Raw genomic sequence first — 57,671 nt, 5'->3', positions numbered from 1 at the left:
GTCTTATCTAGTGTTTGAGTGAGCACAGCTAGGGGTAGCAATCCTGGCGAATCGAGAAACGGTTGAGTGGGTTGCTCCCATAGCCTCACAACCCCGAACTCGTGACGAGTGCCCGGAATCTCAAAAACAGTCTGATGCACGAACCTCGACTTCGTTGGAGTCAGGTAAACCACCACCTGTTTCATCTGTTTGTTCGGGAAACGGCGGAAAGCTCTTAGACGATAATCAGCCATCCTGTAGGGCATTGTCGCATCAGGCTCAGTTTGGAACTCGATGTGCAGGACATGCTCTTCAGACTCCAGGAGAATCAGTGCGTCTGCTCGAATCGGTTCCAGCGATAGCTCAGATGGACTTAGCTTGGTCAAAGGGACAGGCTTACCCAGCAACCAGGTTGCAAAGTCACTTGAGAACGTCTCTGCAAGAAATTTGCAGGTGTTGTCATACATTGGGCGATTCTATCAGTCCCCTTGGCCCCAGTCTCTGAAAATAAATTTAAAGCTAGTCTGAAAACTCCACTATTGCTGGTGTTCACAGCGTCAGTGCGGGCGATCGCTTGTGACCGGCTGGACTAAGCCAGATGCCTTCCCCCGACCGCCCCCGTAGGTTTGGCCAAGCCTCTGGCAGATGTGCTGTTCCTGCCGCCTATCCCGAAGGACTCAGCGACTGGAAGGGACACACTCGAACCGATCATCAGTTGCGATCTCACTGGCCTTTCACTGCTGCCATCGCCACCACCAGGTGATGACAGTGGCCGAACAGCCAGCACAGCGGAGTTGAGAAAAACACGGACTTGAACCGATTTGGGATTGCTCCCGTACCATTTGGACTCGTCCCTAACAAGGTGCCCATACCCAGGGCTGGGGTGGAGTAAAGTACAGGATTTGAACCTGTGCCACACAGATTATGAGTCTGTTGCTCTACCATTGAGCTAACTTTGCGGTACTCAATGTGGGATTCGAACCCACGTCCGCCGGATGTCCGGCGCTCTACCACTGAGCTAATTGAGAGAGGGTGGAACCAGCTTTACTATGCTCTGCGGTACACACCCAGACAATTTTCAGCCCCAGCGCGCCAGTCAGGGATACAGACCCTGAACCGCTGCATTACATAACATTGCCTTCCCAAAATTGAGCCTATCACAGGCAACTTCTGAGCATCAATATAGATCTTCAGAATTGCCTTGCCTAGGGCTTCTGATGGATAATTCTATGAGTGAGCTACTCGCTTGTGTCTACAACATGCATCAACAGAAATCGCTGATCCGTAATTTTTTGCTAGGGTTCCTGGTGTTCTGTATTATGTTGACCCTTGTTCTCAAGGTGTTTTTGATCTTTGCGGCTTAGCGATTCTGCCCGCGTTAGCCAGACTCGTTACGACTGAGAACCTAGAATTTCAAATTCCAGACCATAGCTTGCCTTCAGGTTGCAGGTCTCGTGATCTGTAATATTGGTATCGCTGAGTTCTAGATTGTAAAAATCAATGGCGGCTTGCTCAAAGTAGGGGCCAGCGTGCCAGGTGCCCATCTTGAGATTGATAAAGCAGTTGCCAGGAATCTGAAATGCCACAATCTCATCAGGATTAGGCTTGCCTTCTGAAGGCGGTGCAACGGCCATCAGCCAGTCCTGACCGCCTAAAGATCCGAGGCACTGTGTACACTGCTGATGGCGTGTGATCGTATGGAATTGGCGACCTTTGGCGTCTAGCCGCATGATGTAAAACCGGGGTGTGCCGTTGCTAAGCTGGAGCTGGGCATCTTGAGGGCCGTAGGCTGCACCGTCAGCGCTGGGAAAAATGACCTGACCAAAGGGCTGAAATAATTCAGATGAGATGGGATGGGCGATCAGCTGCTTGAGGGTAGAGGTGGAATTCATACGATGTTTGCAGAGATAACGTCGGTATACGTTGTCTAAACGCCTGTTGCTCAGACTGCATTGATCTTAACAAGAGATGTTGATGGGCTTTAGAGTGCATTCTTAATCGATGGATCTTGCGGGCCAGCGAATTCTATCTTTAATTGATCGAGCAAAAGATAGCTTAGAGATCGGAGGGTTTCACGATCTGTTGGCTCAAGGCCCTGTGGATCAAATCGGTAGCGATAGTGCAGCTTTTTGATCTGCTGCAATGTCTCTAATTGTTGGGCTGTAAGGTGTACCTGTAGTCGTTTTATCCACTGTTGTAAAGACTCAGATTCGGCGCGCTGTAGGTTGAGTTCGTTTAGGCGCTTCTCAACTTGATAAAACTCTGAGTCGATTCCTGCTCTGACGGTCTGGGCAATTGGAGTTGAGGGTGTGGTTTCTTTTGATCGCGATCGCAACCCAAAAAACTTACGAACCCACTTCCAGAATAGAAAGAGAATAAAAGGTGCGATCGCAACGCCAATCCAAATCTTGCCTTGCGTAAGCTGCTGTAGCCCATTCGATAGCTGGAATCGCAAAAACGACCACCAATCTGAAAGAACCTGAAGCGGAGATGCTGCTGCATCTTCTTGAGCCGTCCAGTCGGGCGGCGTTGTGTCCACCGATTGCCAATGGCCGTTGATGTACGCCATGGCCCAGGCATGGGCATTGCGACTGCGGACAACATATTGCTGCTCTAGCGGGCTAAATTCATGAACCGAATAGCCCACCGCATAACGGGCCGGAATCCCTGCACCGCGCAGTAAGAGCGTCGTAGCTGAAGCAAAGTACTCGCAGTGCCCCGATCTATGATCGAGCAGAAAAGCCGACAGCGGCGTTTGGGACTTTTGGGACTTAGAGAACTCAAGAGAATATTCAAAATCTCTTTGAAAGAAAGCTGAGATCTGATTCACTACCTCAGTCTCAGACTTCCCGGCAGTGTTGAGGGTCTGCAGCGTTTGCTCAACGGCGGCCTGCTCGGTCTTTGGGATTTGTAAATCGGCGTCCGTTGGTGCAGCATCTTCAGACTGGGCCGGATTGAACTGTATCTGATAGCGGAGCAGTCCAGATTTCCCGATTACTTTGGCCGTGCCGTACTGGTTTTGCTCCAGCTGCTTGACCTGAAGCTGGCTGATCTCGGCGGTTCCGTCCGGCAGTCTTAGGATCCCTTTGCCGCCGCTTAGGCGGGCTGTCACCGTCATTGAATCAGAGGGGGGAGCGGCGTTGCTGAGCTTCCAGATTCCCTTAGCTGAAGTCCTGATGCGCCTGAATTTAGACTGGAGGGCGACCCAAGAGCCAGCACCATATTTGTTGTACGTGGCTTCTCGCAGTAGCAGTGGAAAAGAGTTGCGATCGCCTGCCACCCGAAAGACGACGGCATTGGACTGCTTGAGCGAACCAATACTGCCCATTTGGGTAATGCTTTGGTATGGATCAACCGATTCACCCGTCAAGCTATTCAGCCATGGCGCAGTCTGCTGTTCCAGTTTGGCCTGGAGTTGATGGAGCTGCAGATGTCCCACAAATCCCAGGCTGCTTGCCAGCACGATCAGGCAGATCCAAAGCACCGGCGTTGAATGCTGCGGACGCCGTGACCAGAGCAGAATTGCAATCAGACCGACGGTGACCCCATAGAAAATTGGGCCGTTCCAGTTCGTAGCGCTGGCGGCGACGAGACAGAGTGCGAAATACGGATAGTAGAGATTAATCGGCTTTTGTCGCAGTTTGGTCCGGGGGGCATAGAACCGAGTAAATAGACTCCGGAAGGACGCCGAAAAATGGGTGGCATAGGTTTGGGCGGCTACAAAGGGGAAAACGCAAATGGGTAGCCACTGTAGCAGGCGATAGATCAGCGAAAATGAGGGCTGAGTGATGAATAGAAAAACGAGAAAGAGAGCAAAGATAAGACCGCAGAGCTGAGCAAGGCGCTTGAGATCCTGCACGGGGACATCCCAGCGCTGCTGGATAATATGACGGCCCTCTAGCAGCAGAATCATGGGGATGGCGCACAGCAATAGTCCGGTCTGGACGCCCCAGAGGGTGAGGGCAAGGCTGCAGAGGCTAGCAACGTGACGTTTCATAGCTGCCCGAGTCCCTGCTGAATCTGGCCGAGCTTCAACACGTGCAGGCTGCTCTGAGAATTTTGAAATCTTTCGAGGTCGGGAGTATTGGGTAAGCCCTGCTGATCGGTAATCACAAGGATAAGAGTAGGGATGCCGCATCGCTGGAGCTGTTCCACCAGGGCTTGGCGGGCTTCATCCCAGGCCAGCAGGATGCAGATACAGCCGCTCAAAAGCGCTAGACGACTTTGAATTGCGGGCATCATGGATTCGAAGGGTTGATCTTGGCAGGGGACGACGGATGCTAATAATTCCAGCATGCGCTCAGTTTGTCCCAGACCGCGACCGACGGTAAAGCGGTGGGCTTCGAGGCCCACAAACATCAGATCAAGAAGGGATTCCTGAGTTTGAATTTCGCAGGCTAGAGAAGATGCGATCGCAACCCCCTCCTCTAAAAGTTCGCTATAGGTTTCTGACTGAAAGGTATCGAGAATCAGGGCATGGCGAACAAAATATTCTTCCTGCTCCTCTTTTACAATCGGTTTATCGACCTTCGCCCAGCTTTTCCAGTGAATCTTGCGAGGCGGATCACCCGGACGATATTCTCGCAGTCCGCGAAACTCCTCCGAATCCCCTACAGACGAGGCCAGTGCCAACCCCCCCGACTGATAGCGACGTGCTCCCGGCAGTTGAATGGTAGGCAGTTGATAGCGTTTAGGCAAAATCAAAACTGACTGGGGAAGCGCTTGAGTGACGCAGGCATTGAACAACCCCAGCGGATCAGGGCAGGCAACCGTCACCGCCTTGAAGCGCAGTAGCCCGCGCCGCAGCGGCATCACTTCGCCCATCACCTCCACATCCCGATTTGCTGGCAGGGGCGGTAGCTCAACAGCCGCAGCAATGGCTTGCTGACGCTGTGTTAAAAGCATCAGCCACTGTCGGCGTCGAACGCGCCAGTTTACGCGGCGGTGGGCAATCCGCTGGTATTCCTTCAGGCTGGGGAAAGAATCAGCGACAGAGTCTAAGAGCTTCCAGCCCCGCTGCTGCTTCCGGGTGCGGTTGCGTAGCACAAGCCGATACTTCAGCGGTGTGCCGATGGTGCCGAAGCGCGGCAGCGTGCGGGTGGCGCTGAATCGATAGCGCGAGAAGAGCGTCGCAACAATCGCAACCGTCAGCAAAGCCATCAGCAGCGTGTAGACCTGGTACGACAGGCTCTGGTTTGTATCCATGCCGATAATTGCACAGACGATCAAACCTATCAGCACCCCTAGCCCCGCGCGGCTAAATCGCCGGGTCAGCCACTGTCGCGCCGTGTAGTTAAACCGCAGTAGCCGGTAGAAAAAGCGATCCATCACCTAAGCCGGAACGGGAACTGCTTGCACAATTTCCTGCACCACACCTTCGGCAGTTTGCCCCGAAAACTTAGCCTGAGGTTCCATGACCAATCGATGAGCGATCACGGGGACTGCGATTTCCTGAATCTGTTCTGGTGTTACAAACTCATAACCATCAAAGAGAGCTAGGGCTTGAGCAATTTTCATCAGGGCGATAGATCCTCGCGGGCTGGCACCGAGCTGAACGTCCTCTACCTGACGGGTTGCGTTAACGATATCTACCACGTAGCGCTTCAGTTCTGGACTGACTCTCACCTGCTTCACCTGCTGTTTGAGGGTCAAAATATTTTCTAACGACAGGCAGGGAGCGAGCTTCTCGATCGGGTGCTCCTGAATTTGCTGCGATAAAATCTCGATTTCAGCTTCCGGCGAGAGATAGCCCAAGCTGAACTGCAAAGCGAAGCGATCCATTTGCGCTTCGGGCAGAGGATAGGTACCTCGGGAGTCCACTGGATTCTGGGTGGCAATCACAAAGAAAGGGGCGCACAGCTTTCTCAAATTGCCATCAATGCTGACCTGAGATTCTGCCATTGCTTCTAAGAGGGCAGACTGGGTGCGGGGTGACGCGCGATTTATCTCGTCTGCCAGCACTATATTGGCAAAAATCGGCCCCTCATGAAAATGGAAAGAACGCTCCACCGGATCTAAAATTGAAACGCCAAGAATATCAGACGGCAGCAAATCCGGCGTAAATTGAATGCGCTTGAACGATACATCGACGGACTGGGCGAGGGCCTTTGCTAAAGTCGTTTTGCCTGTGCCGGGATAATCTTCGAGCAACACGTGACCGCCACTGACAAAGGCGGCTAGTAGTTTTCGAATGGCGGCAGACTGTCCTTTGACCACTTGTTCAATATTGTCAGAGAGACGTTGATAAATCTCCTGTCCTGACAAGTGCTGTATTTGAGATACCGACAAATCCATGAACAATCCTGCAGTCCTTTTGTTAGGATGCCCAAGTCTTCAGGCTCACTTCGCCTTCTAGCTCTACCCACGAATAGGAGCATAATCGCATTAAATCGCATCAGTAGGCTTGTTTTGATGACGTTGATATTTGCCTTCTGAGACTTTTTGGCAGCAAGCTTTGAAGGGAAAAATGTCTGTGGAAGAATTTTGCGATTATCGAAGGTGGGCCGTAGGCCATCGTATCGTCATCATGGGTGTCACAGCTCCAACCGTCTATGATTTGTTGTTTATTCTCAAAAATGATTTCATTTTTGAGAATAAAATAACCTCGGGAACCTTGTCTGGCTTGACTTTTACTCTCATCTCGGATCGCAATATGAAGTAGGCAAAGTAACTGATAAGGTCAGGTAGAGTCGTAAATTCAACCAAGAGCCGTGTAATGCTTGCTTGGGCTTGGGTATCGTAGCTTTATCTCAGTTTTATTGCTCTCAATGCTCTGATGACATTAGATTCAGCCCGTGTTTGTGATCGATAGTTTGCTCCGTCCTATCTATCGAATTCTTGCAGCTGGCTTAATCAGCAGCTCAATCATTGGGAGCATCGATACGTCATCTGCAAACGCTACGCAGCGTATCTTGGTCATCCACTTCTACCGTGACTTTGAAGCAACCCTGTGCTCAGGGGTATTACATTGGTAAACCAGAGCTAATTCAGTTTATGAATGACGATCTCAATACGGCATTGATGCTTGAAGAAAAAGCTCGGAGATAACTGATACGACTTTTGCAAGATTCATGTAACAAAGCCCCTGTCTCCTATAAGTAAGTTCTGTAGCAAAGTGGAGCGTTGTCCCTAAAAATGGTCCTACACCGATATGATGCAACTGTGAAGTTAAGCTCATCAGGAGGGATCGACCCTATTGGACAATGTTGCCTTGGTTGAGTGGCTACTCCAGGCCGTGCGGGCTTACCTGTTTGCGGGTCTAGTCTTCTCTGTTCCCTTGATCCTGTTTGGACTGCAGCGGGTTGACCCCGATGCTCGATGGAGTTGGAACCTGGGGTTCCGGCTCATGATTCTTCCGGGTCTCTGTGCATTCTGGCCCCTCTTTGCAACCCGTCTTCTCCGCCGCAAGCAGCGCCCTATCGAACGAAACGCCCATCGAATCGCAGCTCAAGGCCAAGCCGGAGGTGCCCCATGATTTTGGCTCGACGCCAAGCCCACTTCTATGCTGCGATTGCCCTTGCCTGTGCTCTTCCCGTTGTCTTTCTGGCAGGTCTGCTGCTGCGTCCCGCGATTCCCACCGTCGATGAGTCGGTGGATGAACTGTTTGCGATCGCAAACTTCCCCAACAAAACTGAGGCCATTGATAGCGCGATCCTCTCCGCAGAGAACGTTCGAATCCGCGCTGAAATTATCAACGATTCAGAATCTAAATTTTTAGATTTACAGCCCGTTGACAATCTTCAATCTGCAGATGTGCTTGTGTACTGGCAGGCGGGTGAAGCTCCCGCTAGAGATGCCCAAACTGTCGATAGTAGCGCCGTACTGCTCGGACAGCTCTCTGGAAACCGTCGCCGCCGATTTCGCCTACCCACAGAGATTCAGGGTCAACAAGGACACTTGCTTCTCTACAGCCGGGGCCAGAAGACCCTCGTTGCCACTTTCCCATTCACGTTAGCTACCCAGTAATCATGAGCGTCGGATACAAAGCCGTTCAGTGGAATCGTCAGAAAAGAATTTACGACGTCATTCTTTGGCTCAGCGTTTTTCTCTATCTGTGGGGGTTCATGACCTTTACAGAAAAAGCGGGTGACAACTTAGACACTCACGGCGTTGCTATTCGTGCCTATGGCTCTGCCGCCTTTATCCTGCTCCACATCATTCTCTCCATTGGCCCTCTGAGTCGGCTCAATCCCAAGTTTTTACCGTTACTGTTCAATCGGCGTCACATGGGCGTCACCATGTTTTTTTTGGCCCTCGCCCACGTCGATGGCTGGAAGATTCTCAAGCTGCCCTGGGAGCTGTTTGGAGCTAAAGCGCCGAAGTTTCCCTGGGACTTCAACGGAGCGTTGACCTGGTATCACGACTTTGGTGATCTCGATCCGTTGGTCAGCCTGTTTGTGGGCAATACCCACTACGGTGACTTCATTCTGTTCCCGTTTGAGTTTTTGGGGGTGATCGCCCTCTTCATCCTGTTTTTGATGGCCGCCACTAGCCACGATTTCTGGCTGGCGAACCTCACCGCTCCCATCTGGAAAGCCCTACACATGGGTGTCTATCTTGCCTATGGTTTGCTAGTGGGCCATGTTGTGCTGGGGGCATTGCAAACCAATAAACATCCGTCTTTGACCATCGCGGTTCTCGTTGGGATGGTTTGGATTGTGGGTCTTCACCTCATTACGGGCTACCGCGAGTTCCAGAAAGATAAGAAAGCGCTGTTCCTGACCACCAATGATTTTGTGGAGGTGGGCACCATTGATGAGATTCCTGAATCTCGGGCAAAAGTGGTGATCGTGAGTGGTGAACGGGTGGCCATCTTCAAATACGAGGGCAAGATTTCTGCGGTGTCCAACGTTTGTCAGCACCAGAATGGCCCCCTTGGCGAAGGAAAAATCGTAGAGGGCTGCATTACCTGTCCCTGGCATGGCTACCAGTACTTACCAGAGTCGGGTGCCTCGCCGCCCCCTTTTGAAGAGCGTATTCCGACCTTTGCGGTGAAAGTGGAGGGCGATCGCATCTTTGTCAGCACCACTCCCAACCCACCCGGCACCCGAGTCGAACCTGCCCTGATTACTTAGGCTTGAGCGAAATTATCTGATGAAGAATCAATCCAAACCAGACGAGTTTTATATCAGCTACGCCCCCGTTCCCAAGGGTTATCGCCGTTTCCTGTTCCGTTTTGTTCCTTTACTGGTGATTGGCGTTGTCCTATTTGCGGGCTTGTTGCCGATGGTTCACAACCAGTTCAATACCGGCAAGCTGCAGGGCACACAAGAATTAGAGGGCTTCCTCGCGGCTGAGCCAGTCCCACATCTGGTGGTGCCTCGACCTGGCAATATTGGAGATAACAGTCCTTTTTCCCGCTATTTGCTGACGGGGGGTGGCAAGACGGCTCCCAGTGCGGACATTTTGGAGCATCTAGGCAGATGGGTAAAGCTCACTGGTACGATGGTTTCGCGCAATCAGCTCTCGGTCATCGCAACCCGATCTGCAGAGCCGATTGATCCTCCAGCAAGCGCTGCTGCCAGACCCCAAGAAGGAAAACCGATAGGAACCTATACCCTCACGGGTGAGATTCTAGACAGCAAATGCTACCCCGGTGTGATGAAACCGGGCCAGGGCAAAACCCATCGGGCCTGTGCGATTCGCTGCATTAGTGGCGGGGTGCCTGCCGTGTTTCGGGTGCAGAACAGTCGCAAGGATGTTCTCTACTTCCTGTTAGCCGATCAGCAGGGAAAAGCCATCAATGAGCGCATCTTAGATCTCGTGGCCGATCCGGTAGAGATCACAGGAGACGTGATTCAGTATGACGATATGTTTGTCGTACAGGCGGATCCAGACTCTTACAAACGGGTTTAGTGTCTAGCCATGGTTCTGTTGTTGAACTTTCTGAGCTTGCGGTACAAAAGACCCCCTGGGGGTTACAGGGGGTCCGTGGTGTGTGAGCAAACATATCTGTAGCGGGTTGAAATGATTGCTTCTATTAGAAAAACACGGAAAACATGACCAAGTCTTAGGGATAGCTGAGGAAAGCCTAAGATCCTGCGATGATCTCTAAACAGCCTGTCTTAGAGGGTTACACCTCATACAAGGGTAAAAACAGTCCTATTGGGTGAGCTGTCCCACTAGGATCACAGAAACAGGATGTCCAGTGCTGGGATCAATTGGCTCATATAAATGGATAAGCCTGAACCCATGCTGGGTAAATAAAGCAACCCAAGTCTCAAGGGTGCGAAAGTACCAGGGCACTGTGACAAAATCTCCTTTAAAGCCTGCCCACGATCCGGGTCGCCATCCATCTTTGTAAGCTTCTGTGCCACAGGCAATCAGCGGGTGTAGGGTCTGAACAATAAGTCGTCCGTTGCTGTTCAGTAAGTTCGGGAATGCCGTAAATAGTCCCAACGCTGAGTTGTGGCCGAGGAGCGAAAAGTTACAGACTGCGGTGTCAAAGGAATCGTTAAGCTGACCATTTGCGATTTCTTCATAGGTGACCTGTCTAAACTGCCCGTCTCCCGATAGTTGGGCTTGTTCAATCAGTTTCGGCACCCCATCCGCGCCCAGCATATCTAGCCCGTGTGAAGTCAGCGCTCGCACCAACCACCCTTCACCACATCCAATATCCACTGCTGTTTGTGTAGGCTCTGCCAGAACAGCATCAATAATTGCTTGATTAGTGACGGCGATCCGACTCTCGATCTCGTTATTTGCGATCGCATCAATCCAAGGCTGAGCGTTCTGATGCCAAGCGGACAAAATTTGTTGTTCTTGGATGTCTAGCAAAATTTCTAGCGTGAGAGAACTGGAGGCTTATCAGAAATCCTCGTATTCACTGTATCAGCGGCAGCAAGTCGTACTTTTGCCGAATCTCTAGCAAGGACTGCTCTAGAAGGGGGGAAAATTCCAGAAAGGGAACACGCTTTTGACGCTGACGGGTTTTGAACCAAATCACAATCAACTGTGGAATTAGACGGGGCAGAACTCTGAGAACCGCGCCATACAGCCACCAGATACTTTTCTCCCGAATCATATCCTCGTACATGACATCCACTGCAGGTGAGTCTCGCATTTTCAGATAAGTAGAAAATGTACATTCGCTGGTCCACCAAAATAGCGGCAGAATTTTCAACTCATCGTACATACCGGTATCGCAGCCATAGATAACGTGGCCTGCATCGTGAGCCGCTAGAATTGCGCCAAATTCCGCTGGCTGAGCCTGTGGATCCGTGACCTGAGGGTTAAGTGCATAGTACTCTGCTAATCCTTCGCGTAGTGTCTGGGTGCTCTTGGGGGCAGCATAATCAGGTCGCTGATGCATAACTCTATTTGCGATACGAAACGGTATCGTAAATTAAAATAGCATTCATGAATGAGAATCGCAAAAAGACACCGGGGCGACCGCGTAGTGTTCAGTCTGAGCAGGCTATTCTGCAGGCAACACTGGAACTACTGGGGGAAGTTGGATTTGATGGGATGAGTATGGATGCGATCGCATCTCGAGCCAGAGTGGGTAAGACCACCATTTATCGGCGCTACAGCAACAAAGAAGAGCTGGTGGCTGATGCCATTGAGCGAATTCGAGAAGACATCACCATCCCCGATACCGGAAGTCTAGAGCGCGACATTGACATTCTGATCGAGAATGCAGCTCAGATTACGCTTAGTCCTGTGGGACGACAAACCGTTGCCCTTATTATCAGCAGCGCCTCCAGTAACCCCAAATTCGCTGAAATCTACCGGGATAAATATTTGCAGCCCCGACGAAGCGCTTTTGCTGAAGTCCTAGAGCGAGCTAAGCAAAGAAAGGAAGTACGGCAGGATCTAGACCCGTGGTTGGTCTTCGATATGATGAGCGGCATTATGCTGCATGCTCTCCTCTTTTTACCCAAGTCTGAGTCTTGGATCGACTATGTCCGCCGAGCTGTTCATTTGCTTATTCAGAAAGACTAAGTAACCCTCTGAAGATACGTGCTAGTCATTCCCCGAGGCGTTATCTTCGCAAGAAAACCCCCGAAGCTTATACGAGCTCAGGAGGTTTTTAAGGGCATTTTGTAAGGCGAGGCGCTCAGTCCAAACGCGCTGCCTAGGTGACTGAAAACTTGAACTTAGGAAGCTGTCGCCTGCACCTGGGACTGATTCTGAAGCAGCTCCACTAGCTCATCAATTCCTTTCTTAATGCGGCGAGTGACTGTGACTGGGCTAACGCCAATCCGCTTGGCCACTTCCTGGCGAGAGAGATGATGAAAGAAGACTGACTCAATCATCTCCCGTGTCTTATCTTCAAGCTGGTTGAGGGCATGCTGTAGCTCAATGCGGTCCTCTTCATTGACCTGCAAAATCTGGTAGTGCGTATCGGTTAACGTATCACCGAGCGTCATGGCTGACTCAGACTGCTGATGATTACTAGAAGAAACCCGAGCATTCAGGCTCAAAGGGGTGCGGTTAGAAGCGGCAAGCTTCACAGAGCGCCACTCATTCATCGAGAGGTCTAATGCATCGGCAATCTCTTGGTCACTGGGCTGACGCCCCAGCTCCATGGTGAGAGCTTGACGGACCTTAGCACCTTCACGGCTGAGCTGCTGCCAGCGACGGGGGACACGAACGGTATTGGCGCGGTCTCTCAAGAAGTGAAGAATTTCACCGCGAATGTAGGGGACGGCAAAGGAACTAAAGGCATAGCCTTGGGTGGGGTCAAAGCGCTCAATGGCGGTAATCAAACCCATGTAACCGCACTGCTCTAAATCTTCGTAAGGCTCAGCACATTGATTAGCTAGACGGTGAGCAACCTTGCGCACTAGGCCCATGTTGAGTCGAACGAGGCGATTTCTGAGACGGACGGACGGTGCTTGCTGATAGGAGACCAGAAGCTCCATGGATTGAGATTGAAGAGTTGTTTGATAAGCCATGTTGTTTTGCCGACTATTGATAACGCCCTACGAGAAATCATTATGGGGGGACGGCTCAAGCCACAACATCGTTAAATTACTGAACTTTCGACAGGTGCGATCGCAAAGCATCCGCATTTACACGCAGGTTCACTGCCAGTGCCTTGGTGCGATCTATCAATGCTCTGTAGGGTCTAAACCAGTGAATCACGCCTTTCTGTTGGGTTCTGTGGCTTAAAACTATTGAGGCTAGGTACGGCTTCTATCAAAGGCATCCAGCATATTTTCCATATCAGAGTAGTCAACACTGCCTTGCTGTGGCTGTGCTGTGTACCCTGATTCAGGGGGTGCCAGGAGTGCTATTTCATTGAGGATGTTCTCATGCAGTCGAAACATTAGTGAGTGAAACTGATCGATTGCTTCGATGTGACCTGCTGATCGAGCTTGCAGATATTGTTCGAGTGGTTTAACGACAGCCTCAGCTAAGGGATTCAGAGTGGAGCAGGTGGGGCCGTAACAGGAATCAAGCCAGGGTAGCTTTTGAGAATGCCGGAATCGCATTTCAATGCCGATTTGACTTGGATCTAGACTCACTCGCAGAAAATGAAACGTATCGACTCCCCATACTCGATTCTTAGGCAGCAAAATCAGAAAGTGTTGTGGCTCAGAGAATGATTGCCAAATTAAGGTTTCTATTGGCTTGGGCTTGCGTTGTGAACGGAAGGGCCAGCCCCACCTTTTCTTGATCATTATGTGTCTCGTTCGCCTATATTCCTTGCGTCGCTTTGAGGTCAAGCCTGACCCTTAACCTGTGGATGTTGGGATTGCTTTGTATCTAGTCTTCCCGATTCGTTGTGGGAGCAACCTGTCGGTATTTAGACATCTCGGTGAAAGGGTTGCGTGAGAGGAAACCGAGACTAAACGGATCGCAATGATCTAACTCGGTCAAATAGCCTCATAGAGAGGGTTTCAAGGGCGGTTAGTGAAGTGCAAAATATGTTAAAATAGACAACACAATCTACGCATTAAATAGCCCTAGACGCTATTTAATTATTTTTCGATGATTTTTGTTGCCTGAGCGGCAGAAATCTCATTTTTTTGGAGTTTTCCCTATGGCCATAGAGTCACCCCAGGATCGCATCATCTCCATCAATTTACGAGATGAAATGTCGCGCTCCTATCTTGAATATGCCATGAGCGTGATTGTGGGGCGAGCGCTCCCCGATGCGCGAGACGGTCTCAAGCCGGTGCATCGTCGCATTCTCTTCGCCATGCACGAGCTAGGACTGACTCCTGAACGCCCGTTTCGTAAGTGCGCCCGTGTGGTGGGGGAAGTTCTAGGTAAATATCATCCCCACGGCGATACGGCGGTGTACGACGCCCTCGTGCGGATGGCTCAAGATTTCTCGATGCGGATGCCCCTCATCAACGGCCATGGAAACTTTGGCTCGATTGATAATGATCCGCCTGCGGCCATGCGATATACCGAATGTCGTTTGCAGGCATTGAGCAGCGATTCCCTGATTCAAGATATTGATCAGGATACCGTTGACTTTGCCGATAACTTTGACGGTTCACAGCAGGAGCCGGTTGTTTTACCCTCGCGTCTGCCGCAGCTCTTAATCAATGGCTCGTCTGGAATTGCGGTGGGGATGGCGACCAATATTCCGCCCCATAACCTCGGGGAGGTAGTGGATGGTTTGGTGGCGCTCATTCATGATCCGGAGCTGACCGATGCCGACCTGATGCGGTATATTCCGGGGCCGGACTTTCCCACGGGGGGGCTGATTCTGGGCACCACTAGTATCCGCGAAGCCTACACTACGGGACGTGGCTCGATTACGATGCGTGGTGTGGCCAGCATTGAAACGCTAGAGCAGACAGGGCGGCCAGATCGTGAGGCGATCATCATTACGGAGCTGCCCTATCAGACCAACAAGGCGGCGCTGATTGAGCGCATTGCTGAGATGGTCAACGAGAAGCGGCTAGAGGGCATTTCGGATATTCGAGATGAGAGCGATCGCGACGGGATGCGCGTGGTGATCGAGCTGCGGCGGGATGCCTATCCGCAGGTGGTGCTCAATAACCTGTATAAGCAGACGCCGATTCAGACCAATTTTGGGGCCAACATGCTGGCTCTGGTGGAGAACGATCCGCAACTGCTGAGTCTGAAGAAGTTTTTGACCGTTTTCCTGGAGTTTCGGGAAGAGACGGTGATTCGCCGCACTCGCTTTGCCCTGCGTAAAGCCCAAGAGCGCGACCATCTGCTTCAGGGTTTGTTGATTGCCCTGGACAATCTTGATGCTGTGATTCAGTTGATTCGGCAGGCGGCAGACTCTGCGATCGCACGTCAGGGTCTCATGGAAGATTTTGGTCTTTCAGAACCGCAGGCGGACGCCATTCTGCAGATGCAGCTCCGGCGTTTGACTGCCCTAGAAGCGGAGAAAATCCACAAAGAGCACGATGATTTGCAGGCCAAAATTAAAGACTGCGAAGATATCCTCAATCGGCGAGAACGACGGCTAGAAATTATTGAAACCGAGGTCACCGACCTCAAGACTAAGTTTGCGACGCCACGCCGGACCCAGCTTGTGTTTGGAGCCGGTGGCCAGCTCGATGATATGGATCTGATTGCGAATGAGCAGTCGGTTATTCTGGTGACCGAGCAGGGCTACATTAAGCGGATGGCTGCGAATGCGTTTGAGGCTCAGAGTCGGGCGACTCGGGGGCGGGCGGGTGCACGCATCAAAGAGAACGATGCTGTTGAGCATTTCTTCGCCTGCTGTGACCACGACAGTATTTTGCTGTTCAGCGACCGCGGTGTTGTTTACTGCGTCCATGCTTACCAGATTCCGGTGGTGTCTCGAACGGCACGAGGGGTGCCGATTGTACAGTTGCTTCCCATTCCCCGCGATGAACGGATTACGTCGGTCGTCCCCGTTAGCGAATTTAGCGAAGATGAGTACCTGGTGATGATGACCTCCGGCGGGTACATCAAAAAAACAGCCCTCTCTGCCTTCGGTAATATTCGCTCTAATGGTCTGATTGCTATTTCGCTTGAGGACGGTGATCAGCTTCGCTGGGTGCGCCGCGCTCGCGTTGAAGACAGCATTGTGATTGGGTCTCGCCTAGGGATGGCGATCCATTTTCGGGCCGATCATCAACAGCTCCGGCCTTTGGGGAGAGCGACTCGTGGCGTGCGATCAATGAATCTGCGTGACGGCGACGAACTGATCGGCATTGATATCTTGCCCAGTGCCGTGATTGCGGGACTGGCTGAGGCCGGTGATGATGCCGATGTTGATGATGCGGTTGCGGAAGATTTGCCGGATGATATTCCCGGTCCCTGGATTTTGGTCATCACCACCAATGGTTACGGAAAGCGAGTTCCGGTTGATCAGTTCCGGCTCCAGAATCGAGCGGGTAAAGGGCTGATTGCCACCAAGTTCAAGGCCAAGAAAACGAAGAAACAGGCGGACGACCAGCTCGCAACGCTGCGGGTGGTTAATGCTGAAGATGAGCTGATGCTGGTGACCAGTCGAGGCGTGATTATTCGCCAAGCGGTCATTGATATCTCTTCCCAGTCCCGTTCGGCAACGGGGGTCAGGGTTCAGCGTCTAGATGCCGATGACTTCATTGCTGCGGTGGCTTTGGTGCCGCCGGATGAAGAGGACGAAGAGGTTGAAGAAGCTGAGGGTGGCGAAGCTGAAGGTAGCGAAGCTGAAGCTTAGATGATTGAAATAGGGGAATCGGCGATTGTTGTATATATTGCGATCGCTGATTCCCCTTTTCCAGTACTGTTCAATTTATACATCTATACATAGATAACCTGTTGCTATGCGTCGCGATCGCATCTTTGCCATTGCCTTAATTACACTGTGCTTTATCTCCGCCTTCGGTAACTGGCTGGGGGGCAGCATCCGCGAGTCGCCCAGTGATCTAACCAGTGCTTTGCCCGCAGAAGTCGCCCTGTTTGATATCTACGGCGGCATCAGCGACAGCGCTGCTCCTGGATTGTTGGGTGGCAGTACTGGCGTCAGCTCAAACAGCGTCATTGCTGGCATTCGCAAAGCCCGCGAAGATGACGTTAAGGCCATCTTGCTGCGGATTAATAGTCCTGGCGGCACGGCGGCAGCCTCCCAGGCTATTTTCGATGAGCTGATGCGTGCGCGCGAAGAAACCGACATGCAGATTGTCGCGAGTCTCGGTGATGTGGCCGCTTCCGGCGGCTACTTTGTTGCCAGTGCGGCCCACCATATTGTCACCAATCCCACCACCGTTACTGGGTCCATCGGCGTTATTATTCGCACCCAAAACCTGTCGCCTTTGCTCGATAAGGTTGGAGTTGAAAACAGCACCATCCAAAGCGGCGAGTATAAAGATATCCTGTCGCCCTACCGCAATCCCAAGCCCGCAGAGACAGAGCTGCTGCAGGGGATTGTTACGGAATCCTATCAGCAGTTTCTTGACTCCATTATAGCGGGACGCGATATTTCGCTAGAGAAGCTGAAGCCCCTGGCTGATGGCCGTATCTTCACCGGCACCCAGGCCCAGAAAGCGGGGCTCGCAGATTCGCTAGGAAACTATGCCGACGCCCTCGACAAGGTGGCAGAACTGGCCAAAATCGATGGGGAACCTCGGGTGCGGGACTATATGAAAGGCGGTGGAGTGCTGCAGCGGGTGCTTGGAAACTCTCTCTCTATTTCGCTAGAGCAGTTGTTGCCCGGTTACCAGCAGGCTCGCTTTTCTAGCTCTCAGAAAGTGCCGTTGGCTCTGATGGAATGATCCGATGTTGAATACGTTCTATACAACCCTCTTTAGACCCAGAGACAGTCAGGGAACGGCTGCTATCAGCCTGATGATTGGCGGCCTGACGGTCCTGGTTCTGGCGCTCAATACTGCGGGTGTCTTCCATGCTGGAACCTCTGGGTTGATGCTCATTCTGCTGCTGTTTGTGTTGGCGGGGGGGCTGGGCTGCTATTGGTTAGCAACGTCGCTACATTTCTGCGCTCAGCTTTTGGGCGGTCAGGGAACCAGCGGACAGACTTTTCAGGCGGTTGTTCGAGGGCTGTGGCCGCTGCTGTTGTCAGGAAGTGCGATCGCATCCAAGCATCTCTCCCCCACCCTCGGTAGCCTCTTTACCCTCGGCATTCTAATCGGCACATTGATTACCTTGGCTGGCTCGGTGCGTCAAGTTCATCAGCTTAGTTGGGTGCAGGCTGCGGTGGGCTTGTCTCTCACGCTAGGAGTCTCTGGTCTGGCTCTTCTGGGCCTGATCCTATGGCCCCTAATGCTGGTCGGTGGACTCTAGTTCCCTTACAAAACGCAAGGCTTCACCACACAACCTCACAATTGCTTCGTGAATCTTCAAGCCAAACCGATTTTTCTTAGAAAAATTGGGTGCATCCACGTACGCTTTCTCATTCTTTTCTGGGCAGAATTAAATAGAATGAGACCGTTCGCAAGTACCGAGTTAAAACTATGTTTACTGAGCCTACTTCCGCTATCTTTTGGACAACACTCGCTGTTGAGTTCCTAGTTGCTTTCGGCATTATTACTTATCTAGTAAAGCAAGAAGAGCGTCAAAATAATCTGTAGAAAATCTAAAGCAGGCTCCCAGCGCTGCTAAAGAGGGCCGGTGTGCCCCCTGTATGCCAAAACAGTACCGTCTGTCCTGACTTCAGAATTTGACGGTCAATGAGATCCAAAAGACCGCCCATGGCTCGCCCCGTGTAGACCGGATCGAGCAAGATGCCCTCTAACTGAGCGACTAGCGAGATCGCTGCTCGCTCCCGGTCACTGACAACGCCATAGCCATCACCGAGATAATCCAGATTAACGGTGATGGGTTGAGGCTGGTAGTGAGTCAGGCTGATGCTTTGGGCGGTCTCCTTTGCTAATTGAGAAATTTGAGCGACCGATGTGGCGGCATCTGCCTTATCAATGCCGATGCCGATTAGCTGTGTCTGCAAATCGGTGACGGCTTGTCCCACCATTAATCCCGCCTGCGTGCCGCCAGAGCTAGAGGCAAATACGATCGCGTCAAACCCTCGCTCCAGCGATCGCAACTGTTCGCGTAATTCCATCGCCGCCGCGACAAAGCCCACAGCCCCGGTTGCATTTGACCCTCCGTAGGGGACCGGATAGGGTGTATGGCCCTGCTGCTGCAGCACCTCCATTAATGCAGGAATTTGTTCTCCTTTTCGCGATGCACCGCTCCAGTGCAGCGTCGCGCCGAAGAGCTGATCGAGGAGTAAATTTCCGGTGGGCTGTGCCGGGGCTTCGCCGCCTAGAACTAAGTGACAGCCTAGCCCTAGAGCTGCCGCCGCTGCCGCTGTTTGGCGACAGTGATTGGATTGAGCGGCTCCTGCCGTAATCACGGTGTCACAACCCTGGGCCAACGCCTCAGCCATGAGAAATTCTAGTTTTCGGGTTTTGTTGCCCCCCAGCGCTAGCCCGCTTTGGTCGTCGCGCTTGATCCAAATTTGCGGTCCTCCGAGCGCCTGTGAGAGTCGGGGCAGTGGCATCAACGGTGTGGGGAAGAAGCCCAGGGTTTTGCGTGGGGGCAGGTTCATCTTTTGGCAAAGCCCCGACGAGGCGAAAGTGCTCCTGTTAGGATAGCGAAATAGGCGTCAGGAATTGTATGGATCACCACGAAGGAACCTTTTTAGGGGCTGGAGACCTCCCCCTTTACTATCAATCCTGGCACCCCTTTGATCTGCGCGCCGTTGTGGTGGCTGTTCACGGCCTCGGTGCCCATAGCGATCGCCATACCAATCTTGTGAAGGCTTTGATGCCGCAGGGCTATGCTGTCTATGCCTTTGATCTGCGAGGACATGGACGCTCACCAGGACAGCGGGCCTACATTAACTCCTGGTCAGAATTTCGCCAAGATTTAGATTGCTTTCTCAAGTTAGTGGCTGAAGAACAGGCTGCAACGCCGTGCTTTTTATGGGGGCATAGCCTGGGAGCGATGATCGTCTTGGACTATGTTTTGCAGATGCCAAACGAACTCCAGGGCGTGATTGCCAGCGCCCTGCCGATTGAGAACTCACTCCCACGGCTCCAGAGAGCTTTGGGACAAGTTTTGTCGATCATCTGGCCTCGATTTAGCCTCAAGTCAGGCTTAGATCCCTGTCTCGGTAGCCGTGATCAGGCGGTCATGAAGACCTTGCTGGACGATCCGCTGCGGCACTATCAGGGGACGGCGCGTATGGTGACGGAATTTGCCAAAACGGCGGATGGCTTGCTAGAGCATGCCAGTGATTTACGGACGCCGCTGTTGATGATGCATGGAGGGTGCGATCGCATCGCCCTTCCTGAAGGCAGCCAAAAATTTTTTGAACGGGTCACGTTTACCAACAAAGAGCGGTATTTCTATCCAGAGTCATACCACGATCTCTATATCGACCTGAACTACCCAGAAATTCTGGCCGACTTGATTGAATGGCTAGAACGACAGCTCACCCCCGTTGCCTCTTAAGTGTAAGAAGCTACCTAAGGTGAGTGGGTCAGCTATGTCCCACTTTTGTAGAGAACAGCCAGTTGTTCACTAACTTTAAGTAGATGCTCTAAGAACGTTCTTGCCACCACCGAAAGCTGTTTGCCCATGAAGTAGCAGACATACCACTGGCGCTGAATCGGAAAATGTTCAACATCTAAAATAGATAGCTCCTTATCATCACCTGAGTGCAGCGTATGGCGGGAGAGGACCGAAATACCAAGACCACCCGCAACCGCCTGTTTAATGGCTTCGTTGCTGCTTAACTCCAGGCGAGTCTTGACGGAGACCTTGTGTTCACCAAACAGCTCCTGAACAGCTTTCCGAGTTCCTGATCCTGCCTCTCTGGTGATGAAGGGTTCATCATTTAGACACTGAATGGACAGCCCTTTTTTATGCGCTAGCGGATGATTCGCAGGGGAAAAAACCACTAAAGGATTCTCTAAAAAAGGCTGTACGTGTAAATTAAGCTGCTCCGGCGGCTGGCTTAAAATGTAGAGATCGTCCTGGTTATTGGCAATGCGCTCTTCAAGTTGCCGGTGGTTCGTAACCTTAAGGGAGACATCGATGCCGGGATATTCTTGGCAAAAAGGCCCCAAGAGGCGCGGCACAAAGTATTTGGTGGTGGTGACTGCCGCCAACCGCAGTCTGCCCTTCGCCATCCCCTGCAAATCGGCCACGAGCATCTCGTACTGATCGAGCCGTTCAAAAATATCTTGGCAGGTGCCTAATAGCTCTTGTCCCGCTTCCGTTAAAAAGAGCTGTTTCCCCAGCTTCTCAAACAGGGGTAGCCCTATCGTCTGGGCCAACTGCTTCATCTGAATTGAGACCGTGGGCTGGGTGAGGAACAGTTCTTCCGCAGCACGGGTAAAGCTTTGATGGCGGGCTGCTGTTTCAAAAACTTTGAGCTGGTGAAGTGTGGGTTGCATACAATCGCTATCTCTGTTCTACGTTCGGGTGACGGTTTAGACATCAGAATGGTTTGATCCTATTAACAGGATAGAGTCTATTGATAGACAAAAAACATAGTCTTTACTCAATGTAAGCACTTTGGCAGTCCGATAAGGTTATGTCGTATGCTACTTTCTGCAAGGACTTAAGGATTTACGGGAAAGATCCAATAATGCGGTCAAGTAGGCTTAAGTCTATCCATTTAATAAAATATAGTGCTTTTGATAAATGCCTGAACTCTATTATCGTGAGAATAGTTAAGAAGTTTTAAGTAACTTCGTCTGTGCTCTTTCGTTTCTATGGTGAGAGTGGTATCCGATCGTTGAACGGTCTTTATCAATTCTGTTTTAATTTCACTGTCTGCCCCTTAAAATCTATGTCCCAAGCATTGGAGTCGGTTCAGCAAGCGAGTCTCAGTACGGTCTACTGGATTCCGATCTATACGCTGCTGAGCGGGATGGCGTCGGTTTTTTGGTCTCCGGCAGGGTTTCGGCGAACGGGGCCGCGTCCGGCGGGATATATCAATATCGTGACGGCAGGTGTGGGCTTTGTTCATAGTTTGCTGGCGTTGACCGCCATTTGGGGAGAACCCGCCCAGGAGATTTCGGTAAACTGGCTGACGGTGTCTGATCTGCAGCTTATTTTGCCGCTGGAGTATTCCAGTCAGACGATAGGCGCGATCTCAACCATAACGGGTCTCAATATCTTGGCGCAGCTCTATGCCGTTGGCTATCTAGAGATGGACTGGGGATGGGCTAGATTCTACGCTTCCATCAGCCTGTTTGAAGCTGGGATGTGCGCTTTGGCGCTCTTCAACTCACTGTTTTTTAGCTACGTCATTCTCGAGATTTTGACGTTGGGCACCTATCTACTGGTGGGCATCTGGTTTAATCAGTCGCTGGTGGTCACAGGCGCAAGAGATGCTTTCTTGACCAAGCGGGTGGGTGACCTGATTCTGCTGATGGCGGTGGTGGCGCTCTGGCCGCTGGCCGGTACTTGGCACTATGGAGATCTTGCGACCTGGGCCGATCAGGCTTCCGTCGCGCCATTGACTTTAACGCTGCTGGGACTGGCGTTGATGTCAGGACCGCTGGGCAAATGCGCGCAGTTCCCGCTGCATCTGTGGCTTGATGAAGCGATGGAGGGGCCGCTCCCCGCCAGTATTTTGCGGAATGCGGTGGTGGTTGGTACTGGAGCCTGGGTCTTGATTAAGGTGCAGCCGGTTTTGGCGCTGTCGCCTGTTGCCTCTGCCGCAGTGGTATGGGTGGGGGCAACGACGGCTGTTGGGGCTACCTTGGTTGCGATCGCACAGATTGATCTCAAGCGCGCCCTCTCCTACAGCGTCAGCGCTTACATGGGCCTTGTCTTTATCGCAGTGGGAACTGGGCATACCGATACAGCCCTGCTGCTGATGTTTACTTACGCCGTTTCGATGGCGCTGCTGGTCATGAGCACCGGCACGATTATCTGGAGCAATATTACCCAAGACGTGACTCAAATGGGTGGCGTTTGGGCGCGACGACCGATCTCTGGCCTTGCGTTTTTAGTGGGGGCTGCGGGTCTAGTGGGGCTACCACCTCTGGGTGGCTTTTGGGCTTTGCTCAGGCTTCTGACTGATTTATGGACTGATCATCCGCTATTGGTGGGCGTGGTGCTGTTGGTGAACGCCTTGACAACGCTGAGTTTGGCTCGTTTGTTTGGCTTGGTATTCATGGGGCAGCCCCATGCAATGATGGCGCGATCTCCTGAGGTTTTGTGGCCGATGGTGGTGCCGATGACGGTTTTATCAGGCGTGGTTCTTCATGTGCCGATGATCTTAAATCAGGCGTCAGCGCTGCCCGACTGGGCAATGCTAGAAAAGCCTTTTGTTCTTTTGCTGCTCTGGTCCTGTCTATTGGGCGGCGGCATCGGTGGTGTTTTATACATCGGTAAGCTGACGCCTCGCCCCATTCGCTTATTTTGGCCGCAGCTCCAGAAGGCGTTTGCTAATGATTTATACACCGCTGAGATTTATCGCGGCACCATTATCTTGGCTGTGAATCAGGTCTCGCGTCTGGTGAACTGGTTTGACCGCATCTTCGTTGATGGAGCCGTTAACGGCGTGGGACTGGCGACGCTTTTTGGGGGACAGACTTTGAAGTACAACAACACTGGAGCGGGACAGTTTTACTTGCTGTCGATTGTAATTGGCGTCACTCTTTTGATTCTGGCGTTGGCCTATCCACTGCTGTCGTAGGCGTTGCATGCTCAGCCTTTGAGAACTCAAAATTCATAGCTGTCTTTTTCTGTCGATGTATAAATCCATGTATAAAAAGCGATAACCATGACGCTAAGCACTCTACTTCTAATTCCCTTGGCTGGTGCATTGCTGATTATTGCTTGGCCTCAGGCTCAGCACATTAAGCAGCTTGCCCTGTGGATTGCGGGTCTGTTGTTGGTCTGGACCGTTTATGTCTTGAGCCAGTTTCAAACTGCTGTCTCAGGGCTGCAGCTCACAACTGTCTTGGCTTGGCTGCCTGATTTGGGTCTCAACTATTCGCTGGCGGTGGATGGGTTATCGCTGCCGCTGCTGATGTTGAGCAGTGTCCTCACCTGGATTGCGATCTATAGTAGCCCTGCGGAGCTAGAGCGTCCGAAGCTGTACTATTCGCTTATTTTTATCGTCAATATTGGCGTGGCTGGGTCTTTGCTGGCGCAGAACTTGCTGCTCTTCTTTTTGTTCTACGAGCTAGAGCTGATTCCCTTTTATCTGCTGGTATCAATCTGGGGCGGTGAGCAAAAATCATATGCAGCCACGAAGTTCCTTTTATACACGGCACTCTCCGGCATCCTGATCTTGCTGGGCTTTTTGGGCCTGACTTGGTTGAGCGGCAGCACTAGTTTTGAATACATCGATCTCGATACCACCACAATTCCGCGAAATCTGCAGCTAGTCTTGCTGACGATCTTGCTGGTGGGGTTCGGCATCAAGACGCCGCTTGTTCCTCTGCATACTTGGCAACCGGATGTGTATGTTGAAGCTTCCCCGCCTATTGCCATCTTGTTGGGGGGGGTGTTGGCGAAACTAGGAACTTACGGGCTGATTCGATTTTGTCTGCAGCTTTTCCCAGAAGCATGGGATTTGGTCGCTCCCGGCTTAGCCGCGATTGGAACGTTTAGCGTTATGTATGGGGCGTTAAGTGCGATCGCACAGTCCGACGTCAAGCGTATGGTGGCCTACAGTTCGATTGGGCACATGGGCTACATTCTGGTGGCGGCGGCGGCGGGCAACACCTTGAGCTTGACGGGTGCGATCGCACAAATGGTCAGCCACGGTTTAATTCTGGCCCTGTTGTTTCACCTCCTTGGCCTGGTGGAAACGAAAGTGGGCACCCGCGATTTGAACAAACTAAACGGTCTTATGAACCCCGTGCGAGGCTTACCGATGGTGAGTGCATTGCTAGTGGTCGCGGGCATGGCGAGTGCTGGAATTCCGGGACTCGTAGGCTTTATTGCTGAGTACATGGTCTTTCAAGGCAGCTTCGCGCGTTTCCCGATACCGACGCTGCTGTGCATTATTGCTTCGGGTTTGACGGCGGTATATTTCGTGATTTTGATTAATCGCACCTGCTTTGGTCGTTTGGATAGTCAAACGGCTTACTATCCTAAAGTGACAGTGCCAGAACGCGCCCCAGCATTGATTCTCACGGTCATGATCTTGATTTTGGGACTGCAGCCGATGTGGTTGACGCGCTGGAGCGAGAATACGGCAGATGCGATCGTTGCTGCGGTGCCGCAGGTGGGTGTTGTGGCTGAGATTCCTAGTCGTGGGTTGGACAGCAGAGGTTCGGTAGTGGATGCTCAGAGTATTGCGCTGGCGACCTCGGCTCATGCAATTCAATTAGAGGATTCTCGAAGTATTGCGCTTAGCCCCCCCAGCCCCCCAATTCTGGGGGGAGAATAGCGGAAGGTCTCATGGTAATGGAAACTCAGCTTTTGATGGATAAGTCTTACGACAGGATTCGCGGTACGACGCCAGAGACTGAGCTTGCAGCTCGTCGCCTGCGAAACAGACTCACGCCAGCAGAGGCTAAGTTATGGCAGGCTCTAAAAAATCGGAAACTAGGTGGGCTTCGATTTCGCTGTCAGCATCCCATTGGTCGTTTCATCGTCGACTTTTACTGCCCCTCTTGCCAACTAGTCGTAGAAATTGATGGCGGGGTTCATCAACAGCAACAGGATTATGACGAAGCCCGAACTGAGCATTTAGAAAGGTACGGCTACACAGTAATCCGCTTTAGCAATAAAGCCGTAGAGCAAAATCTCCAGACGGTCTTAGCGACTATTCACAACCAAGCATCAACCCAATAAAGACAATCTCCCCCCAGAATTGGGGGGCCGGGGGGGCCAGTGCAAAGCCCAAAAGTCCTATCCCAGCCTATGTATATACAACAATCGCTCTAAAGGAACGAACACCAAGTCAAAACTTCTACCTCAAATTTGAGATCCACACTTAACAAACACCATGACTCAAGCCGCATCGCCACCCGCTACTCTGCCACCCTCAAACCATGAGTTTGCTGAGGTTGTCCATCGCCTTGAAGCAGGGGGCGCAATGCTGCCTGACTCTCCCGCGAACCTGATGCAGATTATCGGTCTCTACAAAGCCTATGCTGTGCCAATGGATTTCTATTGGCGCGATCTGCTCTACATTGCTGAGCACGTTTTTCTAGAACCGCTCCCCTTCTTCAAATACTTTCTGCCGCAGTCCTACCTCGATCTGCCCAACCACTATGCAGGGGAGGGGGCCGACCTTCGAGTCTGGCGTGGAGAAGCCACCGCCCATCCTGAGCTGCTGGCTTTCATGGAATCCGGCGAAACCCGGAAAATGCCGAAGCTGCTCCACCACCTCTGGCACGATCGCATCAATATGGAGTTCGCTGAGTCCTGTATGCGAGCGATGCTCTGGCACGGTCGAGATATGGGCATGGGTCAGTTCGATGCGTTTCTCGATACTGACGAATATCGAGCCAATGCGGACCAAGCGATTCGCGCTTTCTTCGCTCGCAACCCTGTTATGTTGGGCCTCTATAAGCTCTTCCCAGAGATGTTTTTAGAGCAGTGTCGGCAGATGTCGTACTACTCAAATTTGGGTCTGTTCTGGGAGGTGATGGCCCCAGTGTTCTTTGAGATGTCTGATTTATACGATGAAAGCAAACTCACCACCGTGCCAGAGGCGATGGACTTTTTGGTGAATGGGATCTTTGAGATCGCAGGTCGTCCCATCTATCACCATGTATACATCCGAGGCGAGTGCTACGAAATCATCCCTAAATCAAAAGGCTTCATGTGGCTCTACGAAGCCGCACTTCCCTACGTGGAAGCCATTTTCTACCGCACCTCTCCGTTTCGGGGCACGAAATCTTATAACGCTCAGGTGGGGCAAGTTCCCGAGCAGCAAAAAGAGTTTCACTACGGCATTTTATACGCCGATGTTTTCCCCGTTGGCACCGCTGGGATTCCTCCCACCCAGCTCATGCAGGATATGCTCCATTTCTTGCCCGACTATCTGGTGGACTACTATCAGCAGCACTGTCGCGGCGACGACGATACCCTGATTCAGTTGGGTATTAGCTTTCAGCGATCGATGTACACCGTTACCTCCGCTGTTATTCAGGCGCTACGGTGTGCGCTGCTGTATCCCCTTGATGATCCGAACCCCAAGCATCTAGAGGCCAACCGCGCGTTTTTTGAAGCGCAAATGGATCGTTTCAAGCGGTCTGAAGCCCGCCTTAGAGACATTCAAACAGCTCAATATCGCTAGCCCCAGCCTATGCTTCTCTCCCCCCAGAATTGGGGGGCCGGGGGGGCCAATGTAGAGTTTTTGATATTTCTCACCTATAAGGAAAATCTTCAATGGCAGATATTGTCGAAACTGCGATCGCATCTCCCAACTTCAAAACCCTCGTTGCCGCCGTCAGCGCAGCGGGCCTAGTGGAAACCCTGCAAAGCCCAGGCCCCTTCACTGTCTTTGCTCCTGTAGACAGCGCATTTGAAAAGCTACCGCCTGGAACTATTCAAACCCTACTGCAGAACCTACCGCAACTGGGCCGCATCCTCACCTACCACGTTGTTTCTGGCACTTATAGCCAGGAAGATCTGCAAGATCTCGGTGAACTGACCTCTGTAGAAGGTTCGCCACTCCCCATCCATATTTCAGATGGATTTGAGGTTAAAAATGCCACCGTCATTGCCCCTGATATTGAAGTAGACAACGGCATCATCCACTGCATTGATACTGTTTTGCTGATGGGCTGAATCACGGTCTTTGGTGAACTGAAATACTGATTCATAGCCTTAGGTCAATGCATAAAATAAAATAAAGTGGCTTGAATCTATCCTGGTCAAGCCCTATGATGATGAGTATAAACAACTACTAAGTTCTGTTCTCTGCGGCTCCTGTTGATTGTCTTTAAAGGCGTCTGGAACTGGAAAAGTCAACAAGACTCAGTTCTTTCCAACGAGTCCATTTGCGTAGATTTTCTGTAGCTGGCGCAGCCGATCACTGGTTGTATTTAATTCATTTGTGAGACGACACCATGACTAGATTCTTATCTATCGCAGCCCCTGCCGGTCGGTGCTTCCAAGTCATGGGTGCTTGTGCTTTTGCATCTGCCCTTGGTTTACTCGTGACCAATCCCTTCAAAGAAGCCGCTGGCATCAGTTCTAGTTGTTCAATCGAGCCAACGCCAGCCACCCTGATTGTGAGTAATCAAACCTCTCCTGCCTGCACTATTGCTTTGTCGGCCTCTGAATAAAGATGCTGTGGCATTGAGCATCATCGTTCATTGACTGGCAGAATCAGTGAGATCGAACCCTTGCCGATCTCACTGATTTTTTGGCGCTATTGGTTTAAGACGTCTTTCTTGTGCTGAGGTGCTGCTGCTACGGCTGCGACTTCTGCCAGTAGATGCTCGGGTACACCCATTTCTTTGAGGGTGGTCATTAAGTCTTCAGCTACGGCATCAAAGTGCTCACTGCCTAAGCCCTGCTTTGCGACTAGATCTTTATGGGCTGTTCGCATGAAGCGACCGTCATATTTATCAGTGCCGCCAAAGGCGTAGGTCAAAAACGCTTTTTGGTGCGCCCGCTGTTGCACCATGTCGGTATCAGCAAAGAAATGCTTGATGCGGTCATCCTGCAGAACACGCTCATAGAATTTATCAACTGCGATATCAACGGCGGCAGCGCCACCCAGTTTTTCGTACAAAGTTGCCATAAAATTCCTAAGGAAGTGGGGACAGTTTTAAATACAGGGCTAGACAGTCTGCATTGTCTATAGATAGAGCGTCTAGGGTGTTTTCTTCTGCGTCTTCACCTTAGGAGGTGTACCGCAGCAAGTGCCTTGACTTAAGTCAAAAATGATCTTGAAAGATTCTTAAATCCAGTTAGCTGGGTCTGATAGGTGAAAATAGAGCATTGATAATGGAAGGCTAGGTTTGATGTGCGATCGCAACAAGGCAAAACGTGGGTGACTCAGAACTGAACGATTGGCTTTCGACGACCCTCATTTTTCAAGGACTCTCTGCATCACAGCTCACCGCCTTGACCGATATTGCACAGTTGCGAACCTTTGGCAAAGGTGATCTTGTGTTTGAGCAGGGCTGCAAAGCCACTGGATTCTTTGTAATCAAAATAGGGCGTGTCAAAGTCTTTCAGCTCGCGGCCAACGGGAGAGAGCAAATTCTGAATATCTTCGAGGCGAGAGATAACTTCGCAGAAGTCGCGGCAATGGACGGTCAATGCTTCCCGGCCTCCGCCACTGCCTTGGAGCCTGCTACTCTCCTCTTTGTTCCTCGGACTGAATTTTTAGCGCTGCTGCATCAATACCCTGACATCGCGATTAATATGCTGGTAACTTTGGCGCGGCACTCACGGCATCTCGTAAAGGTGGTTGAAAATCTTTCTTTCAAGGATGTGCCGCAGCGATTGGCAGCCTACTTGCTCAGTTTGAATGATGGTTCTGTGAATGAGTCTCAAGTCCAGCGTACTGTGACGCTAAATATGAGCAAGAGCCAGTTGGCTGCAGCATTAGGAACCATTCCGGCCACTCTCTCGCGGGCTTTCTATCGCCTCAGTACTGATGGCATCATTGCTATGCAGGGAATGCAGGTAGAGATTTTAGATTGCGATCGCCTGCAAGATTTGAGTCTGCTGCAGGAACACCCTAACTGAGAAGACCGATTAAGCCCAATAGCCAAGGCAAAATGACGGCAGTACTGAAGGCTGATAACGCCATTGCCAGCCCTGAAAAGGCTCCCATCTCTGGGCTCACTTGAAATGAGCGAGCGGTTCCAATACCGTGGGCCGTCACGCCCATTGCAATCCCTTTAACGCTGTCGTTGTTGATCCGCAGGATTCTAAACAGTGTAGTGCCAAGAATCGCCCCGATCACCCCCGTCATCACCACCAGCGCTGCCGTCAGGGAGGGTAAACCACCAATCTGCTCTGAGATTCCCATTGCCACAGGCGTTGTCACCGATTTGGGAGCCAATGAGAGCTGCGTCTGCACGCTCGCCCCTAAAAGCTGAGCAATGGCGACGGAACTCAACGTACCGATGGTGCTCCCTCCCATAATGGCTGCAAAAACAGGCAGCCATTGTCTCTTTAGAGATGAGAACTGCCGATAGAGCGGCACGGCTAGGGCGACAGTGGCTGGACCCAGCAAAAAGTGAATAAACTGTCCGCCTTCGAAATACGCTTCATAGGAGGTATTTGTGATTGATAAAACAGCAATCAGTGCCGCCACTGACACCACCACTGGATTGAGGAGGGGATTGCATTTCGCCCACAAATATAGGCGATAGGCGATGCCATAGGTGACGAGGGTTATCGTCAGACCCACCAGTGGAGAAGCTGAAAGATAAACCCAAATCTCGACCAGCTCAGACTTAAGCATCCGTAGATACCTTCTTTGAAAAGAGGCGCTGGGTGCCGAGCATGATGGCGGCGGTGGTGGCCATTGTCACTGCCGTACTGAGCAATAGGGTAATGCTGATGGGCAGCCACTCTTGGGTGATGCGATCAAAATGGACCATGACGCCCACACCCGCAGGTATGAATAGCAATGACAGATGGCTGAGGAGCACCTTCGATGTTAAATCGACCGAGTGGGAGACATGGCGTTGAGAGATCAGCGTGAGGAACAGAAAGATCATGCCCAGAACTGGGCCAGGGATGGGGAGCTGCAGCAGTAGCTTTATCGCTTCGCCCGCTAGCTCGTAAATTAAGAGGATGGTGATGCCATTCAGAAAATCCATGCTTTGTTCCGGGGGTGATGCTCAAAGGAATGCTGATTTTGCCGATTATGTCAGGGGTCTAGATATCAAAAGTTTAGAGGTTATCTGATAAAGATTGCCCCTTGCTGGAGCCAGCTTTTTTGTTCAGCGAAGATAAATTTAATGCCTTGTCGGCTCTTCTGATACTTTTTAATTTAGTTTTTGAGGGTGACTTAAATGTCGAATTCACGGCCCAATACTCGACAGAATAAAGGCGGTGTTTCAAGCATGGTCAAAATTTTAGGCGGTTGTGGCTGTTTAGCTGTAGGTGGTTTTGTCTTGATGATTTTGCTTGCGATCGCACTTCCCTCTTTCCTCAGGGAGCTGGCCCTAGCGAGAAAGTCTGAAGGGGCAGGGAGCTTAAGTGCGATTAACCGATCACAGCAGGCGTATCGGTTGGAAAACAAAGGTTTTGCGACATCGATAGATGACCTTGATGGCAGAATTGTTAACCGGTATTTTGATTCCCGAATTGTCCCTCAGTTAAGTACGATGACTACTGCCATTGCCACCACTGTGCCGTTGAAGGGGACTGACCTAAAGAGCTACACGGCTTTCGTCTTTGTTCTGGAGTCTGCAGCCACTGACCTCAAATTTGTGTCAGGCATTTGCGAAACTGACGTTCCGTCGCGGCTTCCGCCCGCTGCACCGCCTGCACCTAGCTCTGAGACTGAACCAGTGCAGTGTCCTCTAGGCTCTTCACTGGTGGAGTAATCCTCTTTTCTTATCGGTGTATATGTGTTGGGTTGCCCACTGTACGAGGGACTATTCAACCGTGACTGATTTAGCCAGATTTCGAGGCTGATCGACATCTAGGCCCCGAATGGCGGAAATGTGATAAGCCAAAAGCTGGAGCGGTACCATCGTTACCAGTGGCGACAGGATCTCATCAACGGCAGGTACGGGCAAGAGCGTGTCAAAGGTTTCCCGTGCTTCCTGTTCGTTCATGGGGGTGACCCCAATCAAGCGGGCATCCCGCGCCTTAGCTTCTTGAGCGTTGGAGAGCACTTTCTCGAAGACTGAGCCGGGCATTGCGATCGCAACCACCGGCACCTTGGCATCAAGCAGCGCAATGGGGCCGTGCTTCATTTCCCCGGCGGGATAGCCCTCTGCATGGATATAGCTAATTTCTTTGAGCTTTAGCGCCCCTTCTAAAGCAATCGGGAAATTAATGCCTCGACCAATATAGATAAAGTCCTGGGTCTCTACAAAGTCGTGGGCCAGCGTTTCCACGTAGCGTTCTTGGCTTTCTAACACCAGCTCTAGCAGAGCCGGTAGCGTTCTGAGTTCCCCAATGATCGCAGCCAGCCGCTCAGGCGACTGCGACTGGCGCTGATAGGTCAGATCTAGCGCTAGCAGATAAAAGGCCATCAATTGGGCCGCGAAAGTCTTGGTGGCCGCTACCCCAATCTCGATGCCCGCGTGGGTATCAATAATCTGCGGCACTAGTCTAGAGAGCGAACTTTCAGGCCGATTGGTAATGCCCAACAGGCGCGGGCGAAATTCATCAGACAGCTCAGAGCGGCGCTGCTTTTCCATCTCTAGTGCCGCCAGCGTATCTGCTGTTTCACCCGACTGGGTCACCCCAACCGTCAGGGTATTGGGCGTTAATGGCGTCGGAGCGTAGCGAAATTCTGAAGCATACTGAACCACTGTGGGCACCCCCGCCAGTTGCTCTAGGAGGTACTGACCGACAAGACTGGCATGCCAGCTCGTGCCGCAGGCCACAATTTGGATTCGTTCTAGATCTTGAAAGAGGGATGGATCAAGGCCCAGCTTAATCGGACCTGCTGCAGAATCGGGTGACCACTGCTCATCTAAATAGTTCTCTAAACAGGTGCGGACAACACCAGGCTGCTCATAAATTTCTTTGAGCATGAAATGCTTAAAGCCCTGCTTCTCCACCATGACGGGGTTCCAATTCAGGGTTTGGGGCGGACGCCGCACCCGATCGCCGTTGAAGTGATATAGCTCTACGCCCGAGGGCTTCAGTGTGGCGATCTCCTCGTTGTCGAGGGTCAAGATGGTGCGGGTGTGGGGAATCAGCGCCGGGGTATCGGAGGCGCAGAAAAACTCATGGTCACCATAGCCAATCACCAGTGGAGCCTGCTGCCGCGCCACAATCAGCTCTTCAGGGAAGTCTGCAGAAACAACTGCGATCGCAAAGGCCCCTGTAAGCCGATTAACGGTCTCCCGTACCGCTTCTAGTAGATTAGGCGTGGTCTGCTGCTTGAGCAGATCGGCGATCAAATGGGGAATCACCTCTGTATCGGTCTCAGACCGAAAGGTGTATCCCTTCTCCTTCAGCTCAATGCGGAGGTCGCGGTAGTTTTCGATGATGCCGTTTTGCACCACCGCCAACCGTTCCCTTTCATCTCGGTGGGGATGGGCGTTATATTCCTCCGGTTTGCCGTGGGTGGCCCAGCGCGTGTGGCCGATACCCATCCGGGCTGGGTTATCCCATCCGGCTAGCTTGGTTTCTAAGTGATGGAGCTTACCCTTGGCACGAATGCAGTGGAGCTGCTCCTCTAGAATTGTGGCAATGCCTGCTGAGTCATAGCCTCGATATTCCAGCTTCTGGAGGCCGGAGAGCAAGATCTGACTTGCTGCCTGATGACCCACATAGCCAACAATTCCACACATAGGCCCATTTCCTACTCATTCTCTGAATAGGTTATTACAAACCGACCCGGTTTGGTGTGGCTGATCAATAGTGCGTCACCAGCTAAGGCTGTAGATCGTAGAAAAACTAGCCTGCAGCTAGGCCGCACACCTTTAGGTGAAGCTTGGCAATTCGATGCGGTGCCCTGCTGCTAATTGATAATCTTCAGCATTGTATGTCTGTGGTTCAGCCCGCTTTTGAATCATTTTTTGCTGCGAGCGCGCAGCGGCGGTCGCCATCGTCATCTCTGCTAGCTTGCGATAGATCGCGAGCGGACCGGCAAGATCTGCGACTTCTGCTGACCAGGGTGCAACGGGAGCGGCCTTGGCCTCATTCTCATCGACGGGCGCACCGCTCAAGGAGTCGTAGTCTAAGGCTACAAAGCCCTGCGTTGCCAGTTGCCCTGCCGGTCGCGGAAGCTGGCCGCTCTGCTTCAAGACCTGTTTGTATTCGCCGATGCGCTGCTGCTGACGACGAAGTTGCGATCGCAAATCTTGGCAAACCGACTGTACATCTTCAACTTTGTCAGCCTGACGAGCACAATTATGCTGAGCTTCCTCTAGGTCTCGCTCTACCTGAGCGAGGTGCGTCTGACCGCTGACCAGCTGCTCTGTCAGGGAATCCACTAAATTTTGTCGATAGTACAAGAGCTGATGCGCTGCTTCAAGCTGTTGTCGTAGTACCGTGACATCTTCTTCACTCATTAACGTCGCAACCGGCAAAAGTTGCTCCTGCCAATCACCAATCGGCTGCGTCTCGAGCGTTTCACTGGGTGCAGATAACGGATCAACTGAATGATGCGACTGAGATTGTTTGAAGGTGGAACGATCAAAAGGTTCAGGCAAACTCATCTTCAAATACCTACATACAAGTGAAAGAGGACCGTGATTCAATCCATTAAACCATAGACTCATTTGGCAAAAGATAAAACAATTCAGTTATTACTTTGATATCTAAATTTACATAAGCGCTGTTAGTAGCAAACATATTGAAGTCCGCTGACCGAAACTCGCCAAAATAATGATCACCTAAAACATACGATTTGAAATCTGAATGTCGCATGCTGACCTATCCATTCTGATTCGCCAAGACTGTCGCTCTGCGGGTCGCTAACATTAGCCACCCCAAGAACGAGGGCTTCCTACGTTACTATCAAGAATGGCATCCATTTACCTATTGACTCACACCTTGAGATGACGGATCTAGAAACCCAGTTAACGACCCTCGAGCAAGCGGCGCAGCAAACGATCTCAGATGCTGCAGATCTTGACCAGTTAGAGCAGCACCGAATTCAATTTTTAGGCAAGAGAGGGCAGTTGTCCCAGATTTTGAAGGGGATGGGTAAGCTAGATGCTGCAGATCGTCCTCGCATTGGAGCCATTGCTAATCAGGTCAAAGAAGCGGTTCAAAGCTGTCTAGAGCAGAAACGCTCAGACCTGCAAAACGAACAGATTCAGGCCCGCCTAGCCTCTGAGACCCTGGACGTCACCATGCCAGGGACCTATACCTCCCAAGGGCACGTTCATCCCCTTAACGGCATGATTGATCTCGCTCTAGATGTCTTTGTGGGTCTGGGCTACACCGTAGCTCGCGGACCCGAAATGGAGTCAGACTACTACAACTTTCAGGCTCTCAATACTCCCCCGGATCACCCCGCTCGGGATATGGCCGACACCTTTTATCTCCCCGATGGCAACCTGCTCCGTACCCACACATCTTCTGTGCAAATCCGCTACATGGAAGAGCACGATCCACCGATTCGCATCGTTGCTCCCGGTCGCTGCTATCGCCGAGATACTGAGGATGCTACCCATGCCGCTGTCTTCCATCAAATTGAGCTGCTTGCCATTGATAAAGGGCTGACGTTCACCGATCTTAGAGGCACCATCAAAGTTTTCCTAGAACGGATGTTCGGCGACGTTCCGATTCGCTTTCGAGCCAGCTACTTTCCTTTCACAGAACCCTCTGCAGAAGTCGATGTGCAATGGAAGGGGCGTTGGCTAGAGGTTCTGGGTTGTGGCATGGTCGATCCCAATGTTCTAAAGGCAGTGGGATATGATCCGGAGGTTTACACAGGTTTTGCCGCTGGGTTTGGTGTCGAGCGTTTTGCGATGGTGTTGCACCAGATTGACGATATCCGCCGTCTATATACGAGTGACTTGAGATTCTTGAAGCAGTTTTAGCGACGGCTTGGGCAATTAAATATTATTTTGCTTGTCCTTCGATTGTCTAACTGTGTTCTCCACAGATAGATCCGCAGGAAAGATGACCTGTTTGAAGCCTCGCTACTCAATTTATATATGGCTGTGATGGCATCGCTGCGTGTCAGTCTATCCATAGATAGATTTTTGATTAATTAGCGGTCTTTCAACTCAATGTATGTGATCATATACATACATTCACTCCAGTTAGCTCTTGCTGAAATCGGCGAGCTAACTCAGCGTAATCATTCCTCAAGTCCATCATTTGTGGTGGTTTTAATATCTCAGTGAGGAGAAAATAATATGAAAACCAAGTTCACGAGCTTTCTTTACACCGCACTCGCGGTAACGGTCCTTTCAGGGACAAATGCGATTGCTCAGCCAAGTCCTAGTGAAGCACCCAACACGACTGGGCCGGCAGACGAGTCTGAGCAAGTAGATCCTGACTTCCCGGCTGAGCCTGCTGCTCCCGAGAGTGAGCCTTTGCCCGAGGAGGCTGACCCTGGTGTTGCAACATCTAGCATTACTTCAGATGGTTCTAATTCTCTTGTCACCTGTGGTCCTAACGGCGCAGCATTTATCGTGGCAGAGGTTTCTCCTGGCTGCCATGTGCTGAAGGCTAATTCACCCCCAGGACAATCTACAAACGCTGAATAAGATCTGTTTTTGCTATTGACAAAATTAGCCAGTCCTCAGGGCTGGCTAATTTTGTGACCGATGTTATCTTGTCACCAGTTCGGGCGTTGACGATACCTCAACGAGCCTAGCAATCATACGGGATGCTATCACTCTAAAACTCGGCTCGCGGCTCGAGATCTTGACGTCATTTTTTGCCCTTGCGTGATGGATAAGAAGGCGTGAATCCCTATACTTTCGCTTTTGGGTATTCGAAAACAGCAGATTCACGGCTTCTTTACCTTGAGTCTGTATTAATAGATACAGACTCACATCTGTTGGTTTGTTTTGAACCTATAAGCCAACTACATATAATCATTCCTCAACCCATTGTTTGTAATGGGTTCATTTTTTGATGAGGAGAAAACGATATGAAAATTAAGTTCACTAAGCTTCTGTCTGCTGCATTGGCCGCAACAGTTCTTTCCAGTACTAGTGTTCTCGCACAGTCAGGTCCGCTGGATGCTCCCGCTGATCCCATTTCACCTGAAGCAGGAGAGTCCCCTCGGCTAGAGCCTGAAGCGCCTGCTGCTCCAGAAGACACGCTTAGCCCTGAAAGTGATCCTACGCAAGAAGCAGAGTCTGATATCGGTGGGGCTGAGGAAGCTGCCACTACCATTACGTCAGATGGCTCTAACTCTCTTGTTACCTGTGGTCCTAACGGAGCCGCATTTGTGGTCGCCAATGTATCGCCAGGTTGCCGAGTGCTGAAAGTTAATTCACCACCAGGACAATCGACAAATGCTGCATCTGCTGAGTAACCCTCAGTAGCGCTTCCCATTCATTTTTCTGAGCCAGCCCGCTAGGGCTGGCTTTCTGTTTGGGGCAGAATGTTGTCATCGCAGGGAGAGCTGGCGCTAGTGCCTCAGAGATGCTTTAGGTCGTCAGCTCAATATGATTTGCACTGAGGTTGAACGTGTTGTCCAGTTCGGCAAACTGCCCACCGGAGCCTAGCCCTGCAGCGGAGCCATTGGCGTTGAAGTACAGATCGCCAGTATTGCGGTTGTAGACGATCAGCGCTGCACTGTTCCCGGCTGCTGTCAGGCTGTTCACTGAGGCAAACTCACTGGCAACAATATTAGCGCCTGCTACACCGCTCAAGTCAAAGACAGACTTGCTTAACTCCAGCACATCATTGCTTGCGAAGTCGGTGATCTTATCCATGCCTAAGCTGTTGAAGCCCGTGTCAAATCGGAATATATCAGACCCCGTGCCGCCCGTGAGTGTGTCATTATTCAACCCACCGACCAGAATGTCGTTGCCGCTGCCCCCCAATAAGACATCAAAGCTCCCCTGTCCTTCGAGTGTATCGTCACCACTGCCGCCGTCGAGTGTGTCATTTCCTAAGCCTCCTTGCAGTAGATCATTTCCCGCTGCTCCCACCAGAGAGTCGAGACCACTGTTGGCACGGAGCGTATCATTGCCCGCCTGCCCTTCGAGGGTGTCGTTATTGCCACCGCCGCTAAGGGTATCGTTGCCGCTACCGCCTTGCAGGAGGTCGCCTCCAGACGCGCCGACCAGAGAATCATTGCCGGCGTCGCCTTGGAGTGTGTCACTTCCCCCTTGGCCTTGGAGGGTATCGTTGTTGAGTCCTCCGCTGAGGGAGTCGCTGCCGCTGCCCCCCTGGAGTAAGTCAATACCGTCGTTGCCGAGGAGGGTGTCATTACCCCCTTGGCCTTGGAGGGTGTCGCTGTTGATGCCACCCTCTAGTCGATCGCTGCCGTTGCCCCCTGAGATCAGATCGTTACCGGCGAAGCCTTTGAGAGTGTCGTTGCCTGATGTTCCGATAAGCTGATCGGGGCCTGAAGTGGGTAGACCTGCAAACGTTAGGGTAGTGACGGCGACCTGGCTGGTGTTGCTGTGGGCTTCCCCGTCATCAACGCTGAATTCAATAATCCGTGAAGGGCCGACTGGATCTGTGTTGCTGTAGGTGATCGTGCGCAGAACTTGCTGATAGTTGGCTGCAGTGCCAGTGCCGCTGAGGGTGAGAACACCCGTGCTTGCGTTATATGTTGCTGTAATGCTGGTGCCCGTCGTGTCAGCATTGAGCTGCTCGTTAGTGCCGTTGAGGCGATTTGTGATCTTGACGGTGGCCCCAGACAGGGTCGCTGAGTTATCATCCCCTACGCTTAGATCACTATCGACAACGAGGATTTCAGATCCTGTGAAGGTGGCGCTGAAGTCAATTCCACCGGTACCGTTGCCGTTTAAGTCTAGGTCTGGGGTCGCGTTACCGAAGATGACATAGCTTTCACCCTCGTCATTGGTATTGGCGTCGCCACCCTGCGCACCTACAATAATGTCGTCAATTCCATCACCATTGACGTCTCCGGCACCGCTGACTGAGTGACCGGAAAAATCGTTCTCATCTGTGCCAGTAATTACAAAGCCGTTGCTGCCGTCGAGATCGGAGAGATTTAAGCTGCTGTTGAAGCCGTTGGAGCTGCCAAAGACGACGTAACTTTCACCGCCGCTATTGCTGAGGTTGGCATTGGGAGCGCCGATAATCAGGTCGTCAATGCCGTCACCGTTGACGTCTCCGGCACCGCTGACTGAATAGCCTGACTCGTCACCGGTCGCGCCTCCTCCCCCTCTCGAAGCGATGCCGTTGATAATGAAGCCATTGCTGCCGTTGAGGCTGGAGAGATCTAGGTTACTGCTAAAGCCGTTGGAGTTGCCAAAGACGATGTAGCTCTCACCCGAGCTAATACCGTTGGGGTCGGCAAAGGGAGCGCCGATAATCAGGTCATCAATTCCGTCGCCATTGATATCTCCGGCACTGCTTACCGAACGGCCCGAGTTGTCATACTCATCAATGCCGCTAATGACAAAACCATTGGAGCCGTTGAGCGCAGAAAGGTTCAGGGTGCTGTTGAATCCGGTACTGCGACCAAAGACGACGTAGCTTTCACCGGCTTGGTCGTTGTTGTTGGGGTCGGCGAAGGGGGCGCTGATAATAATGTCGTCAATTCCGTCACCATTGATATCGCCAGCACTGCTCACTGAACGACCCGCACTGTCGTCTGGTGCCGTACCGTTGATGACAAAGCCATTAGAGCCATCAAGTGTAGAGAGATTGAAGCTGCTGCCGAAACCGCCGGAACGACCAAACACCACGTAGCTCTCACCAGAGCTAACAGCATTGGAGTCGGCGAAGGGAGCGCCAATAATAAAATCGTCAATGCCGTCGCCGTTGACGTCACCTGCATGACTGACTGAACGACCAGATTGGTCAAGTGGAGCAACGCCGTTAATGACAAAGCCATTGCTGCCGTTGAGGCTTGAGAGATCTAAGCTGCTGTTGAAGCCGTTGGAGCTGCCAAATACGACGTAGCTCTCACCCGAGCTATTGCCGTTGGGGTCGGCAAAGGGAGCGCCGATAATAACGTCATCAATGCCGTCGCCGTTGACGTCACCGGCACGACTGACTGAACGACCAGAGTTATCGTCCTGATCGATGCCGTTGATGACAAAGCCATTGCTGCCGTTGAGGCTTGAGAGATTTAGGCTGCTGCTGAATCCGCTGGAGCTACCAAAGACAACGTAGCTCTCGCCGGAGTTGTCGCCGTTGGGGTCAGCCGCAGGAGCGCCGATAATCAAGTCGTCAATGCCATCGCCATTGATGTCTCCGGCATTGCTGACGGAGTCACCAGAGGTGTCATTGATGTCAATGCCGTTGATGACAAAGCCATTATTGCCGTTGAGGCTTGAGAGATCTAAAGATGATTGAGCCATGTTTTTGCTTCTCTGACGCCAGAAATAAAGGTGGATAAAGGCAAATAAGGATGCAGTATTGGGCAGGAATATTTCCCTGTCAGAGCTGTTTCAGACTAAGCAACTCTGATTGTTGAGGTCAGATCCAAGCAGCAAAGTTGGTCCACCTGCCGAGCTGAAGGAGGAAAATTATAGAAAAAATTAAAGTTAGAAATATTGTGTTGAGTGAAAGTTCTGCGACTGTTGCAGGCACTTCTGTTGATCAAATTATGAGCAGCCCCAACTAGGTTGTGGATGCCTCAAAGAACAATATTTCTGAAATGGAAAAGTCTGATACTGGTCAATTTGTGCCTACTAATATATTGACGTTTTTGCCAATACACCGCGACACAAAAAATTAATTAAACCCCGCATTCCAGTAAGACTTTTAAAACCCCGCACTCAACCTAGCACATATATTTTGAGTCGGCACTATCGCGGTAATTAGCTGCATGAGGGCAGCCTTGCTCTGTCATCAATCGCTTTCTGCCCTTTAGATGCCCCAATCGATACGGGAACCTCTCTCTCTGAGAGTTGTGCCTAATAGCTGTTAAGTTTTCTAATTTCTAAATTACTTCACTTTTACCAGATTGGATGTTTGTAGATGCTTAGATGACGTGTCTAAGAGAAGAGGCTTGGCCTACTGTTATACATCATGATTATGGAGTGGTCTGTGAGATGCGATCGCAACCCTCAAAAAAGATCTAGCTCACAAGCTCAATATGGCTAGCCGTGAGACCGAAGGCATTGTCTAACTGAGCGAACTGACCCCCTGAACCCAGCCCAGAAGTGGAGCCATTGGTATTAAAGTACAAACTGCCATCATTGCGATTGTAGGTAATCAAAGCGCTACTATTCTCAGCCGCAGTTAGACTACCCACCGAGGCAAATTCCTGCATAGAAATCTCAGTAACGCCTGCACCGCTTAACCCGAAAATGGACTGGCTTAACTGCAGCACATCGTTGCTGGAAAAGTCGGTAATTGTGTCGATACCCAAACGATTGAAGTTCGCATCGAACTGGAACGTGTCAGCTCCAGAACCGCCCGTGAGCGTATCGTTATTCGCGCCACCCACGAGAATATCGTTCCCGCCGCCGCCCAGCAAAATATCAGAGCCAGCTTGGCCTTCAAGCGTATCGTTCCCTGCTTGACCGTTGAGGGTATCGCGATTTTGACCACCCCTGAGGACATCACTGCCTAGTCCCCCGTAGAGTACATCAATCCCAGCACCGCCGATTAGCACATCACTATTGCTGCCGCCCAAGAGCGTATCATTGCCTGTCTGGCCTTCGAGCGTATCGTTGTTGAGACCGCCGACAAGAGAATCGTGACCGCGGCCACCTTGGAGCCAGTCAATGCCGTCACCACCCCGGAGGGTATCGTTCCCTGCGTGGCCTTTGAGAGTGTCACTGCCGCTGCCGCCACTCAGGGAGTCGTTGCCCCTTCCCCCTGCTAGAGAATCGCGACCGCGGCCCCCGATCAGCACATCATCTGCTGCTAGACCCTCTAAGGTATCCCCAAAGGCGCTTCCCACAAGCTGATCCTGGCCAGCGGTACCAATGCGATAGGCCCCCGCCAAGCCTTTAATTTCAACGTCAACGGTGGCCGTATCTGTTTCCCCATCGCCATCGGTCACAGTGTAGGTAAATTGATCTGTGGCGTTTTCCCTAGCCGCAAGGGATGCAAATTGATTATTGGGGTCATACTGAAAGGTGCCATCGCTATTGAGCGTAAGCAAGGCGCCTGAAAGGAGCGTAATTTGAGTGTTGATATCTGCATCGCGGCCATTGACGGCAGAGACCGTCAAGAGATCGCCATTCGGGTCGCTATCTGCTCCATCGCCGTTATCCGCTAGAACGTTGCCATTGACGCGACCGGTCTCATTCACGGTAATGCGGTCATTAGGGGCAACCGGTGCATCACCCACTTCAAAAGTCACGGTGGTGGTTGCGATCGCACTGCTATTGGAATGGGTCTCGCCATCGTCAACAACAAACTCAACGGTTCGTGTTGCACCCGTGGGCGTCAAATTTTGGTAAGTGACGGTCTGGAGGACTTGCTGATAGTTGGCAGCCGTATCGGTGCCGCTGAGGGTGAGGGTGCCTGAATCATAGGTTGCTGTAATATTAGTGCCGGTCGTGATCGCACTGAGGCTCTCGGCTAAGCCATTAGTAAGGTTGGTAATCGTAACCGTGGCCCCTACTATCCTGTCGGAGTTAGCATCCGTAAGGCTGAGGCCAGTCCCCACAATCACCAAGGGATCGCCGATAAAGATGGCTTCGTAGTCAATGCTGGTGGGAGAGGTACTATTATCTACCCCACTCAAATCTAGTTCAGGAGACGCATTGCCGAACACCACATAGCTTTCGCCCGCATTATCGATGCCATCAGGGTCAGCACCGGATGTCCCGAGGATCAAATCGTCAATTCCGTCACCATTAATATCCCCCGCGCTGCTGACTGAACCAATCGCTCTGCCAATGACAAAACCATTGTCACCGTCGAGGCGCCGTAGATCGAGACTGCTATCAAACCCGCTGCTGTTGCCAAATACGACATAGCCCTGGCCATAGTCACGGATAATCAGGTCGTCAATCCCATCGCCGTTGACGTCACCCGCACTGCTGACTAAACTACCTGAAAAGCTTTCGAAACGAGTACCGTTGAGAGTAAAGCCATTGCTGCCATTAAGGGTTGCCAGATCAATGCTGCTGTCAAAACCACTGCTGTTGCCAAATACTACATAGCTCTCGCCATAGTAATTGATGCGGCCATTGACATTGACAAAAGGGGCACCGATAACTAGGTCGTCAATGCCATCACCATTGATATCCCCAGCGCTGCTCACTGAATAGCCAGAGTTAGTATTGGAATCAATACCATTGAGGGTAAAGCCATTGCTGCCGTCAAGGCTTGATAGGTCAATGGTGCTATCAAAACCACTGCTGTCACCAAAAATTACATAACTCTGCCCATTAATCTCTTGACTCTCTGGGTTGATAGCACCAGGTGCACCAATAATTAGATCGTCAATGCCATCACCGTTAATGTCACCGGCACTGCTAACCGAATGACCGACTTGAGCAGATGGATTAAGGCCATCCAGGATAAAACCGTTGCTACCGTCCAGGCTTGAAAGACTGATACTGCTGCTAAAACCACTGCTGTGACCAAACACTACGTAGCTTTGACCCGCATTATCGATACCCTCTGGATCCGCCCTGAAGGCCCCGATAATCAGGTCGTCAATGCCATCACCATTGACATCACCAGCACTGCTCACCGAACGGCCTGACCTATCAAAGGTTGCGATGCCGCTGATAACAAAGCCATTGCTACCATCAAGACTTGCGAGATCAAGGCTGCTATCAAAACCGCTGCTACCAAACACTACATAGCTTTCCCCCGCACTCTCGCTACCATTGGGGTCGGCGAAGGAAGCGCCGATAATCAGATCGTCAATGCCATCACCGTTGACATCACCCGCACCGCTGACCAAGTCACCGGAAAAATCATTTTCATCAATGCCGCTAATAACAAAGCCATTGCTACCGTCGAGACTGGCTAGATTAAGGCTGCTATCAAAGCCGCTGTCACCGAATACCACATAGCTCTCCCCCGCACTCTCGTTACCATTGGGGTCGGCCAAGGGAGCGCCGATAATCAGATCGTCAATGCCATCACCGTTGACATCACCCGCACCGCTGACCGAATGGCCTGAATAATCACTTTCATCAATGCCGCTAATAACAAAGCCATTGCTGCCAGTAAGGCTCGAAAAATCTAAAGATGATTGAGACATATTTTTTGCCTTGCTGACACCAGAAAAAAGATAGATAAGGAGAAGATATATGCAGCCCTACTCAGAAGTATTTCCCTGCCAAAATTGCTTATGCAGCTCTAGTCGAAGCTATTCCCTGACCAAAACGGGTGTGGATTCGACTATGCCAACGTTGGGGAATAAAACCCAAGCAGTGAGAGTTATCTGCCTATTCACTTCTAGGAAGAACTTTGGAGAAGAGCTAAAGCAGGATGTACACGATTAAAGGCATCTCATTGCCGTACCAGACGGTGCTTTATCCGCTCAGAGCTTAATCTGAACATCTGTTGTATAGCTCAAAGATCAATATTTCAGAACGATAAAATTTTTGCGTAGGCCCAATTAGATCCGTGGATTATTGACACCTCTGTCCATTATCCATAGCCAATAGAACCCGAATCCCCCGAATAAGAGTAAGGCTAGCGTTGCCCTACATTTTTGCAAAAATTTTGTAACCCCGCCATTAACTTAGCATGTATCTAATCAGATTTAGTTAGATATATCGTTCTTTACACAATTGAAATTGACTAAAGATAATAGATTCCCAAAAGTCCGAACTTTCAAGGTTGGTAAATGTTGTGTTATGCAAATGACTCTCTATGCAATCAGTTCAATATGATTGGACTTTAGATCAAAAGTATTGTCTAACTGGGCAAACTGGCCTCCCGAACCTAGCCCAGCTGCTGCTCCGTTAGAATTGAAGTATAAGCGGCCATCGTTGCTGTTGTAAGCAATCACTGCTGTACTGCTTTCTGCTGCTGCTAAGCTCCCTACCGTGGCAAATTCGCTAGCGATAATGTTGCTACCTGCGCTGCCGAGCAAACCAAAGATTGACTGACTAAGCTGCAGTACATCGCCATTGGCAAAGTCTGTAATTCTATCGACGCCTAGGCGATTGAAGCCACTGTCAAACCGGAACGTGTCGGCCCCGGTACCGCCTGTGAGCGTGTCATTATTCGAGCCACCCACCAGAATGTCGTCGCCGCTGCCGCCGAGTAAAATATCGAAGCCCGCTTGGCCTTCGAGCGTGTCATTATCGTTGCCGCCATTGAGTTCATCATTCGCAAGGCCACCCTGAAGCAGATCATGTCCCGCATGTCCCGTGAGGATGTCCAAGCCACTGTTGCCAATCAGAGTGTCGTTGCCTGCTTGGCCTGCAAGAACATCGTTATTGCCGCCGCCACTGAGAACGTCGTTATCTCCTCCTCCCTGCAGCAGGTCGCTTCCTGAAGCACCCACCAATGAATCGTCACCGCTGCCGCCAATTAGCGTGTCGCCGCCCCCTTGTCCTTGTAGGGTGTCGTTATCAGCTTCGCCACGCAGGGAGTCGTTACCGCTTCCCCCCTGTAGTTGATCGCCGCCGATACCGCCTGCGAGGGTATCCTGACCACCTTCGCCCAGCAGGGTGTCAATACCGCCGCTGCCGCTGATGTCATCGTTGCCGCTACCGCCGCGTAATAGGTCGCCACCGTTGGCGCCAAATAGCACGTCATTGCCGCCGAACCCGATTAAGGTATCGTCTCCGACACCACCTATAAGCTGATCTGAACCGCCGGTGCCAAGGCGTTGGATACCTTCAAGGTTCTGAGCTAGGTTCAGCGTAATGTCGCCTGTATTGTCGCTGAAGCCATCAACCGCGATGTGATACGTTGTCCCGGCTGTGGCTGAGAACGTTAAGAGGCTCTGGAGATTCGTGCCGCCATCATCGTCTTGCCCTACGCTTGTCAAGCTATTCACTGCATTGCCGGTGAAGACCGATAGGAAGGTATCAAAGTTACTCCCGTTGGTATCGACCGTGACTTCTCCCGTTGCAGCAGCAGTCCAGCTCCACCAAGCTGAGTTGATGGTGCCGCTTTGGGCGGACTCCCCTGCTTCGCCGGTGAAACCGACGTTAGAGCCGGTCACGCTAGTATTTTGACCACTTAGAGCAAGGCGATTGGCGAAGCTATCGTTGTTGGCAAAGTTGAGGTTGAGCGCAATGTTACCTTGATCGCTAGAGACGCCATCTACGGCAATCTGGTAAGTGCTTCCGGCGACCGTTGTAAAGCTGAGCTGGCTTTGATTGCCGTTGCCGCCGTTATTGTTTTGCCCAATGGTCGTTAAGTTATTGACTGAGCTGCCCGTAAAGACAGATAGGAAGGTATTAAAGTTGCTGCCATTCGTGTCAAGGGTGGCCTGTCCGGTCGAGGATGCGGTCCAACTCCACCAGGCTGAGTGAAGAACACCGGATTGGCTAGATTCGCCTGTTTCGCCTGTGAATCCGATGTTAGAGCCGGTTGTTGCTGTGTTTTCACCGGCTAGAACAAAGCGATCTGCAAAATTATCGTTGGATGCAGAACTGGCATTGACTGCAATACTTAAATCATAGAGCTGCACATTGTTAGCGCTGCCCGTTACCCGTACGTAATAGGCTCCCGGAGACAATAGCTGCAGACCTGCAATGCTCTCGCTCTCCCCGGCTGCAGCGTTATTGACGCTCCGTAATAGAGTGCCGCTGCTGTTGAAAACGGCTAGGGATAAATTGCTGAGTGCTTTGGCGTTGAAGAGGGCCTGTGCGCCTTCCTGCGGGCCTTGGTTGTAGGAGGGACCACGGGGATTGAGAATGACGTCAATGGCGGAGGGGCTTGCGATCGCAAATCGATAAAAATCAGTATCTGAGTTGTCGTCGATACTAACGAAGTCGGTCTGATTGGCTGCAACAACGGTGCTGCTATCGGAAGCGTCTGTGCCGATGGAGACCGTCATTCCTGAATTGACAGTCCCTAAGTTGGTGGCTGCAGCAATAGTGTCATTGGATTGGTTATGGTTGCCTGTGCTGGATTCGAGGGCATCACCATAGAGGCGGTGTAAGCCTAGAATGTCGTCAATTTGAGGGCCATCAAAGTCGGTGCTGATAAAAGGCTCGAGCAAAAATTTGGCGTTGTTCGATTCGACATGACTTAATCCCAAGCCGTGTCCCAGTTCATGGGCGAGGGTATTGCGAACGCTGAGAGAATTGTTGTTGGTGTTGGAATAGAAGTTGAAGTTAGAGGTATCAATGACCATTTCCCCGTTGCTGGGGAAGAAGTTGTAGGCCAGAGTGTTGGAACCCGATTCGCCGTCAATAAAGTGACCGCCAATGCGCACATCGCCACGGCTGCCTACAAGTCCTACGGTACTGCCAAATGCGGCTCCGTCATCATTGGCTTCAAAGACATAGTTGACGCCGGATAGGGCACTCCAGCGGTCAAAGACGCTGCTAAAGATCGGTAGCCAGTCTGCCGTGGTGCCGTAGATGTTGTTGAAGAATGCAACTAAGTCACTGTTGGCATCGGGTTCACCGTTGAAGCCAGGAATGAAGGTGCCGTCTGCGACAATGCTCCACGTTAAGGTTGTGGGGTCGCCTTGCTGTAAACCTGAGCCATTGGTTGCAGTAGAGGTCCATCTTGATGAGGCTTGGAATTCTTCAAAGTCATCGTGGTGGTCTTCTTGTAAGAGGCCCGGATTTTCATAGATGGCTTCGAATTGCATGGAGATCCTTGGCTCCACGTCCTGGACTAAGGTTGCGAAGACTTCTCCTTCATCGCCTGTATTGCTTTCTGTGAGCTGGGCATTGAGGGCGTGACCGATCTCTTCTAGCAGCACTGTGGCGATGGCGGCAGGATTGTCGGTGTTGGCGGTCAGAAATTCTGAAGAGAGGTAAATGGTTTGGGCTGCGGGGGTAAAGGCACTGTTGATGTCGCTAGATGAGATGACTTTGATCGTTGAGATGCCGCTGAAGTCACCGGTTAACCATTGCTGTCGAAATTCTGCAGCAGTTGAAGTGTTGAGAAGACTGCCAAAAGCCGTAGTCAAATTGTCGGTGAAGGTTTCGCTGGCAGCAAAGGAGGTCAAATAATCTTGGGCAATTAAAAGAGCGCGGTATAGAGAAGATGCGTTATCTGCCATTAAATTAAATGCCTTTATTAAAGAAGCTGAAAATCAATACTGCTAATGGCTTAGATCTCCTGGATCTGAGCCATTAGTAATAGATTGGGTGGGAAAATTGGCTAGGCCAAACGGATCTAAGTCATACATCTATGACTAGAAAACCTGAGATGATGGCGAGCATCGTTCAGGTTGGAAGGTTAATCTAGCGATTGATAAAAAATACTGAGCTGCTCAAAAAATTATTTAGAAATCAGTAAAAATAGGTAGAGCTGAGGGCTAGCTTTAGGTAACCGTTTTCATCTTAGGCAACGGCTTAGGGTGACAGCCTCAAGAATTTTACTGAAATAAGTTGAGAGTATCGGTTGAAATCTTGGTAAAACTACTGAAGCTATATTCTTCGCTGCAGTGCTAGCTGCAATTTCTTGCTGTGACTCAATGCGCAAATAAGGGGCGCTGTGACCTCGTCGATGGGATGTGTTCTGGAATCTAGGATGTTTGTCTAAGCAGAGGGGGCAAGTTGGAGATGCGATCGCAACCCAAAATCCTCCTGACGACCTTTATCTGATTGTTCAGGTATCCTCTCGGACTATTTATATTGTGGGTAAAAGATGGCCAGCCCAGGGATAAATTAAGCCGTCAGCTCAATATGCTCAGCCATCAAATTGAAGTTGTTCTCCAACTGAGCGAATTGGCCACCTGTGCCCAACCCTGCAGCGGAGCCATTGGCATTGAAGAACAGATCGCCAGTATTGCGGTTGTAGACGATCAGCGCTGCACTATTTTCTGCCGCAACTAAGCTGTTCACTGTAGCAAACTCACTGGCAACAATATTCGTGCCCGCAACACCGCCCAAGTCAAAGACGGACTGGCTTAACTCCAATACATCGTTACTGGCAAAGTCGGTAATCGTATCCGTACCTAGACTATTAAAGCCCGTATCAAAGCGATAGGTGTCAGCCCCAATACCGCCCGTGAGCGTGTCATTGTTGGAGCCACCGACCAGGATGTCGTTGCCGCTGCCCCCTAGCAAGACATCAAAGCCTGACTGTCCTTCAAGGGTATCGTTGTCACTGCCCCCATTGAGAGAATCATTCGCCAAGCCTCCCTGTAGGAGATCATTCCCGGCTGCGCCCGCGAGAGAATCGAAGCCACTGTTGCCCCGGAGGGTATCGTTCCCTGCTTGCCCTTCAAGGGTGTCATTGTTGCCACCGCCACCGAGAACATCATCACCGCCGCCGCCCTGCAGGCGATCGCTTCCCGAAGCACCTATAAGGGAATCATTGCCGCTGCCGCCGAGAAGTGTATCGTTTCCGCCTTGTCCTTCAAGGGTGTCGTTGTTGAGTCCGCCGCTTAGGGAGTCACTGCCGCTGCCCCCTCGAAGTGAGTCAGCGCCATCGTTACCGAGGAGTGTATCGTTTCCGCCCTGTCCTTCGAGGGTGTCGTTATCTAGCCCTCCGCTCAGGGAGTCACTTCCGCCACCCCCTTGGAGCAAGTCAAGGCCAGCGTCACCGAGGAGTGTATCGTTGCCTGATTGTCCCTCAAGGGTGTCGTTACCTAGCCCTCCGCTCAGGGAGTCGCTACCGCCACCCCCTTGGAGCAAGTCAAGGCCAGCGTTACCGAGGAGTGTGTCGTTGCCTGTTTCTCCCAAGAGAGTGTCATTGTCGAGACCACCATCTAGGACGTCAGCACCGTTACCGCCCGAGATCAGATCATCACCCGCTAAGCCTTCTAAGGTATCGTTCTCCGGCGTCCCGACCAGCTGATCGGGACCCTCGGTCGCTCCGCTTCCGCTTTCAAAGCCAAAGATCACGTAGCTCTCGCCTGCTGCGCCATTGCCACCCGGATCAGCATAGGGAGCACCGACAATCAGGTCATCAAGGCCATCACCGTTGACATCTCCAGCACCACTGACGGAAAAACCAGATTGGTCCTCTAGATTGATACCGTTAATAGCAAAGCCATTGCTGCCATTGATATTGGATAAATTGAGGGTGCTGCTGAAGCCATTGCTGTTGCCAAACACCACATAGCTCTCGCCTGCGACAAGATTGCCATTGGGGCCTGCCGCCCTGGCACCAATAATCAGGTCGTCAATGCCGTCACCGTTGACATCCCCAGCACTGCTCACGGAATACCCCGATTGATCGAATGGATCAATACCGCTGATTGTGAAGCCGTTATTGCCATCTAGATCGGATAGATTGAGGGTGCTGCTGAAGCCATTACTGCTGCCAAACACCACGTAGCTCTCACCTGCAGAACTACTGCCATCTGGGTCTGCACCCAAGGCTCCGATAATTAGGTCGTCAATGCCATCACCATTAATATCCCCGGCGTTGCTGACCGATCGACCCGACTGATCCATCGAGTCAATGCCGTGAATGACAAACCCATTACTCCCGTTGAGTGTCGATAGATTGAGGGTGCTGTCAAAGCCACTACTGCTGCCAAACACCACATAGCTCTCGCCTGCAGCATCGTTGTCATCGGGGTCAGCATACATGGCACCAATAATGACATCATCAATGCCATCACCATTGATATCCCCGGCGCCGCTGACGGAGAAACCCGATTGATCAAATGGATCAACTCCGTTAATCGTAAAGCCGTCATTACCGTCCAGATCGGACAGGTTGAGGCTACTGCTGAAGCCATTACTGTTACCAAAGACAACATAGCTCTCACCCGCAACGGTGTTGCCATCGGGGTTTGCTGCCCTGGCACCGATAATCAGGTCATCAATGCCATCGCCGTTGACATCGCCAGCACTGCTCACGGAAACGCCAGATTGATCTGTTGGATCAATGCCGTTAATGGTAAAGCCGTTGCTGCCGTTGAGATCGGAGAGGTTAAGGCTGCTGCTGAAGCCATTGCTGCTGCCAAAGACGACATAGCTCTCACCTGAGTTGTTGCCGTTGGGATTTGCGGCAAAGGCCCCAATAATCAGGTCATCGATGCCATCTCCGTTGACATCGCCAGCACTACTGACGGAGAAGCCAGACTGGTCAGATATATCAATGCCGTTAATGGTAAAGCCGTTGCTGCCATTGAGATCGGAGAGGTTGAGGCTGCTGTTGAAGCCGTTGCTGCTGCCAAAGACGATATAGCTCTCACCTGCAGCATTGGTGCTGTCGGGGTCGGCAAGGTAGGCCCCAATAATTAGGTCATCAATGCCATCACCGTTAATATCGCCGGCACCACTCACAGAGAAGCCAGACTGATCAGATATGTCAATGCCGTTGATGACAAAGCCATTACTGCCGTTGAGGCTAGAAAGATCTAAAGATGATTGCGACATTTTTTTGCCTCTCTGACGCCAAAAATAGAGATGAATAAAAGAGAATTGTAGGAGTTTCTATATAGAAATATAACTCTACTAGAAATAGATGAATCAAATAAAAAATATTCTAGAGATTCAACTTTAAGTTATGTGATTAATCTGCTAATTCTCTTGAAAATAAAGAGCTATAGAAAGGACTGAAGGGCCAGGAAAGTAATTGCGCACGAGGATATCGTGGTAGCGAAAAGAAGCTCCACATAGCCCGATATTCAAGCCATTCATAGCATTGTCTGGATAGCTCGGAGACCGCTTTCCCGAGAATAGGATTTCCCTTCAAATCAAGCTGCACAGGTCAATCCATAGGCCGCAAAGCCAATGCAACGCAACATGTTAAAGCTGTAAGACCCCAAAAAAATATGAGTAAGACCTATAAAACCCCGCGTCTAGGTCATGCTTGTGTTCCCCGAAGATAATCTAACATATATATATCGAGTCGTCATTACTTGGACTGTTTATATATCTGTCATTTTTCTTGTGATTACGAGCTGCTTAAATAGACGCGATATTTATTCACCCGCATCAGTGATGGATCTGCGATTCTTTAAAGGTGTTGGTTGATGATTTAGATGCCCTGTCTTCGATTGAGAACTTTGCTTGGATTGGGGCTGAGAGGCGTGTGCAAAGATTTTCTGTTCTATGAATTTATATTTCAAAATCCATCCGAATATACTAGGTTGAGGAAACGTACGCTGAGGATATGTTATTGATGTCTGCTCCTTTGGATTCTGAACAGTCGCATGATCCTCAGGCCAATGTTCAACAATTGTTTAACCAAGCTGTTCACTGGCATCGTCAGCGTAATTTTTCTCAAGCACTAGAAGTGTATCAACAGGTGCTTTCTCTAGAACCCAATCACGTCGATGTGCGTGTAAATATGGGAAGTCTCCTGAAGCAAATGGGACGCTTGGAAGATGCGATCGCAACCCAAAAAAAAGCCCTCACTCTCCAGCCCAACCGCTCCGACATTTGGTTCAATCTCGGCAATACTCTCCAGGCTCAAGGGAACGCAGCAGAGGCAGAGTCAGCTTTCCGCCAATCGATTCAACTGCAGCCTAACCTAGCCGCAGCCCACTTTAATCTGGGCAGATTACTCCAGCAGCAAGAGCAGCTAGAGGTAGCGGCGATCTGCTATCGAGCTGCTATTTCCCACAACCCCCAGCTCACCCGCGCCCATACCAATTTGGGCAATACGCTGAAAGCCCTAGGCCGGTTCGATGAAGCGGTGCGCTGCCATCAGCAAGCCATTGCACTGTCCCCCAACGATCCTGAAGCCCACTACAATTTGGGCAATGCCCTCTCTGCTCAAGGAAATGACGCAGCTGCAATCCTTGCCTATCAGGAAAGTCTGCGCTCTCGTCCTGAATGGCTTGAGGCCCATCTGCGTCTTGTCGCCCTTCTCCAAGAGCAGAAGAACTTTACTGCCGCTGAACAACAGCTTAAGCAGGCTCGCATTCACCATCCCCAAAATGCTGATGTGGTTACTCGGTTGGCTCTGGTGCTTAAAGCTCAGCGACGGTTTGAAGATGCGATCGCACTTCTAAAACGTTTGCTCAGCCAAAATCCAGCCAATGCCGCAGCCCACTGTAACTTGGGGTCTGTGTATAGCGACCAAGGACGGTTTGAAGATGCGATCGCACATCTGCGCCAAGCCCTTCAACTTGATCCTGACTTAACTCAGGCCCATATCAATTTAGGATTTACCCTCGGTGTTGTGGGTCAAGTCTCGGGTGCGATTACCCACTGTCAAAAGGCAATTGCCCTAGAGCCGGACAGTGCTTCTGCCTATATTAATCTGGGATTTGCCCTCACTGCTCAGGGGCGGATTCCTGAAGCGATTGCCAGCTTTCAGACCTTGTTAAAGCTAGAGCCTGACTATCATCCCGCCCAATCGAATTTTCTTTATGCCCTCAACTACGACTCTAGCTACAGCCGTGACTTTATTGCTGAGGCCCACCGTCGCTGGGGTGCACAGGAACAGGCGAAGGTGACCACCCTGCCCTCTTACTCGATTGATCAGCCGCTCCGCATTGGGTACCTGTCACCAGACTTTCGCCAGCATTCCGTTGCCTACTTTATTGAACCGATTCTCAAGCATCACGATCGTGAGGCGTTTCAGGTTTATTGCTATGCCAACGTCGCCGTCCCTGATGCCGATACGGAGAGAATTAAAGCCCTCGGGCATCTGTGGCGAGATGTCTATGCACTCACGGATGAGCAACTAGCAGATCTGATTCAAGAAGATCACATCGATATCTTGATCGACCTTGCTGGTCATACCGGTAATAATCGCCTGCCGGTTTTTGCCCGTCAGCCCGCCCCGATTCAAATCACCTACCTGGGTTACCCCAACACCACAGGGCTGACGACCATGAACTACCGCATCACTGACGCCTTAGCTGATCCTCCTGGCTTGACGGAGTGTGACTATACAGAGACCTTGATCCGACTGCCCCAGTGTTTTTTGTGCTACCAGCCGCCGCCCAATGCCCCACCCGTCAATAACTTACCTGCTCTCACCACAGGGAACCTCACCCTTGGGTCTTGCAACAATCTCGCTAAGCTATCTCCCCAGGTGATTGAGTGTTGGGCCAAGATCCTGCAGGCGCTCCCTGAAGCCCAACTGCTCATGAAGATGCGCTGCTTAGATGATCCGCCTACCCAGGAGCGATTCTGGCGCTTATTCGCCCAGCATGATATTTCGCGTGAGCGTGTACAGCTCTATGGTCCTCTTCAGGACAGTGCAGAACACCTAGCGTTCTACCACCGTCTAGATCTTGCCCTCGATCCCTTCCCCTACAATGGCACCACCACCACCTGTGAATCGCTATGGATGGGAGTACCTGTGATCACGCTAGCGGGGCAAACTCACGTGAGTCGGGTAGGATTGAGCCTGTTAAGCACTGTAGGTCTAGCGAAATGGGTGACCTATTCACCTGAAGCTTATGTTGAAAGGGTTATAGCTGCCACTCTAGATCTAGAGAAATTGGCAACATTGCGCAGCACTCTACGATCCACAATGGCTGTCTCTGCGCTATGTAATGCAGAAGATCAGACCCGAGCATTAGAACATCTGTTCTCAAAAATTTCGTGCTCCTTGTAGTAAGGCTTTAGGGAAATAGGCAATGAGCTGATGGGCCAGCTTCACTGGGTCTGCGAACGTCTGCCATTTCTTGACCAGCGCTCCCTCCATCACCACTGCAACTGAGTAGGTGCGTTTACGAATATCAATGCCAACAAAGAGGTCTTTGCCTGTGTATGAGCGTTGCCTTAATGAGCTGTTCATAGCAATCTCCTTTGGGACGATTCTATGTCCAAATGAAGCTAGACGACCTGTAATCATTAATCCTAGTTGAGTTTTTTGAGGCAGTAGCCTATACCGCGAATGGTTTTGATTGGATCTGTAGGGACACCTGCTAAGGAGAACTTGCGTCGGAGTAACTTGATGTGGGCCTTGACGGCTTCTTCTTCTGGTTGATCTTCAAAATCCCAAAGTTGATTGAGGATCATTCGACGACTGAGAACCTGGCGACCACTACGCAAAAAAAGCTCAAGTAGCGAAAATTCCTTGGGTGTCAGGTTTATTTCCTGCTTTTGATAGAAAACTTCATGATTGCTAGGATTCAACTGTATGTCTCCCCAGGTTAGGACAGGCATCATTGTGCTAGGACCACGTCGTAGTAAAGCTCGAATTCTTGCAAGCAGCTCTGCTAAATCGATGGGCTTAACAACATAATCATCAGCACCTGCATCTAATCCCATCACCTTGTCAGTACTGCCATCCCGAGCGGTCATCATTAGAATCGGCACCGTATAGCTAGTTTCCCGCAATCGCTTACACACAGTGATGCCATCAAGTTTGGGTAACATCCAATCGAGCAGAATAATGCCGTAGTTATCTTCTGTTGCCTGATACCAGCCCTTTTCCCCATCGATCGCAACATCAACCACATAGCCATAATCATTAAGCGCTTCAGTGAGTACCTCGGCCAGGGAAAAGTCATCTTCAACTAATAGAATCTTCATGAGCTAACGGGTAGATGAATCGTAAATGTAGTTCCAATGCCTTCAACACTCTCGCAGGCGACTTGCCCCCCATGTAAGTCTGAATACCTTTTGACAATGGCTAGCCCCAAACCAGAGCCTTGGACTTTGCCGACATTCTCTCCTCTGTAAAATGGCTCAAATAAATGGGATTGATTTTCTAGAGGAATCCCAATCCCCTGATCTTTGACTACAAATTCAATCCACTCAGATTGGATTGTCACAGAGAAGTCAATGACGCCACCTTTTGGAGAATACTTGACCGCGTTAGACAGTAGATTTGTCAACATCGAATGGAGCAACTTTGGATCACAGAATACTTCTCTATTTGTACCGTCAAGCGCGAATTTAATTTGAGATTCAGACATTTTTTCTTTTTGTTCTTCATACAGTACCTTCATGATTTGAGAACAGAATTTATATAAATTTAGATGTTGGGGGGAAAATTCTACTTTCTCTGCCTCAGTTCTAGCAATTGAAAGAACATTCGTTAACATGCTTCTCAAATGGTAGACACTGCTTTGAATCCGCTGAGTATTCCGAATTAATTTTTCAGCCTGCTCTATGCTTCCATAGTTTTCTATCGTCTGGGCTGCAATTAAAATGACACTCAGAGGCGTCCGAAATTCATGGGATGCCATAGAGAAAAAGCGAAGTTTTAACTCGCTCAGCTCTTTCTCCCGCTCCAAGTCTTGCTGCATCTTCACAATTTTTTTGCGCTCAGTCATGTCATGAGCGGTGACGACAAAGCCACTGAATGCGGTGCCCTCAGACAACTTTTTGATGATCACTTCGAAGAAGCGCCACTCCTCCTTAATGCTTCGCCAGCGTATTTCGGGGATATTCTCCGCTTTCTGTCGTTGTGAAGACTTAGATAAAGCTTTTGTGATCTTGTTTTGGTCATTTGGGTGAAGCCAGGTGACCATTGGCTTACCTATAAAATCTTGAGAAAAATATCCTAAAGTGCTCTCAATCGAGGGACTGATATAGGAAATCATTCCATCCGTATCTAGCAGGATGATGATGTCTGAGGCATGCTCAATCAGGGCACGAAATCGCTGTTCATTCTGTTGCAGAATCATCTCTGTTTGTTTTCGTTCAGTAATATCCCGCTGGACAGAGATCCAGTGGGTAAACCAGCCTGATTCATTGGTAATGGGTGTGATCATCAGCTCAACCCAAAATTCAGAACCATCTTTGCAATAGTTGACTAACTCAACCCTAATCGGCTGCCAAGTTTCTAAAGCGGCCCGAATTTTATCAAGTATTTTGCGATCGGTTTTTGGTCCCTGCAGAATACGCGGGGTCTGGCCGATGACTTCCTCTGACTGATAGCCTGTCAATTGCGTGAAAGCTTCGTTGACATAGACAATACGTGGTCCAGGTTCACCAAACGGTTCTGCTTCAGTGACGATGACTGCATCGTTAGCATTAACTACAACAGATTCAAGCAGGCGGAGTCTATCTTCGGTCGCTTTGCGTTGGGTAATATCTTCGGCAAATCCCGTAATTGTGATTGTTTCCCCCGAATAATCGCTTAAAGGAAAGCCCCGATCTCTAATCCAGCGAATAGAACCATCTGGTCGTATAATTCGATATTGATGATCGAAGCCACCTTGAATTACCTGGTCCATGAAATGTTCCGTGACGCGCTCCCGGTCCTCTGGATGTATCGCCTCAATCCACCTCATAGGATCGTGATATAGAGATTGCCGATCGCGTTCCCAGATGTCTTCATAGGCAGGACTAATATATAAAATTTGCTGCTGACTCGGATCTGTAAGATTGATGCTAGTCATCCAAAAGACTTCACGCAAATTTTCCGTCAGCAATCGAAATATATTTTCGCTTTTCCGTAGCGCGCGCTCCATACATTTACGCGCTGTGATGTCGTAAGTAAAGTATCGATTCTGAGCAAATTCACTGCTTTGTGAACAAGTACTAGAGGAGATCAAAACGTCTTTATTTGAATTGTCTTTGCACTTCATTTGTGCATCGTAATTGCGGAGATTTTCCTGCTTATCTAGGTGCTCAATTACCTTTCTATTCGATGCTAAATCTACGTACAATTCACTAACATGCTGTCCAATACAGTCTTCTTTTTGGTATCCAAGCATCTCTCTTTGTTTGTCGTTCGTCCAAACAATATATCCCTCGCGATTGATCGAGTACATTCCAATCGGTACATCCTCAATGAATGTTGTAAGTTCCTCCTGTTTGTGGACTAACTCCTCCGACAGTTGTTTTTGAGGGGTGATATCAAAGCGAATGGCTAGATATTGCTCTGGATGTCCTTGCTCGTCTAAAAAAGGAATGATGGTCGTATTGACCCAGTAATGACTCCCATCTTTAGCCCGGTTCTTGATGTTCCCCTTCCAAACATGCAGGGCTGTTTTAAATTTCCCGTAGAAAAATTAGGATCATTCACATCACGATAGTGGATTGACCCATGAGCACCCTTATAGAAGAACTGAAACAAGTCCCTGATTTCCGCAAATCCCATGGCAGATCTCACCCGCTGTGGATTCTGCTGCTATTGATGGTCATGGGCATCCTAGCCGGATATCAGGGGTATCGTCCTCTACACACATTTGCCGAAGAGCATCAACATGCTTTGTGTGAACTATTTGGGCTTAAGCAGTT

The 57,671-nt window shown here is 50.9% G+C and carries 49 protein-coding genes and 2 tRNA genes (1 of these 51 running past the window's edge); 26 read left to right on the top strand and 25 right to left on the bottom strand.

All coding sequences use genetic code 11. The annotated features are described in order from the left end of the window. Positions 1 to 446, bottom strand: partial view of an Rpn family recombination-promoting nuclease/putative transposase gene (locus C1752_RS09815; protein WP_110985893.1) — the 5' portion only. The gene continues 388 nt to the left of window position 1, outside the view; 446 of the gene's 834 nt are visible here — the first part of the coding sequence; it begins with the start codon at positions 444 to 446; its stop codon lies beyond the left edge, outside the window. Positions 447 to 577: 131 nt separating this feature from the next. Between C1752_RS09815 and C1752_RS28380 the strand changes: the two genes are divergently transcribed. Further along, positions 578 to 742 carry a hypothetical protein gene (locus C1752_RS28380; protein ID WP_158535055.1) on the top strand — a complete coding sequence of 55 codons (165 nt, stop codon included), beginning with the start codon at positions 578 to 580 and terminating at the stop codon, positions 740 to 742. Between the two features lie 121 nt (positions 743 to 863). Here the strand turns inward: C1752_RS28380 and C1752_RS09810 are convergent. Together C1752_RS09810 and C1752_RS09805 are read right to left on the bottom strand one after the other, a co-directional pair. Next, positions 864 to 938: transfer RNA gene (locus C1752_RS09810), tRNA-Met, on the bottom strand. A gap of 2 nt (positions 939 to 940) precedes the next feature. After that, positions 941 to 1,006, bottom strand: a tRNA-OTHER gene (locus C1752_RS09805). A gap of 202 nt (positions 1,007 to 1,208) precedes the next feature. On the opposite strand from C1752_RS09805, the gene C1752_RS29695 reads away from it, so the two are divergent. Continuing rightward, entirely contained in the window at positions 1,209 to 1,343 is a 135-nt protein-coding gene (locus C1752_RS29695) for a hypothetical protein (protein WP_274704508.1), read from the top strand. A gap of 27 nt (positions 1,344 to 1,370) precedes the next feature. Here the strand turns inward: C1752_RS29695 and C1752_RS09800 are convergent, their stop codons facing one another. The 4 genes from C1752_RS09800 to C1752_RS09785 all read right to left on the bottom strand — a co-directional run bounded on the left by C1752_RS09800 (position 1,371) and on the right by C1752_RS09785 (position 6,273). Next, positions 1,371 to 1,871: an ureidoglycolate lyase gene (locus C1752_RS09800; protein WP_110985892.1), complete on the bottom strand. Its 501-nt coding sequence runs from the start codon at positions 1,869 to 1,871 to the stop codon at positions 1,371 to 1,373. An 89-nt stretch (positions 1,872 to 1,960) separates the two neighbouring features. After that, positions 1,961 to 3,976, bottom strand: a complete 2,016-nt coding sequence (locus tag C1752_RS09795; protein ID WP_110985891.1) for a transglutaminase-like domain-containing protein — start codon at positions 3,974 to 3,976, stop codon at positions 1,961 to 1,963. After that, positions 3,973 to 5,307: a DUF58 domain-containing protein gene (locus tag C1752_RS09790; protein ID WP_110985890.1), complete on the bottom strand. Its 1,335-nt coding sequence runs from the start codon at positions 5,305 to 5,307 to the stop codon at positions 3,973 to 3,975. Before C1752_RS09790 ends, C1752_RS09795 begins: the two co-directional genes overlap by 4 nt. Before the next feature lie 3 nt (positions 5,308 to 5,310). Continuing rightward, positions 5,311 to 6,273 carry an AAA family ATPase gene (locus C1752_RS09785; RefSeq protein ID WP_110985889.1) on the bottom strand — a complete coding sequence of 321 codons (963 nt, stop codon included), beginning with the start codon at positions 6,271 to 6,273 and terminating at the stop codon, positions 5,311 to 5,313. Between the two features lie 901 nt (positions 6,274 to 7,174). Between C1752_RS09785 and C1752_RS09775 the strand changes: the two genes are divergently transcribed. Genes C1752_RS09775 through C1752_RS09760 form a run of 4 tightly spaced genes read left to right on the top strand, consistent with a single transcriptional unit; the run spans position 7,175 to position 9,834 of the window. Next, positions 7,175 to 7,453 (top strand): hypothetical protein, encoded by a 279-nt coding sequence (locus C1752_RS09775; protein WP_110985887.1) that lies wholly within the window; start codon positions 7,175 to 7,177, stop codon positions 7,451 to 7,453. After that, positions 7,450 to 7,944 carry a hypothetical protein gene (locus tag C1752_RS09770; RefSeq protein ID WP_110985886.1) on the top strand — a complete coding sequence of 165 codons (495 nt, stop codon included), beginning with the start codon at positions 7,450 to 7,452 and terminating at the stop codon, positions 7,942 to 7,944. Before C1752_RS09775 ends, C1752_RS09770 begins: the two co-directional genes overlap by 4 nt. 2 nt (positions 7,945 to 7,946) lie before the next feature. Beyond that, on the top strand, positions 7,947 to 9,053 hold the full coding sequence (locus tag C1752_RS09765) for a Rieske 2Fe-2S domain-containing protein (protein WP_110985885.1): 1,107 nt from the start codon (positions 7,947 to 7,949) through the stop codon (positions 9,051 to 9,053). A 19-nt stretch (positions 9,054 to 9,072) separates the two neighbouring features. Continuing rightward, positions 9,073 to 9,834, top strand: coding sequence for a hypothetical protein (locus C1752_RS09760; RefSeq protein ID WP_110985884.1), 762 nt, complete (start codon positions 9,073 to 9,075; stop codon positions 9,832 to 9,834). A gap of 246 nt (positions 9,835 to 10,080) precedes the next feature. Here C1752_RS09760 and C1752_RS09755 read toward each other — a convergent pair whose 3' ends face one another. Both C1752_RS09755 and C1752_RS09750 read right to left on the bottom strand, forming a co-directional pair. Then, positions 10,081 to 10,755, bottom strand: coding sequence for a class I SAM-dependent methyltransferase (locus C1752_RS09755; RefSeq protein WP_110985883.1), 675 nt, complete (start codon positions 10,753 to 10,755; stop codon positions 10,081 to 10,083). Positions 10,756 to 10,801: 46 nt separating this feature from the next. After that, a complete protein-coding gene (locus C1752_RS09750) occupies positions 10,802 to 11,290 on the bottom strand; it encodes a hypothetical protein (protein WP_110985882.1) in 489 nt (162 codons plus the stop codon). Positions 11,291 to 11,337: 47 nt separating this feature from the next. On the opposite strand from C1752_RS09750, the gene C1752_RS09745 reads away from it, so the two are divergent. Then, entirely contained in the window at positions 11,338 to 11,922 is a 585-nt protein-coding gene (locus tag C1752_RS09745) for a TetR/AcrR family transcriptional regulator (protein ID WP_110985881.1), read from the top strand. 155 nt (positions 11,923 to 12,077) lie between these two features. Here C1752_RS09745 and C1752_RS09740 read toward each other — a convergent pair whose 3' ends face one another. Beyond that, entirely contained in the window at positions 12,078 to 12,878 is an 801-nt protein-coding gene (locus tag C1752_RS09740; protein WP_110985880.1) for an RNA polymerase sigma factor SigF, read from the bottom strand. Between C1752_RS09740 and C1752_RS28375 the strand changes: the two genes are divergently transcribed. Beyond that, on the top strand, positions 12,877 to 13,095 hold the full coding sequence (locus C1752_RS28375) for a hypothetical protein (RefSeq protein WP_158535054.1): 219 nt from the start codon (positions 12,877 to 12,879) through the stop codon (positions 13,093 to 13,095). The genes C1752_RS09740 and C1752_RS28375 overlap by 2 nt on opposite strands. A gap of 11 nt (positions 13,096 to 13,106) precedes the next feature. Here C1752_RS28375 and C1752_RS09735 read toward each other — a convergent pair whose 3' ends face one another. After that, the gene (locus tag C1752_RS09735; RefSeq protein ID WP_110985879.1) at positions 13,107 to 13,607 is read right to left on the bottom strand and encodes a hypothetical protein; all 501 of its coding nucleotides are present in this window, start codon (positions 13,605 to 13,607) and stop codon (positions 13,107 to 13,109) included. A gap of 362 nt (positions 13,608 to 13,969) precedes the next feature. Between C1752_RS09735 and gyrA the strand changes: the two genes are divergently transcribed. The 3 genes from gyrA to C1752_RS09720 all read left to right on the top strand — a co-directional run bounded on the left by gyrA (position 13,970) and on the right by C1752_RS09720 (position 18,168). Then, on the top strand, positions 13,970 to 16,588 hold the full coding sequence (gyrA, locus tag C1752_RS09730; RefSeq protein WP_110985878.1) for a DNA gyrase subunit A: 2,619 nt from the start codon (positions 13,970 to 13,972) through the stop codon (positions 16,586 to 16,588). A 106-nt stretch (positions 16,589 to 16,694) separates the two neighbouring features. Beyond that, the gene (gene sppA / locus C1752_RS09725) at positions 16,695 to 17,642 is read left to right on the top strand and encodes a signal peptide peptidase SppA (RefSeq protein ID WP_110985877.1); all 948 of its coding nucleotides are present in this window, start codon (positions 16,695 to 16,697) and stop codon (positions 17,640 to 17,642) included. A 4-nt stretch (positions 17,643 to 17,646) separates the two neighbouring features. Next, positions 17,647 to 18,168, top strand: coding sequence for a YIP1 family protein (locus C1752_RS09720; RefSeq protein ID WP_110985876.1), 522 nt, complete (start codon positions 17,647 to 17,649; stop codon positions 18,166 to 18,168). Positions 18,169 to 18,460: 292 nt separating this feature from the next. Here C1752_RS09720 and C1752_RS09715 read toward each other — a convergent pair whose 3' ends face one another. Then, entirely contained in the window at positions 18,461 to 19,432 is a 972-nt protein-coding gene (locus C1752_RS09715; protein WP_110985875.1) for a D-cysteine desulfhydrase family protein, read from the bottom strand. A 68-nt stretch (positions 19,433 to 19,500) separates the two neighbouring features. Here C1752_RS09715 and C1752_RS09710 point away from each other — a divergent pair, with 68 nt between their 5' ends. Beyond that, positions 19,501 to 20,340 carry an alpha/beta hydrolase gene (locus C1752_RS09710; RefSeq protein ID WP_110985874.1) on the top strand — a complete coding sequence of 280 codons (840 nt, stop codon included), beginning with the start codon at positions 19,501 to 19,503 and terminating at the stop codon, positions 20,338 to 20,340. A gap of 32 nt (positions 20,341 to 20,372) precedes the next feature. Here C1752_RS09710 and C1752_RS09705 read toward each other — a convergent pair whose 3' ends face one another. Beyond that, on the bottom strand, positions 20,373 to 21,287 hold the full coding sequence (locus tag C1752_RS09705) for a LysR family transcriptional regulator (RefSeq protein WP_110985873.1): 915 nt from the start codon (positions 21,285 to 21,287) through the stop codon (positions 20,373 to 20,375). A 398-nt stretch (positions 21,288 to 21,685) separates the two neighbouring features. Here C1752_RS09705 and C1752_RS09700 point away from each other — a divergent pair, with 398 nt between their 5' ends. The 6 genes from C1752_RS09700 (at position 21,686) to C1752_RS09675 (ending at position 28,106) form a co-directional block, all read left to right on the top strand. Next, entirely contained in the window at positions 21,686 to 23,545 is a 1,860-nt protein-coding gene (locus C1752_RS09700; RefSeq protein ID WP_110985872.1) for an NAD(P)H-quinone oxidoreductase subunit F, read from the top strand. A gap of 87 nt (positions 23,546 to 23,632) precedes the next feature. Beyond that, positions 23,633 to 25,252, top strand: a complete 1,620-nt coding sequence (locus C1752_RS09695; RefSeq protein WP_110985871.1) for an NADH-quinone oxidoreductase subunit M — start codon at positions 23,633 to 23,635, stop codon at positions 25,250 to 25,252. A 17-nt stretch (positions 25,253 to 25,269) separates the two neighbouring features. Beyond that, positions 25,270 to 25,659, top strand: a complete 390-nt coding sequence (locus C1752_RS09690; protein ID WP_233501496.1) for an endonuclease domain-containing protein — start codon at positions 25,270 to 25,272, stop codon at positions 25,657 to 25,659. Positions 25,660 to 25,813: 154 nt separating this feature from the next. Beyond that, positions 25,814 to 27,112: a CO2 hydration protein CupA gene (gene cupA, locus C1752_RS09685; protein WP_110985870.1), complete on the top strand. Its 1,299-nt coding sequence runs from the start codon at positions 25,814 to 25,816 to the stop codon at positions 27,110 to 27,112. 92 nt (positions 27,113 to 27,204) lie between these two features. Continuing rightward, on the top strand, positions 27,205 to 27,606 hold the full coding sequence (gene cupS / locus C1752_RS09680; RefSeq protein WP_110985869.1) for a CO2 hydration-associated protein CupS: 402 nt from the start codon (positions 27,205 to 27,207) through the stop codon (positions 27,604 to 27,606). Between the two features lie 281 nt (positions 27,607 to 27,887). Further along, on the top strand, positions 27,888 to 28,106 hold the full coding sequence (locus C1752_RS09675) for a hypothetical protein (protein WP_110985868.1): 219 nt from the start codon (positions 27,888 to 27,890) through the stop codon (positions 28,104 to 28,106). 86 nt (positions 28,107 to 28,192) lie between these two features. Here the strand turns inward: C1752_RS09675 and C1752_RS09670 are convergent, their stop codons facing one another. Then, entirely contained in the window at positions 28,193 to 28,567 is a 375-nt protein-coding gene (locus C1752_RS09670; protein ID WP_110985867.1) for a group I truncated hemoglobin, read from the bottom strand. Positions 28,568 to 28,815: 248 nt separating this feature from the next. Between C1752_RS09670 and C1752_RS09665 the strand changes: the two genes are divergently transcribed. After that, positions 28,816 to 29,523, top strand: coding sequence for a Crp/Fnr family transcriptional regulator (locus C1752_RS09665; RefSeq protein ID WP_110985866.1), 708 nt, complete (start codon positions 28,816 to 28,818; stop codon positions 29,521 to 29,523). Here the strand turns inward: C1752_RS09665 and C1752_RS09660 are convergent. After that, entirely contained in the window at positions 29,516 to 30,247 is a 732-nt protein-coding gene (locus C1752_RS09660) for an LrgB family protein (protein WP_110985865.1), read from the bottom strand. The genes C1752_RS09665 and C1752_RS09660 overlap by 8 nt on opposite strands. Then, the gene (locus C1752_RS09655) at positions 30,240 to 30,608 is read right to left on the bottom strand and encodes a CidA/LrgA family protein (RefSeq protein WP_110985864.1); all 369 of its coding nucleotides are present in this window, start codon (positions 30,606 to 30,608) and stop codon (positions 30,240 to 30,242) included. Before C1752_RS09655 ends, C1752_RS09660 begins: the two co-directional genes overlap by 8 nt. 195 nt (positions 30,609 to 30,803) lie before the next feature. Between C1752_RS09655 and C1752_RS09650 the strand changes: the two genes are divergently transcribed. Beyond that, on the top strand, positions 30,804 to 31,340 hold the full coding sequence (locus tag C1752_RS09650; RefSeq protein ID WP_110985863.1) for a type IV pilin-like G/H family protein: 537 nt from the start codon (positions 30,804 to 30,806) through the stop codon (positions 31,338 to 31,340). Between the two features lie 51 nt (positions 31,341 to 31,391). On the opposite strand, the gene glmS is transcribed toward C1752_RS09650, so the two are convergent. Next, positions 31,392 to 33,269, bottom strand: coding sequence for a glutamine--fructose-6-phosphate transaminase (isomerizing) (glmS, locus tag C1752_RS09645; protein ID WP_110985862.1), 1,878 nt, complete (start codon positions 33,267 to 33,269; stop codon positions 31,392 to 31,394). A gap of 132 nt (positions 33,270 to 33,401) precedes the next feature. Further along, entirely contained in the window at positions 33,402 to 34,139 is a 738-nt protein-coding gene (locus C1752_RS09640; RefSeq protein WP_110985861.1) for a hypothetical protein, read from the bottom strand. A gap of 342 nt (positions 34,140 to 34,481) precedes the next feature. Between C1752_RS09640 and pheS the strand changes: the two genes are divergently transcribed. From pheS to C1752_RS09625, 3 genes are all read left to right on the top strand, one after another. Continuing rightward, positions 34,482 to 35,471, top strand: coding sequence for a phenylalanine--tRNA ligase subunit alpha (gene pheS, locus C1752_RS09635; protein ID WP_110985860.1), 990 nt, complete (start codon positions 34,482 to 34,484; stop codon positions 35,469 to 35,471). 321 nt (positions 35,472 to 35,792) lie between these two features. Then, on the top strand, positions 35,793 to 36,146 hold the full coding sequence (locus tag C1752_RS09630) for a hypothetical protein (RefSeq protein WP_110985859.1): 354 nt from the start codon (positions 35,793 to 35,795) through the stop codon (positions 36,144 to 36,146). Between the two features lie 389 nt (positions 36,147 to 36,535). Further along, positions 36,536 to 36,925: a hypothetical protein gene (locus tag C1752_RS09625; protein WP_110985858.1), complete on the top strand. Its 390-nt coding sequence runs from the start codon at positions 36,536 to 36,538 to the stop codon at positions 36,923 to 36,925. A 115-nt stretch (positions 36,926 to 37,040) separates the two neighbouring features. On the opposite strand, the gene C1752_RS09620 is transcribed toward C1752_RS09625, so the two are convergent. The 3 genes from C1752_RS09620 to C1752_RS09610 form a co-directional block, all read right to left on the bottom strand. Continuing rightward, positions 37,041 to 39,899, bottom strand: coding sequence for an FG-GAP repeat protein (locus C1752_RS09620; protein WP_110985857.1), 2,859 nt, complete (start codon positions 39,897 to 39,899; stop codon positions 37,041 to 37,043). A gap of 722 nt (positions 39,900 to 40,621) precedes the next feature. Then, positions 40,622 to 43,720, bottom strand: a complete 3,099-nt coding sequence (locus C1752_RS09615) for a cadherin-like domain-containing protein (protein ID WP_110985856.1) — start codon at positions 43,718 to 43,720, stop codon at positions 40,622 to 40,624. A gap of 615 nt (positions 43,721 to 44,335) precedes the next feature. After that, the gene (locus C1752_RS09610) at positions 44,336 to 47,665 is read right to left on the bottom strand and encodes a pre-peptidase C-terminal domain-containing protein (protein ID WP_110985855.1); all 3,330 of its coding nucleotides are present in this window, start codon (positions 47,663 to 47,665) and stop codon (positions 44,336 to 44,338) included. 477 nt (positions 47,666 to 48,142) lie between these two features. Between C1752_RS09610 and C1752_RS29690 the strand changes: the two genes are divergently transcribed. Continuing rightward, complete coding sequence (locus tag C1752_RS29690; RefSeq protein WP_274704507.1) at positions 48,143 to 48,274, top strand: hypothetical protein; 132 nt, start codon at positions 48,143 to 48,145, stop codon at positions 48,272 to 48,274. A gap of 1 nt (position 48,275) precedes the next feature. On the opposite strand, the gene C1752_RS09605 is transcribed toward C1752_RS29690, so the two are convergent. Then, complete coding sequence (locus C1752_RS09605) at positions 48,276 to 50,945, bottom strand: beta strand repeat-containing protein (RefSeq protein ID WP_110985854.1); 2,670 nt, start codon at positions 50,943 to 50,945, stop codon at positions 48,276 to 48,278. Positions 50,946 to 51,693: 748 nt separating this feature from the next. Between C1752_RS09605 and C1752_RS09600 the strand changes: the two genes are divergently transcribed. Continuing rightward, positions 51,694 to 54,087: a tetratricopeptide repeat protein gene (locus C1752_RS09600; RefSeq protein WP_158535053.1), complete on the top strand. Its 2,394-nt coding sequence runs from the start codon at positions 51,694 to 51,696 to the stop codon at positions 54,085 to 54,087. Here the strand turns inward: C1752_RS09600 and C1752_RS09595 are convergent. The 3 genes from C1752_RS09595 to C1752_RS09585 form a co-directional block, all read right to left on the bottom strand. Beyond that, positions 54,064 to 54,270: a hypothetical protein gene (locus C1752_RS09595; protein ID WP_110985852.1), complete on the bottom strand. Its 207-nt coding sequence runs from the start codon at positions 54,268 to 54,270 to the stop codon at positions 54,064 to 54,066. The two genes, C1752_RS09600 and C1752_RS09595, sit on opposite strands and share 24 nt — an antisense overlap. 62 nt (positions 54,271 to 54,332) lie before the next feature. Next, the gene (locus C1752_RS09590; protein WP_110985851.1) at positions 54,333 to 55,010 is read right to left on the bottom strand and encodes a response regulator transcription factor; all 678 of its coding nucleotides are present in this window, start codon (positions 55,008 to 55,010) and stop codon (positions 54,333 to 54,335) included. Continuing rightward, positions 55,007 to 57,415: a PAS domain-containing sensor histidine kinase gene (locus tag C1752_RS09585; protein WP_353962723.1), complete on the bottom strand. Its 2,409-nt coding sequence runs from the start codon at positions 57,413 to 57,415 to the stop codon at positions 55,007 to 55,009. Before C1752_RS09585 ends, C1752_RS09590 begins: the two co-directional genes overlap by 4 nt. A gap of 62 nt (positions 57,416 to 57,477) precedes the next feature. On the opposite strand from C1752_RS09585, the gene C1752_RS09575 reads away from it, so the two are divergent. Continuing rightward, positions 57,478 to 57,671 (top strand): transposase family protein (locus tag C1752_RS09575; RefSeq protein ID WP_146242318.1); only part of this gene is annotated, 194 nt, incomplete at its 3' end.

The sequence above is a fragment of the Acaryochloris thomasi RCC1774 genome (genome assembly GCF_003231495.1).
Lineage (GTDB): Bacteria > Cyanobacteriota > Cyanobacteriia > Thermosynechococcales > Thermosynechococcaceae > RCC1774.
This window is presented reverse-complemented; position numbering and strand designations above follow the sequence as displayed.

Coding starts and splice junctions, on each gene's coding strand:
- C1752_RS09590 (WP_110985851.1), bottom strand. CDS start 55,010: ATGAAGATTCTATTAGTTGAAGATGACTTTTCCCTGGCCGAGGTACTC.
- gyrA (WP_110985878.1), top strand. CDS start 13,970: ATGGCCATAGAGTCACCCCAGGATCGCATCATCTCCATCAATTTACGA.
- C1752_RS09650 (WP_110985863.1), top strand. CDS start 30,804: ATGTCGAATTCACGGCCCAATACTCGACAGAATAAAGGCGGTGTTTCA.
- C1752_RS09710 (WP_110985874.1), top strand. CDS start 19,501: ATGGATCACCACGAAGGAACCTTTTTAGGGGCTGGAGACCTCCCCCTT.
- pheS (WP_110985860.1), top strand. CDS start 34,482: ATGACGGATCTAGAAACCCAGTTAACGACCCTCGAGCAAGCGGCGCAG.
- C1752_RS09760 (WP_110985884.1), top strand. CDS start 9,073: ATGAAGAATCAATCCAAACCAGACGAGTTTTATATCAGCTACGCCCCC.
- sppA (WP_110985877.1), top strand. CDS start 16,695: ATGCGTCGCGATCGCATCTTTGCCATTGCCTTAATTACACTGTGCTTT.
- cupS (WP_110985869.1), top strand. CDS start 27,205: ATGGCAGATATTGTCGAAACTGCGATCGCATCTCCCAACTTCAAAACC.
- C1752_RS09670 (WP_110985867.1), bottom strand. CDS start 28,567: ATGGCAACTTTGTACGAAAAACTGGGTGGCGCTGCCGCCGTTGATATC.
- C1752_RS09630 (WP_110985859.1), top strand. CDS start 35,793: ATGAAAACCAAGTTCACGAGCTTTCTTTACACCGCACTCGCGGTAACG.
- C1752_RS09705 (WP_110985873.1), bottom strand. CDS start 21,287: ATGCAACCCACACTTCACCAGCTCAAAGTTTTTGAAACAGCAGCCCGC.
- C1752_RS29695 (WP_274704508.1), top strand. CDS start 1,209: ATGAGTGAGCTACTCGCTTGTGTCTACAACATGCATCAACAGAAATCG.
- C1752_RS09625 (WP_110985858.1), top strand. CDS start 36,536: ATGAAAATTAAGTTCACTAAGCTTCTGTCTGCTGCATTGGCCGCAACA.
- C1752_RS09720 (WP_110985876.1), top strand. CDS start 17,647: ATGTTGAATACGTTCTATACAACCCTCTTTAGACCCAGAGACAGTCAG.
- C1752_RS09660 (WP_110985865.1), bottom strand. CDS start 30,247: ATGCTTAAGTCTGAGCTGGTCGAGATTTGGGTTTATCTTTCAGCTTCT.
- C1752_RS09595 (WP_110985852.1), bottom strand. CDS start 54,270: ATGAACAGCTCATTAAGGCAACGCTCATACACAGGCAAAGACCTCTTT.
- C1752_RS09700 (WP_110985872.1), top strand. CDS start 21,686: ATGTCCCAAGCATTGGAGTCGGTTCAGCAAGCGAGTCTCAGTACGGTC.
- C1752_RS09790 (WP_110985890.1), bottom strand. CDS start 5,307: ATGGATCGCTTTTTCTACCGGCTACTGCGGTTTAACTACACGGCGCGA.
- C1752_RS28375 (WP_158535054.1), top strand. CDS start 12,877: ATGTTGTTTTGCCGACTATTGATAACGCCCTACGAGAAATCATTATGG.
- cupA (WP_110985870.1), top strand. CDS start 25,814: ATGACTCAAGCCGCATCGCCACCCGCTACTCTGCCACCCTCAAACCAT.
- C1752_RS09765 (WP_110985885.1), top strand. CDS start 7,947: ATGAGCGTCGGATACAAAGCCGTTCAGTGGAATCGTCAGAAAAGAATT.
- C1752_RS09740 (WP_110985880.1), bottom strand. CDS start 12,878: ATGGCTTATCAAACAACTCTTCAATCTCAATCCATGGAGCTTCTGGTC.
- C1752_RS09715 (WP_110985875.1), bottom strand. CDS start 19,432: ATGAACCTGCCCCCACGCAAAACCCTGGGCTTCTTCCCCACACCGTTG.
- C1752_RS09620 (WP_110985857.1), bottom strand. CDS start 39,899: ATGGCTCAATCATCTTTAGATCTCTCAAGCCTCAACGGCAATAATGGC.
- C1752_RS09600 (WP_158535053.1), top strand. CDS start 51,694: ATGTCTGCTCCTTTGGATTCTGAACAGTCGCATGATCCTCAGGCCAAT.
- C1752_RS09745 (WP_110985881.1), top strand. CDS start 11,338: ATGAATGAGAATCGCAAAAAGACACCGGGGCGACCGCGTAGTGTTCAG.
- C1752_RS09605 (WP_110985854.1), bottom strand. CDS start 50,945: ATGTCGCAATCATCTTTAGATCTTTCTAGCCTCAACGGCAGTAATGGC.
- C1752_RS09610 (WP_110985855.1), bottom strand. CDS start 47,665: ATGGCAGATAACGCATCTTCTCTATACCGCGCTCTTTTAATTGCCCAA.
- C1752_RS09695 (WP_110985871.1), top strand. CDS start 23,633: ATGACGCTAAGCACTCTACTTCTAATTCCCTTGGCTGGTGCATTGCTG.
- C1752_RS09655 (WP_110985864.1), bottom strand. CDS start 30,608: ATGGATTTTCTGAATGGCATCACCATCCTCTTAATTTACGAGCTAGCG.
- C1752_RS28380 (WP_158535055.1), top strand. CDS start 578: ATGCCTTCCCCCGACCGCCCCCGTAGGTTTGGCCAAGCCTCTGGCAGA.
- C1752_RS09800 (WP_110985892.1), bottom strand. CDS start 1,871: ATGAATTCCACCTCTACCCTCAAGCAGCTGATCGCCCATCCCATCTCA.
- C1752_RS09735 (WP_110985879.1), bottom strand. CDS start 13,607: ATGATCAAGAAAAGGTGGGGCTGGCCCTTCCGTTCACAACGCAAGCCC.
- C1752_RS09615 (WP_110985856.1), bottom strand. CDS start 43,720: ATGTCTCAATCATCTTTAGATTTTTCGAGCCTTACTGGCAGCAATGGC.
- C1752_RS09690 (WP_233501496.1), top strand. CDS start 25,270: ATGGAAACTCAGCTTTTGATGGATAAGTCTTACGACAGGATTCGCGGT.
- C1752_RS09770 (WP_110985886.1), top strand. CDS start 7,450: ATGATTTTGGCTCGACGCCAAGCCCACTTCTATGCTGCGATTGCCCTT.
- C1752_RS09640 (WP_110985861.1), bottom strand. CDS start 34,139: ATGAGTTTGCCTGAACCTTTTGATCGTTCCACCTTCAAACAATCTCAG.
- C1752_RS09675 (WP_110985868.1), top strand. CDS start 27,888: ATGACTAGATTCTTATCTATCGCAGCCCCTGCCGGTCGGTGCTTCCAA.
- C1752_RS09750 (WP_110985882.1), bottom strand. CDS start 11,290: ATGCATCAGCGACCTGATTATGCTGCCCCCAAGAGCACCCAGACACTA.
- glmS (WP_110985862.1), bottom strand. CDS start 33,269: ATGTGTGGAATTGTTGGCTATGTGGGTCATCAGGCAGCAAGTCAGATC.
- C1752_RS09795 (WP_110985891.1), bottom strand. CDS start 3,976: ATGAAACGTCACGTTGCTAGCCTCTGCAGCCTTGCCCTCACCCTCTGG.
- C1752_RS09785 (WP_110985889.1), bottom strand. CDS start 6,273: ATGGATTTGTCGGTATCTCAAATACAGCACTTGTCAGGACAGGAGATT.